Here is a 53325-nt window from a genome sequence, read left to right on the forward strand (position 1 = left end):
GACCCTGATCCAGAAGATGAAGATCGACGGGGTGGTGATCGTCTCGACCCCGCAGGAGATCGCGCTGATCGACGCGCGGCGGGCCGCCTCGATGTTCCAGAAGACGGCGACGCCGATCCTGGGCGTGATCGAGAACATGGCCTTCTTCAGCGATCCGACCACCGGCGCGCCGATCCCGATCTTCGGCTCCGGCGGGGCCAAGGCCGAGGCGCAGAAGCTGGGCGTGCCGGTGCTGGCCGAGATCCCGCTGGAGGTCTCGCTGCGCGAGGCCTGCGATCAGGGGCGGCCGCTGGTGGCCACGGCGCCCGAGAGCGCCGCGGCCAAGGCGTTCGTGGCCGCCGCGAAGGCCTTGATGGCCTAGCGCGGCGCCTCGGTGGCCAGCCCGACGCCGCTGACGGCGTCCAGCAGGTCAGCTTCGGCGTTGAGGGCGTCGCGCTCGTCGAGCTGCCGGCGGACCTCGGCGTGGCGCTTGGCGTCGAGCTTCCAGCCGATGAAGGCCGCGCCGCCGAAGAACACCAGAATGATCGGGGCGAAGACGTAGCAGAGCTCGAGGCCGCGGATCGCCGCGGGCGTGTTCGTCGCGCCTTCGGCGGCGTTGTAGCCGACCAGGTCGAGGACGGTGAACGAGACGCCGACGGTGATCGCCGTGCCGATCTTCTGCGTGGTGGTGACCAGGGCGTAGAGCAGGCCCACGCGCTCCTTGCCGGTTTCCAGGCGGACCTCGTCGGCGACGTCGGCGACCATGGCGCGGACGATCAGCACGAAGGCCGAGGAGACGAAGCCGACCGAGAACATGCCGGGGATCGCCAGGGCCATGGTGGCGGGCGGGATGATCATCAGCGCCGACTGGGTGACGGCGTAGGCGACGGCCGAGACGATCAGGGCGCGGTGCTTGCCGATCTTCTGGGCCAGCCAGCCCCAGAACATGGCGCCGACCAGGCCTGCGCCGATGAAGAACACCAGCAGCACGCCGGTCTGCGGGGTCGTGTAGCCGCGGGCGTCGTGGAAGAAGAACAGATAGAGCGCCGCCGTGGTGCCCGGGCCGAGCGCCATGAACAGGTCGGCGAAGATCAGCCGGGCCATTTCCGGGCGGCGGACCAGGTCCCAGTAGTCGCGCAGGGTGACCCGTTCCTTGCTGACGTCGGGGGCGACGCGCTCGGGGGTGATCAGGGTGCAGAGCGCCAGCGTGACCGGGATCAGCAGGATGCAGAACCAGCCCATGGCGTGGACGCCGTTCGCGCCTTCGCCTTGCTTGCCGAGCGCCAGCGGCAGCAGCAGGATCAGCACCGCGCCGATCACCCCGACCGCCTGGATGACGCCGTAGACGCGCGAGCGGTCATGGTAGTCGGTGGCCAGCGACGCGCCCCAGGCGGCTTGCGCCAGGGTCAGGATCGAGACGCCCAGATAGAGCACCAGCAGCCAGCCGATCAGGTAGACCTCGGTGATCCCGGGGTGCGCCATGAACAGCATGTAGGCGGCGAGCATGACGATCGGGCCGCCGGCCAGCAGCCAGGGCCGGTAGCGGCCGAAGCGCGAGCGCGTGCGGTCCATGGCCATGCCCAGCAGCGGGTCGATGGCCAGGTCGATGAGCCGTACGATGGTGAAGGCCAGGCCGACCGCGGCCAGCGACAGGCCAAGCTGACCGGCGAAGAACCGCGGCAGGTAGACCGCCATCACCAGGCCGATGGCGGCGATGGGCAAGGCGGTCGAGGAAAACGCCATAACGACGGGCAAGGGCAGACGGGGGCTGCCGGCGGCGGAATGCGCCATGTATCGCCTCAAATGTCAGGCCCCAGAAAAATGAACAGGGGCAGGGTCAAAATGAAACCGGCCCGGACAAAGCCGGGCCGGGGCAGTCTGATTATCGGCCCGCCGAAGGCGGAACCGCAATGGTCGTTTCGATGGTCACCGTTTCGAGGGTCATGTTTTCGGTGGTGAGGGTCTCGACGACGACGGTCTCGGTGTAGAGGGCGTCGCGCTCGTCGAGCTGGCGGCGGATCTCGCCGTGGCGCTTGGCGTCAAGGCCGTAGCCGATCATGCAGGCGCCGCCCAGCATGACGAAGACCACCGGCCCGATCATGTAGGCGAGCTCGAGGTTGTGGATGGCCTGCGGCGTATTCACCACCCCCTCCTTGGCCACGTAGCCGACAGCCTCAAGCACCAGGAAGGTCAGGCCGATCGAGAATGCGCCGGCGATCTTCGAGGTCATGGTGGTGATGGCGTAGAGCAGGCCCGAGCGTTCGCGGCCCTGTTCGAGGCGCACTTCGTCGGCGATGTCGGCGGTCATGGCGCGGGTCAGGACGTTGAAGCCCGCGGCCAGGAAGCCGGCCCCGAACATCGGGAAGATCGCGACCAGCATGTTCCCCTTGGGGATCGCCATCAGCGAGATGAGGATCAGGGAGTAGCCGGTGGTGGCGACCATCACCGCGCGGTGCTTGCTGATCATCATGGCCAGGCGGCCCATCATCGGCGCGCCGGCGAAGCCGGCCAGGATGTAGACGGCCAGCAGGATCGAGGCCTGGCCGGTGGTGAAGCCGCGGCTGTCGGTGAAGAAGAACAGGTAGAGGGCGCTCATCCAGCCCGGGCCGAGCGCCAGGCAGAGGTCGGCGGCGAGGATGCGGGCCATGCTGGGACGCGAGACCAGGGACCAGTAGTCGCGCAGCTTGAACTGTTGGCCGGGCACCTCGGGCGCGATGCGCTCGGGCGTGCGCCAGACCACCAGGCCGACGGCGATCGGGGTCAGGGCGAGGATGAACCAGCCCATGGTCGCGACGTTGCCGGAATCGGGCAGGCCGCGCTGTTCGGCGATGATCGGGATGGCGAGGATGGCGGCCGCGCCGAGCACCCCGACCGCGGTCATGATCCCGAAGACGCGCGAGCGGTCGTGATAGGTGGGCGCCAGGGTGGCGGCCCAGGCGGCGTGCGACAGGCTGAGGATCGAGGTCCCCAGGTACATGACCAGCAGCCAGAAGATCAGATAGCCGATCCCGACCCCTTCGCCCGGCATGAACAGCCAGTACATTGAGGCCATCAGGAACGGCGCGCCAACCACGGTCCAGAGCCGGTATCGGCCCCACTTGGTCCGCGTCTTGTCCATCACCCAGCCCAGCAGGCCGTCGACCGGAATGTCGATCATGCGGACGATGAAGAAGGCGCCGCCGACGGCGGCGAGACTGACGCCCAGGTGACTGGCGTAATGGCGGGGCAGGTAGACCGCCACCGCGATGATCACCGCCTGGATCGGCAGACTGGTGGCCGCGAAGGCGAAGATGGTGGACAGCGGCAGCGAGCTGGCGCGCGGGCCCGGCGAGGCCTGGGTCAAGGTTCGATTCTCCCTAGGGTGGGCGAGCCTCTGACGGGCCAGCTCATTCCCTTAGGTTACGCGCGATCACCTAGGTTGCGGCAAGTGAATTCGTTGAAATGCGAAAGAGAGCGTCGGCGGTGCGTCGCTGAGGTCTCAGGCGGTTGCACGCTGAGCGCGAGCCATCAGTTCTTGCTCGCGGTCGTGCTCAGCAAGGCGGCGATCTTCTCGGCGTCGGCGGCGCTGGCCGGATTGTAGACCAGCATGCTGAGGTCCAGCCGCCCGTCGACGGCGAAGACCGAGTGCTCGAAGGCGATGGTCCCGAGCTGCGGGTGGCGCATGCGCTTGACCGCTTCGACGTGGGGCAGGACCTCGTTCTCGCGCCACATGGCGGCGAATTCCGGACTGCGGCGGCAGAGCTCCTCGACCAGAGGGGCGACCTCGGCGGCCGCGCCGGCCCGGGCGGCGTCGACCCGGAACGCGCTGACCACGAAGCGGGCGATGGCGTCCCAGTCGTAGTGGCGGGCTCGGGCCTGAGGATCGAGGAACATCATCCGCAACGCATTGCGCTCCTCCGGCGGGGCGGCGTCGTAGTCGGTCAGCAGCACGCTGGCCGCGCGGTTCCAGGCGACGACGTCCCAGGTGGCGGTGCGGATCAGGGCCGGGCAGGGCAGCAGCGCGTCCAGCACCCGCTGCAAGCGCGGCGAGGCGCCGTCGCTGCGGCGGTAGCGGGCCTCGGGCGGGCGGCCGAGACCGAGCAGGAACAGGTGCTCGCGTTCGGCCTCGGTCAGCATCAGCGCGCGCGAGATGCGGTCGAGCACGTCGGCCGACGGTGCGCCGCCGCGGCCCTGTTCGAGCCAGGTGTACCAGGTGGGGCTGATGTTGGCGCGCTGGGCGACTTCCTCGCGGCGCAGGCCCGGGGTGCGCCGCCGGCCGGTAGCAAAGCCCAACGCCACCGGGTCGAGCTTGTCGCGGCGGTCCTTGAGGTAGGTCCCGAGCCGGTTGTCGTCGGCGAAGGCGAGGCTCATGCTGGTACCCATTATACCCTGATAACGGCACTACTTTACCAGGATGTAGAGGGGCGCGCACCTTAGCGATCGAGACAGCCAAGGAGATCGGGCGATGCGCGTATTCGTAACAGGGGCGACGGGTTTCGTCGGGACGGCGGTGACGGCCGAGTTGGTCGGCGCCGGCCACCAGGTGGTAGGGCTGGCGCGCTCGACGGCCGGGGCCGAGGCGCTGGCGGCGCTGGGCGCCCAGGCGCATCCGGGATCGCTGGAGGACCTGGCCAGCCTGGAGGCGGGCGCCGCGAAGGCGGACGGGGTGATCCACCTGGCCTTCAACCACGACTTCTCGACCTACCAGGCCAATTGCGAGGACGACCGCCGGGTGGTCGCGGCGTTGGCCGCCGCCTTGTCGGGTTCCGACCGGCCGCTGGTGGTGACTTCGGGGACGGGCATGAGCACGGCCGGTCCCGGGCGGACGGCGACCGAGGACGACCCGCCGGCGAACTCGGCGCTGCTGCCGCGGGCGGCGTCGGAGGAAGCGGCGCAAGCGGCGGCGGCGCAGGGCGTCAACGCCAGCGTGGTGCGGCTGCCGCAGGTGCACGACACCCAGAAGCACGGCCTGATCACCTATGCGATCGACCTGGCGCGGGCGAAGGGCGTCTCGGCCTTTGTCGGCGAAGGCGCCAACCGCTGGACCGCCGCTCATGTGGGCGACGTGGCGCGGCTCTACCGGCTGGCGCTGGAGCGGGGTGAGCGAGGCGCCCGCTATCACGCGATCGCTGAGGAAGGCATCGCAATGCGCGCCATCGCCGAGGCGGTCGGACGGCGCGTCGGGGTTCCTGCCCGGTCGATCACCCCGGAGGAGGCGCCTGCGCACTTCGGCTGGATGGCGATGTTCGCGACGCATGACGTGCCGGCTTCCAGCGCCCTGACCCGCGAGAAGCTGGGCTGGACGCCCGTGGGGCCGGGGCTGATCGCCGATATCGAGGCGGCGGGCGCCTGAAACGAAAGCGGGCGGCCGCTCCTGTAAAGGAACGACCGCCCGCGCATTCGCGTCCGTCAGGTGCGGAGGCTTAGCCGCCTTGCAGCTTGCGGAAGAACTTGCCGCTCTGCTCGCCGCCGTTGACGTAGGCCTGTTGGCCTTCCGGGTCAGCGATCTTGGACCAGTTGTCGCGGACTTCCTCGACCGACAGGCCGCCTTCACCGAGGTACACGCCCTCGGTTTCGTAGATGCGCGACAGGGCGAAGGCGCCGGCGCCGGCGGTCAGGATCGCGCCGGTGGGGGCTTCTTCCGAGGCCAGGTAGACGACGCCGGGGGTCACGTACTCAGGCTTCAGCTTTTCCAGCACCGGGGCCGGCATCAGGTTCTCGGTCATGCGGGTGGCGGCGACCGGGCTGATGGCGTTGATGTGGATGTTGTTCTTCTGGCCTTCGAGCTTGATGGTGTTCATGAAGCCGATGATGCCAAGCTTGGCCGCGCCGTAGTTCGACTGGCCGAAGTTGCCGTACATGCCCGACGACGAGGTCGTCACGACGATGCGGCCGTAGTTCTGCTCGCGCATGATTTCCCAGACGGCCTTCACGGGCTTCACGGTGCCCATGAGGTGGACGTTCACGACCAGCTCGAAGTCCGACAGTTCCATCTTGGAGAAGGACTTGTCGCGCAGGATCCCGGCGTTGGCGATCAGGATGTCGATGCGGCCCCAGGTGTCCATGGCCTGCTTGACCATCAGGGCGACGCCGGCGTCGTCGGTGACCGACGAGCCGTTGGAGATGGCTTCGCCGCCGAAGGCCTTGATCTCGGCGACCACGGCGTCGGCCGCGGCCGAGGAGCCGCCCGAACCGTCGACCGAACCGCCCAGATCGTTGACGACGACCTTGGCGCCGCGACGGGCCAGCTCAAGGGCGTGCTGACGGCCCAGGCCGCCGCCCGCGCCGGTGACGATCGCGACTTTGCCGTCGAAGCGGATGTCCGCCATGAGAAGTCTCCCATCAAACAGGGGTTTGAAATTTCGCCGCGGTTTGTGCGGTGCGGGAGAGGTGACGTCAAGCATTCCTCCCGCGTCGGGGAGGCGACCTGCGGGCGGGCGAGGCTTAGGCGCCGAAGCGATCGACGATGACGCCGTGCCGCAGCCCGCGGTCGCTGACGGTCAGCGAGGCGGCGCCGAGCTTGTCCATCACCGTCCTGACGATGCACGCTCCGGCCAGGATGACCTCGGCGCGATTGGGCTGCAGGCCGACGATTGATCGTCGCGTGGCCGTGTCGCAGGACTGGTAGAGCTCGATCTGGCGGTCGATTTCGGCGGTGTCCAAGACGGCGCCCTGCACGATGTCGGGGTCGTAGACGCTCAGCGCGAACTTGACCGCCGCCAGGTTGGTGACCGCACCGCCCATCGCGACCAGGGCGTCCGGCCGCGGACGTCCGTCGAGGCTGGAGAGGTCGGCCGAGATGGCCGCCCGCGCCTCGTTCAGCACGTCGGAGGCGACGACGCCGCCGAGCCCGAACCGCTCAGTGTAGCTGGCGGCTCCGACATTGACGCTGAACCGTTCGAGCACCTGGCGGTCCTGGCCGAAGGTGAACTGGCTGCTGCCGCCGCCGGTGTCGAACACCACCAGCGAGCCGCCGGCCGCAGCCAAGCCCGCTTCCACCGCTCGATAGGCCAGCCGGCTCTCGTCCTCGCCGGAAATCACCTCGATCGTGACGCCGGTTCGCGCGCGGACCACCTCGACGACCGCCGTGCTGTTGCGGGCGAGCCGCATGCCGGCGGTGCCGACGGCGAGGATCACATTCGCGCCGGTGCGGCGGGCCTCGCCGACCATCTCGCAGATCGCGTCGGCGGTGCGCGCGGCGGCCTGGGGCGAGATCTCGCCGCTCGCCTCAAGGCCTTCGCCGAGCCGGGTCAGTTCGGCGCGGTCGAGCACGGCGCGCCAGCCGTCGCCGGCGCGCTCGGCGACGTGCAGCTTCACCGAGTTGGTGCCGACGTCGATCACCCCGTAGCGCTCCGGCGCCTCGTCGAGCAGGCGCTGCAGGCCGCGGGGATAGTTTGTGTTCAGATAGCCGCCGAGGCCAGCCGAGGTGACGGCCCGGACGACCGCGGCCGGGTCTTCGTCCTCGATTGCGATCGTGCGGCAGGGGATGCCGGCGGCGAGGACATCCGACAGCTCGGCGGTGCAGCCGTCGACGGTGTAGCGGACGCGATGCTTGCGAACCTTGACCGGCGTGAGCACCCCGGACGGCGCGACGAGTTCCTCGATGATCTGGGCCAGGGTGTAGGCCTCGCGGGCCAGCTGCGGCGGATCCAGCCCGAGCGCGGCGTACACCCGCGTCACTTCCGCGGCCGGAAGCGGGAAGGGGTGCTTGAGCACCGGCTCCCAGCGCTCGAGCCCGAAGGCGTCCACCTCGCGCAGGACTTTGATGTCCATCAGCGCGTCGCGCACCTTCACGATCGCGCCGGCGCCGCCCACGAAGTAGATTTCGTCGCTGTCCTGCACGCCGGTCTGCGGCCGTTCGGCGAAGCGGTCTCCGACGGCTCCGAAATCGCTTGCGAACGCGCGCCACTCCCATCGAGGGATGATCGGGGGCATCGGGCACTCCTCGCTGGCGCCTCAGGCTAGGCCGCGGCGTCCTTGATGGCCTTGGCGAAGTACTCCAGCGCCGTGCGGGTCTTGGTTTCCTGGGCGCCCTGCGGGTCGAGGCCGAGCTTGGTCAGGTGAGCCTCGAACGCCTTCTGGGCTTCGAGCGCCTCGGCCGGAGGGCTCTTGATCGAAACCTCGACGAGATCGTCGCCATTGGGCAGCCGCCATTCCTCGACGGTCAGCCGATAGGGGAAGCCCTTGTGCTCGAGCTTCCAGCGCAGCACACGGATCGGGCCCATCACGCTGAGTTTTCCGAAGTCGACGGGATGCTTGGAGAACTCGGCCAGGAAACGCTCCTGATCCTGGGAGAAGAGCTTGTCGATCGTCCGCTTGCCGTCGGCGACCTCGTTGATCTCGTCGTGCTTCTGGATGCAGGTGAGGGAGGCTGAGCGGACCACGCGCTCCCCGACGCAATCGGCCTCCAGCTTGAAGCCCTCCAGGCCCTTCCAGACCGCCGAGATGCTCGCCTGGTCGACCGGCCGAAACTTGACGGTGGAGTCGTCGTCGTCGCCCTTGACCAGGCGTGAGCGGACCGCGATCCCGGCGTTCAACAGATCGAGGTTCGGGGTGTCGTAGAAGTAGATGACGCGGACGTCGGCCGTGTCCTCGTTGACCCGCATCTCGCGTTCGGCGCGAAGCTCCTGGTCCGGACGGATCGTGACCTTGATTTCGACGGCGTCCATCCCGGCGAAGACGTCGGTGTCGCTCGGCGGGGGCGAGGGGGTGGCTGTCGTGCCCATGGACCAACTCCTTGTCGGCCGGGGCGGCGTCGCCGACGAGGCTACGGCGCGCCCCGGCGGCGATCATGGAAGGTCAAAGGGGCGGGCGCGCCAATCGGGTGCATCCCTCAACCGTGGCGCTGCGGCGCCCGCCGCAGGCTGCTGGGCGGCGATCGGTCAGCGCGCCGCCAGCGCCGTTGCGCCGTCACGCATGAACTTCACCAGCACCCGCTGGCCGATCAGGAACGGGGCGCTGTCGGCGCTGACCACCACCTCGACGACGCGGTCGTCGGCGCGCTCGCTGGGATCGTCGGATTGCAGCTTGCGGGCGCCGAACACGGCCGCGCGGCGCAGGACCTTGCCGTTGTAGATCTTGGTCGGCTCCGACTCCGGCGCGATCTGGACCGTCTGGCCGATGGCGACGTGGGGCAGGGCGCTTTCGGCGATCTCGGCGCGGACGATGCGCGGGGCCTCCGGCTCCAGGTCGAACATGTTGGAGACGTTCAGCGTCGAGGCGCCGGCGCCCGGATTGGCGTAGCGGCGGGCGATGCGGCCGTCGGTCGGGGCGCGGATGATGGTCAGTTCGAGGTTGTAGCGGGCCTCCTCCAGCGCCGCCTGGGCGGTGGCGATGGCCGCGCGCTGGGCCTGGATGTTGGCCTCCGCCTCGCGGATCTTGTCGACGGCCTGGTCGACCTTCTGGGCGGCGACGAAGTTGGTCGAGACCAGGCCCTGCAGCCGCTTGTGCTCGCGCTCGGCGGTGGAGAGCTGGACCTGGTACTGGGCCATCTGGGCCTTGGCCTGTTCGACGGCGGCGGCGGCGCGGGCGGCCGAGAGCTTGGGCTCGTCGTCTTCCTGGCGGGCGAGGATCTGACCCTTCACGACCTGGTCGCCTTCCTGGACATAGACCTCGCGCACGATGCCGGCTCGGCGGGCGGCGACCTGGATCATGCCGCCCTCGACGTCGGCCTTGCCGTTGGCGACGGCGACGAAGGGGCTCTTGGGCGCGGCGGCCGCGGCGGCCTTGACCTCGGCCTCCTTCTTGGCCTTGGCCTGGCTTGACGCCATGAAGGCGCCGCCGCCCAGAACGACGAGGGCGGCGACGACCGCGATCTTGATGCGGTTGGATTTCACGAAGGCGAGCATGGTCTCTTAGGCTCCAACGAGCTCGGTATGGCTGACGGGGGCGGCAGGCTGGGACGCACCGGTGCGGCGATCGTCCAGAATGCGTCCGTCTTCGATGTGGATGATGCGGTCGGCATAGGCCTCGAGCCGCGGGTCGTGGGTCACGCAGATGACCGCCGCGCCGTGCTCCTTGGCCGCGCGCTGCAGCAGCTTGATGACGATCTGGCCGTTCTCGCCGTCGAGGGCGCTGGTCGGTTCGTCGGCGAACAGCAGGCGCGGATCCTTGGCCAGGGCGCGGGCGATGGCGACGCGCTGCTTCTCGCCGCCCGACAGCTCGGCCGGGCGCTGGTCGAGGCGGTGGCCAAGGCCGACTTCGCTCAGGGCGAGGGCTGCGCGGTCCTTGGCCTCGGAGGGCGAGTAGCCCTTGTACTTGAGGATCGTGGTGACCTGCTGCAGGGCGCTGAGCGCGCCGAACAGGTTGAAGCCCTGGAAGATGAAGCCGCAGTGGTCGAGACGGAACTTGTCGATCCTGCCCGGCCGCAGGCTCCAGAGATCTTCGCCCAGCGCGGTGACCGACCCGGTGTCGGGCCGCAGCAGGCCAGAAAGGCTGGCGATCAGGGTCGACTTGCCCGAGCCGGACGGACCCATGACCATGGTCATCTCGCCGTGGCGGCAATCGAAGTCGACGGACTTCAGGACTTCGACATGGGTGCGGCCGGTCTTGAAGCGCTTGGTGAGGCCCCTGCCCTCGAGGGCGACGGCGTTCGTGGATATCATCGCAGCAGGTCCGCAGGTTGGCTCTTCTTGAGGATGCCGAGGGCCATCAGGCCGGAGGCCAGCGAGATCGCCATCAGCAGCACGCCGACGGCGACCACCCAGCCGAGCGGGAAGCCCATCGGCAGGCCGCCGCTGCGGGCCAGCAGCGAGACGAGGAAGGTGAAGAGGGCGGTGGCGCCCAGGCCCACGACCCCGACCCAGAACGACAGCTCCAGCACGATCAGCCGCAGCGAGCCCATCGAGACGCCCAGCGCGCGCAGGGAGGCGAACTCCTTGATGTTGGCGAGGATGGCGCCGCGCAGGGTCTGGGAGGTGATGCCGACCCCGATCAGGAAGCCGAGGAACACCGAGAAGCCGAGGAAGATGCCGATGATCTGCTCCTTCATCAGCGCGCTCTCGTTGGCCTGGGCGAGCTCGGCGCGGGTCCAGGCGCGATAGGCGCCCTTGGCGTCGGCGTTGAGCTGGTCGCGGACGGCGGCGGCCTGGGCGGGATTGTTGACGCGGACCATCAGCGGGCCGGTCTTCTCGCCCTTCTCCATCATGCCGAGCCGGCGAAGGGTGTCGCGCGAGACGACGATCGAGGGCTGGTTGATGTCGGGATAGTTGTCGAGCAGGGCGCGGACCCGGACGGTCTTGCCGTTGACCGTGGCGGTGTCACCGAGCTTGACGCCGAGACGTCCGAGCGCCGAGCGGTCGATGGCGACGGCGTTCGGCTCCATCAGCGCGATGCGCACGCTTTCCGGGTAGTCGACTGGCAAGGTCAGGGCGCCTGGCTCGGTGTCGACCATATTGACCTGCACGAAGGTGGTGACCTGTTTCTGGCCGTCCTTGGGCTGGTTGGTCCAGCGGCCGCCGCCGCCGTCGAAACTGGCGACCTCGGCGACGTTGGGGTTCAGGTAGAGCTGCGGGCCGATGCGCCGCGGCAGGCTGGAAGGGCCCGAGTTGATAAGGCTTTCCGATTTGGCCGGCATGATCATCAAGTCCGCGCGCGAGCGGTTGATCGTGGCCGTGGCGGCCTGGATCATGCCGGTGAACATGCCGACCTGGGCCAGGATCAGCAGGCCTGAAAAGGCGAGCGCGATCACCGCCGCCAAATAGCGGCGCCACTCGTAGATCAGGGTCGCTAGAGCCAATGACATGGGGCACTCCTCGCGCTCAGCATGTGCGGCCGACCGCCGTTCTCGCCTAGTTAAATCGAGGTAAGGCGCGGCCGTGGCGGCTGGCACCGCCGAAATGCAGGTGTTACGGAGTTACATCTTTGCGGCGCTCAGTGGCGGCCGTCTTTCAAGTTGGTGACGATGAATTCAGTGAAGTTCGGCGCGGGCCTCGGACTGGCCGCCGCGTTCTCGATTTCCGCCGCGCCGGCCCTGGCCGACGAAGGCATGTGGACCTACGACAACTTCCCGCTGGCCAAGGTGAACCAGGCCTATGGGCTGAAGTTGGACCAGAAGTGGCTGGACCGGATGCAGGCTTCTTCGGTGCGTCTGACCACCGGCTGCTCGGCCTCGCTGGTCTCGGGTTCGGGCCTGGTGCTGACCAACCACCACTGCGTGGTCGAGTGCGTCCAGGACCTGTCGTCGGGCGACAAGGACTATGTGCAGGACGGCTTCCTGACCGCCGCGCGCGAGGACGAGAAAAAGTGCCCGGGGATGCAGGCCGAGATCCTGGCCTCGATCACCGACGTGACCAAGGACATCCAGGCGGCCGGCGCCGGCAAGACCGGCCAGGACTACGTCCGCGCCCGCGAGGCGGCGATGGCGGCGGCCGAGAAGGCCGGCTGCGGCGATGACCCGAACGTCCGCTGCCAGGTGATCAGCCTGTACCGCGGCGGCCAGTTCAAGCTCTACAAGTATCGCAAGTACGCCGATGTGCGGCTGGTGTTCGCGCCGGAGTTCGCGACGGCCTTCTTCGGCGGCGATCCGGACAACTTCAACTTCCCGCGCTTCAACCTCGATGTCGGCTTCGTGCGGCTGTACGAGAACGGCAAGCCGGCGGTGACGCCGACCCACCTGACCTGGGTCAGTCGCGCGCCGCAGGAAGGCGAGGCGACCTTCGTCTCCGGCAATCCCGGCTCGACCAACCGCCTGATGACCGTCTCGCAGCTGGAGACCTTGCGTGACCTGACCATCCCGGTCGGCCAGCTGCAGCGCTCGGAGATCCGCGGACGCCTGGCGCAGTTCGGCCAGGAGAGCGCCGAGCACAAGCGCATCGCCACCGACCCGCTGTTCGGCATCGAGAACAGCTTCAAGGTGTTCTACGGCCAGCAGTCGGCGCTGAACGACAAGGCGTTCATGGACGCCAAGCGCGCCCAGGAAGCCGAGTTGAAGGCGAAGGTCGCCGCTGACCCGAAGCTCGCCGGCGAGATCGGCGATCCGTGGGGCGACATCGCCAAGGCGCAGGCCGCCTACGCCAACAACTACCTGCGTTATCGCCAGATCGAGGGCGGCGCGGCCTATTCGAACCTCTACTACTACGCCCAGACCCTGGTCCGCGCCGCGCAGGAGCGCGAGAAGCCGAGCGCCGAGCGGCTGGCCGAGTACGCCGACACGCGCCTGCCGCTGGTCGAAAAGAAGGTGCTGGACGCCAAGCCGGTCGATGCGGAGCTGGAGGAGGTCTACCTGGCCTTCTGGCTGTCGAAGACCCGCGAATACCTGACGACGGACGACGCCGCGGTGAAGACCCTGCTGGGCAAGGAGAGCCCCGAGGGCCTGGCCAAGCGCGCGGTCGCCGGCTCCAAGCTGGCCGATCCGGCAGCGCGCAAGGCGCTGTGGGACGGCGGCCTGGCGGCGATCAAGGCCTCGGACGACCCGATGATCCAGCTGGTGCTGCGCAACGACCCGGCCGCGCGCGCCGTGCGCAAGGCCTGGGAGACCGACGTCCAGGGCCCGACCGACGCGGCTGCCGAGCGGGTGGCCCGCGCCAAGTTCGCGGCCTATGGCGACGCGGTCTATCCGGATGCGACCTTCAGCCTGCGGCTCTCCTACGGCAAGGTCGCCGGCTGGAGCTATCGCGGCGTGACCGTGCCCTCGATGACCAACTTCGCGGGCCTCTATGACCGGGCGACCGGGGCCGAGCCCTACAAGCTGGCGCCGCGCTGGGTCGAGGCCCAGGCCAAGGTCAACCCGACCACGGTCTACAACTTCGTCACCACGAACGACATCATCGGCGGCAATTCCGGCTCGCCGGTGGTCAACGCCAAGGGCGAAGTGCTGGGCGCGGCCTTCGACGGCAACATCCACTCGCTGGGCGGCGCCTTCGGCTACGACGGTTCGATCAACCGCACCGTGGTGGTCGCCACCTCGGCGGCGACCGAGGCCCTGACCAAGGTCTACGGTCAGACCGCCTTGGTGAAGGAACTGACCGGGAAGTAGGGCGGCCGTCAGAGAAAGATGCTCCCCCACTGGGGGAGCTGTCAGCCGAACGGCTGACTGAGGGGGACTTTGACTCATAAGCTTGAGAGCAGTCCCCCTCCGTCTCGACGCTGCGCATCGATCCACCTCCCCCAAGTGGGGAGGACCTGTCCGAGCTTGCCGTGCGCGCCGCGCGCCTCATATTGGCGGCATGTCCAGTCTCCGCATGCCGCAGGGATCGACGTCGCCGCTGTTCAAGACCGGCGCGAGCATCCTCGACTACGAGATCCAGGAAGAGCGCGGCTATGCGCTCGGGCGCGCCGGCCAGCGGGTCGAGCAGGCGCTGGCGGCGTTGAAGGCGCACGACGGTTCCGATGAAGACCGTGCGCCGCTGCTGAAGGAGGCCGCCACCGCGGTCTGGTACTATTTCATCCAGCGCGAGGCCTGCGGCATCCGCAACCAGAAGCCGGCCATCGATCACTACGGCATTCCGCGCGAAGTGCTGATGCGGCTGGGCGCGAGCTAGGCCTTCATCCGGCGGGCGAGATCCTGCAGCGTGGCGCGCAGGTCGACGATCTCATCCAGCGGCAGGTGCAGCTGGCAGGCGAGGGCGGCGGGGATCTCGGCAGCCTTCTCGCGCAGCGCACGGCCGGCGTCGGTCAATTCGATCTGGACCTTGCGCTCGTCCTGAGCGTCGCGCCGTCGGGTGACGAAGCCGGCCGCCTCCAGCCGCTTGAGCAGCGGGGTGAGCGTGCCGGAGTCGAGGTCCAGCGCCTGGCCCAGCGCCTTGACGGTGCGCGGAGCCGTCTCCCACAGCGCCATCATCACCAGGTACTGCGGATAGGTCAGGCCCAGCGGCTCAAGCAGCGGGCGGTAGGCGCGCGTGACCAGCCCGCTGGCGGCGTAGAGCGCAAAGCAGAGCTGGTTGTCGAGGCGCAGCAGGTCGCCGGCCGCAGGGGCGGCCGACGCTGTCGTCTTACTGGTGGTCTTGGCTGTCATTCAGCTCGCACAGATATCGCAACATCGACGTTGCCGCGAATGGCGTTGGAATAAGGGCAGACCTGGTGGGCGGCGGCGACCAGCGCTTCGGCGGCGGCCTGGTCCAGGCCTTGGGTCTCGGCGTCGAGCGCCACGCCGAGCTTGAAACCGCCCTCGGCGCGGGGATGCAGTTCGACGGTGGCGGTGACGGCCGCGCCCTTCAGCAGGATCTTCTGTTGGCCGGCGATGTAGCGGACGGCGTTCTCGAAGCAGGCGGCGTAGCCGGCGGCGAACAGCTGCTCGGGATTGGTCCCGCCGCCCTTGCCGCCCATTTCGCGGGGCAGGGCCAGGTCGAGGCTGAGCAGCCCGTCCTGCGATTCGACGTGGCCGGCGCGGCCGCCGACGGCGCGGGCCTGGGTGGCGTAGAGAGCGGTCATTTGATTATCTCCAATTCAATTGTGCACAATTAAATATGGCGCCATTCGACCTCGTCAAGGGCTGCTGTTCGTGCGCGACGCTGCGTGCGCTTGCATGACCCTGCCCTGCCGTAGTCAATTGCGCGGGAATTCCTGCGCGAGTCCGCGCGGACCTGAGGAAGATTGGACGCCGCGAAACGCGGAGTCCGGGGGCCATGCATGTTTCGTCCTGAGAACGCCCAGAGCCTGGCTGGCCTGGGCTTCGTGATCGCCGTTTGCTGGGCGCTGTCGGAGAACAAGAAGGCCTTTCCCTGGCGGCTGGCGCTGGGCTCGGTCGCTGTGCAGATCGGGCTGATCCTGCTGCTGTTCGGGCTGCCGGGCGCGCAGGCGGTGATCGAGACGATCAACCGCGGGGTCGACGGCCTGGCGGCGGCGACCGCCACCGGCACCCAGTTCGTGTTCGGCTACATGGGCGGCGGAGCGCAGCCCTACGAGGTGACCAACTCCGGGGCGCTGTTCGTCTTCGCCTTCCAGGTGCTGCCGCTGATCCTGGTGATCTCGGCGCTGTCGGCGTTGCTGTGGCACTGGGGCATCCTGAAATGGATCACCCGCGGCTTCGGCCTCTTGTTCCAGAAGACCATGGGCCTGGGCGGCGCGTCGGCCCTGGCGGTGGCGGTGAACATCTTCCTGGGCATGATCGAGAGCCCGATCGTGATCCGCGCCTATCTCGACAAGCTGACCCGTTCGGAGCTGTTCCTGATGATGGTCGTCGGCCTGGCCACCGTCGCCGGCTCGACCATGGTCGCCTACGCCACGATCCTGAAGACCGTGCTGCCGAACGCCGCCGCACACGTGCTCGTGGCCTCGATCATCTCGGCCCCGGCGGGCATCCTGCTGGCCAAGATCATGATCCCGGAGAAGCCGGGGCAGGGCGGGCTCTACGCCGACTATTCCTCGCTGCTGAAGTACGACAGCTCGATCGACGCGATCAGCAAGGGCACGATGGACGGCCTGACCGTGGTGCTGAACATCTCGGCGATCCTGATCGTGTTCGTGGCCTTCGTGGCCATCGGCAACGCGCTGCTGTCGGTGCTGCCGGCGATCGGCGGCGCGCCGATCACCATCGAACGCGTCCTGGGCCTGGTGTTTTCGCCGCTGGCCTGGGCCATGGGCGTGCACTGGGACGAGGCGCTGAAGGCCGGCTATCTGCTGGGCGTGAAGCTGATGCTGACCGAGTTCATCGCCTTCATCCAACTGGGCGCGGTGCCGGCCGGCGAGATGTCCGAGCGCACCCGCATGATCCTGACCTATGCGCTCTGCGGCTTCGCTAACGTGGGGTCAGTCGGGATAACCGTGACCGGCATGGGCGTCTTGATGCCCGAGCGACGCAACGAGATCATCGGCATGGTCTGGAAGGCGCTGATCGCCGGCTTCCTGGCCACCTGCATGACCGGGGCGCTGGTCGGGGCCATGCCGCGGGAACTGTTCGGACAATAGGGCGGCCGCCAGAGCCGCGGGAGGATCAGGGATGAAGCTCTACGACACGGCGATGGCTCCCAACCCGCGCCGCGTGCGCTGGTTCATGGCCGAGAAGGGCATCGGCGACATTGAGATCGTCCAGCTCAACCTGATCCAGGGCCAGCACAAGCAGGCCGACTACCTGGCGAAAGCCGGGCTGCCGAACGTCCCGGCGCTGGAGCTCGACGACGGGACGACGATCACCGAGTCGCTGGCCATCTGCCGCTATCTGGAAGCCCGCTATCCCGAACCGAACCTTTTCGGGCGCACGCCCGAGGAGGCAGCGGTGGTCGAAATGTGGACCCGGCGCGCCGAGATGCTGGTCGCAAATCCGTTCATGCTGGGCGTGCGTCACACCCACCCGGCGCTGGCGGCGCTGGAAGCCCCCAACCCGCCGGTCGGCGAGTACAACAAGGAGGTGGGCTTGAAGGGCCTGAAGGTGCTCGACCGCCGCCTGGGCGAGAGCGAATGGCTGGCCGGCGAGCGGCTGACCATCGCCGACATCATCGCCTTCATTGGCATCGACTTCACCCGGATGATCAAGCTGCCGATCCCCGAAGAGCTGTCGAACCTGCACCGCTGGGCCGACGTCATGCGCAGCCGGCCGGCGGCCAAGGCGGCGATGTAGGGGGCTTGGTTAGCCGCCCCAGAGCGAGCGGCTGACGGACAGGTGCTCGCTGGCCGGATCGTCGCCGTGGCGAGTGAAGCCTTCGCGCAGATAGATGTGGCGGGCGCGGTGGTTTTCCGGCCGCACGTGCAGCTTCACCGCCGCGGCCCTGGTGTTGGCGAAGATCCAGTCGACGGCGGCGCGGAAGAGGGCACTGCCGGTTCCTTCGCCGGTTTGGTCGACGGCGATGCGGCGCAGCAGCACCACCTCGGCGGTGAACTCCTGGACAATCACGAAGCCGGCGAGGCCGGCGCCTCGGCGATAGCCGAGATAGCGGGCGTCGGGCGAGGCGAACTCGGCGGCGTGTTCCTCGCCAGTGAAGCTGCCGATGAAGACGTCGTAGCCGGGCAGTCGCTCGATGCGCATGACCTCGTCGATGTCCGCAGGCGTCAGCGAAACGAGGTCGGTCATGGCCCTTAGTCCTTCAGGACGCGCCAGATGCTGCGGATCCCGAAGGCGCTGAGCACGCCGGTCATGATGCAGATGACGATCTCCATCGAGATGTCGACGACCTGGTTCGGCGAGGTCGCTCCACGCGTGGAACTCATGGCCACGAACAGGATCAGGTCCATGGCCATGAACAGAAAGACTGGGCCGGCCACCAGGACCATCAGGGCCGAGGGCGCGATCTTCTTGGCGGTCGCTGCGTCGAGCTTCTTCATAGTCAGGTCCGGGGCTTGGTCTTCTTGATGATCGCTGAGAAGCTCATCACCGGCTCGCCGCCGGTGGTGATCAGGCCGCGGACGAACACCATGCTGCGGGCGGCCTTGACCACCTCGCCGCGGCACTCGACCAGCGCGCCGACCGGCACCGCGCCGACGAAGTCGCCGTTGAACTGGGCGGTGACGCTGCGGCTGTCCTGCAGGTCGTCGCGGGCGATGACGAACAGGCAGTAGTCGGCGAAGGTCATGATCGCCCCGCCGTGCATGAAGCCGCCGCCGTTCATGTGGTGCGGCTCGGCGCGCATGGCGCAGACCCGTTGGCCGGTCTCGTCGGGGCGGAAGAAGAAGGGGCCAGCGTGGTCTTCGAACGGGTCGCTGCTGTACTTGGTCCAGCCGGCCCACTCGCCGTCCTTCACGACCTGGTGCTTCCAGCCGCCGATTTCGAGTTCTTCGCCGCCGTCCATTCCCGTCCCCTGACCCCCATGAAGGGTTTGCCCGCCGCAGTCCCAGTCACTAGTTTGCGGCCCGAAGCGAACTAGGCGGCGGGGACAAGTGATGCAAGGCCGGACTGTCTTTCTCTGCGGAGGCCTGCGTACTCCGATCGGTCGTTACGCCGGCGCCTTGTCGAAGGTGCGGGCCGACGATCTGGCCGCCCATCCGCTGAAGGCGCTGATGGCCGCCTATCCGAAACTGGACTGGGGGCTGGTCGACGAGGTCGTCTACGGCTGCGTCAATCAGGCCGGCGAGGACAACCGCAACGTCGCGCGTATGGCGCTGCTGCTGGCCGGAATGCCGCAAAGCGTACCGGGCCTGACGGTCAACCGCCTCTGCGCCTCGGGCCTGGATGCGGTGATCGCCGGGGCGCGGGCCATCGCCTCGGGCGACGCCGACCTGATCGTCGCCGGCGGGGTGGAGAGCATGAGCCGCTCGCCGTTCGTCATGGCCAAGCCTGACACGGCGTTCTCGCGCAGCCCCGAGATCTACGACACCACCATCGGCTGGCGGTTCGTGAACCCGGCGATGAAGAAGGCCTATGGCGTCGACGCCATGCCCGAGACCGCCGAGAACGTCGCCACCGACTATCAGATCAACCGCGAGGACCAGGACGCCTTCGCTCAGCGCAGCCAGGCCCGGGTCGGCGCGGCTCGCGCGGCCGGCTTCTTCGACGGTGAGATCGCGCCGCTGACCATCAAGGACCGCAAGGGCGACATCGTCGTGGCGCAGGACGAGCATCCGCGCCCGGACACCAGCCTGGAGGCGTTGCGCGCCCTGAAGCCGATCGTCCGCGAGGACGGCACGGTGACCGCCGGCAACGCCTCGGGCGTCAACGACGGCGCGGCGGCGCTGCTGCTGGCGAGCGCCGAAATGGTCGAGAAGCTCGGCCTCGAGCCGTTGGCCCGGATCCAGGGCGGGGCGGCCGGCGGCGTCGCGCCGCGCATCATGGGTGTCGGCCCGATCCCGGCGGTCGAGAAGCTGACCGCGCGCCTGGGGATCAAGGTCGGCGACTTCGACGTCGTCGAGCTGAACGAAGCCTTCGCCGCCCAGGCCCTGGCCTGCACGCGCGCCTGGGGCCTGGCCGACGATGCGGCCCATGTGAACGCCCACGGCGGCGCGATCGCTATCGGCCACCCGCTCGGCGCTTCGGGCGCCCGGCTCGCCCTGACCGCCGCCCGCACGCTGAAGCTGAACGGCGGCGAGCGTGCCCTGGCGACGATGTGCGTGGGGGTCGGGCAGGGCTCGGCCCTGGCGCTGGCGCGGGCCTGACATGCGAATTCTGGCCATCGCGGCGCTGGGCGTCTGGCTCGCGGCCGGGGCGGCTCACGCTCAGATGCCGACCGTTCCGGTCGAAGCGCTGAAAGCGGCCGGGCTGGACCCGCACACCAAGGTCGAGGGCGGCGTGGTCCAGGTCATGACCGGCCAACGGGCGGTGATCCGCCTGGATGGAGCCGGCCAGCCGGCGCTGGATGACGTCGAGGCCGGCCGCATCGGCATGGCTGTCGCCGACGGCAAGGAAACCTACAAGGGCGCGGGGGCCGGCAAGCTGGCCTTTGCGCTCGACGCCTCGGTCGAGAAACGCCAGTCGATCCTCAAAATCTGGAACGGCCTGACCCGGCCGCTGGCCTATGAGGCCGAGATCACCGCCCTGCGCGGCGGCAAGCTGATGAAGCGGATGAGCACGATCTGCTCTGTGCCCGCCGGCGCGGTGGGCTATGAGGTCTGGCCCGATCCCGTTATCAGCGTCACCCTGTCCAAGTTCGCCGAGACCCCGGCGGACCAGCACGTCTGCCAATAGCCGAGACTTCTCCATGGCCCTCGACCTCGAAACCCGCGAGCAACTCATCGACACCGTCCGCCGGTTCGTCACCGAACGGCTTCGGCCGCTGGAGGCCAAGGTCTCCGAGGACGACGCCATTCCGGCCGAGGTCATCGACGAGATGAAGGGGCTGGGCCTGTTCGGCCTGTCGATCCCCGAGGAGTTCGGCGGCCTCGACCTGTCGATGGAAGACGAGTGCCTGGTCGGCGTCGAGCTGGGCCGCACCAGCCCGGCCTTCCGCTCGGCGTTCGGCACCAATGTCGGCATCGGCAGCCAGGGACTGGTGATGTTCGGCACCGAGGCCCAGAAGGCCAAGTACCTGCCGGGCATCGCCTCGGGCGAGATCATCACCTCGTTCGCCCTGACCGAGCCGGAGGCCGGATCGGACAGCGCCAACGTCCAGACCACCGCCCTCCGCGACGGCGACGTCTATGTCCTGAACGGCACCAAGCGCTTCATCACCAACGCCAACAAGGCCGACCTATTCACGGTCATGGCCCGCAGCGATCCGGGCAAGGCCGGCGGCGGCGGTGTCAGCGCCTTCCTGGTCGAGCGCAATCTGCCGGGCCTGTCGGTCGGCAAGCCCGAGAAGAAGATGGGCCAGCAGGGCGCGCACATCTGCGACGTGATCTTCGACAACGTCCGGGTGCCGATCGAGAACCGCCTGGGCGCCGAGGGCGAAGGCTTCAAGGTCGCCATGCAGGTGCTGGACCGCGGCCGGCTGCACATCTCGGCGGTCTGCATCGGCGTGGCCGAGCGGCTGCTGGCCGACTGCGTGGCCTACGCGACCGAGCGCAAGCAGTTCGGCCAGGCGATCTCGAACTTCCAGCTGGTCCAGGGGATGATCGCCGACTCCAAGACCGAGGCGCTGGTCGCCAAGGCCATGACCATGGAGACCGCCCGCAAGCGCGATGCCGGCCAGAGCGTGACCATGGAAGCGGCGGCGGCCAAGTACTTCGCCTCGGAGATGGTCGGCCGTGTCGCCGACCGCGCGGTGCAGATCTTCGGCGGCGCCGGCTATGTCGCCGACCACGGCATCGAGCGCTTCTATCGCGACGTGCGCATCTTCCGGATCTACGAAGGCACCAGCCAGATCCAGCAGGTGGTCATCGCCCGCGAAACCATCAAGCGCGGCGGCTAAGGGGCGTCCATCAGGGCGTCGATGTCGTCGATCTCGGCCTGCAGCCGCTTGGCTGCGCGCCGGTTCATCAGGAACCAGGCCGCAAGATAGGCGCAGATCAGCGCCGCGAGCGGCGCGAGGTGGCCAAGAGACGCCCCTGCGCGGGCCTGCGCCATCCCGGCGACGAACACCATCATGCCCGGGGCGAAGGGCGCGATGTACCACCAGAAGGCCGAACGCAGGGCGTCGCGCTGTCGGACCAGTTCGGCCCTATGGAAGGCGAGCGAGGCGCCGGCCGCCGCCTCCGGAGGCAAGATCCTGGCCGAAGCGCGGCGGTGCAGTTGCCAGGCCATGACGGCGGTCCCGGCCATGATCATCACGGCGCCCAGCTTCATCATCGGATGCGGGAAGTAGACCGCGTAGAAGCCGAAGAGCGCGAGCACCAGCACGCTGGCGGCGTACTCCACCAGATTGCGGACCTGGATACGCGACTGGAACGCGCGGGCGTGAATCTGCTCGATGCTCATGGGGCCGGTCTCCATCTGCTGGTTGCGCCAAAGGGCCTTCAGGTCTTGGTCTGATTGGTCGGGAGTCATGCCGCGCCTCCGCGAAACCGGCGGGCGAGCAACGCCTTCAGCCGGTGAATCTTCTGGGCGACCGCGCCGGCGCTAAGACCCGTGATCTCGCCGATCGACGCCGCGTCGAGGTCTTCGAGGTAAAGCAGCGCCACCTGGCGCTCGAGAGGGGCGAGGGCCTGGACCAGGTCCATGAGCCGGGTCAGGGCCTGGGCCTGTCCGGTCGCCGCTTCGGGGTCGTCCTCGGCGGGCAGTTGCGCCAGCGCGCCGGAGTCGCCGTCGACCCGGCGATGGCGGCGCCGGACCTGGATGTGGCTGGTCGCCGTATTGTGCGCCACGCGATAGACCCAGGTCCGCAAGGAGCAGCGGCCGTCAAAGACTGCGAAGCTGCGCCAGAGCGCCAGGTGAATGTCCTGGACCAGATCCCGCCGGGCGTCTGCGTCCGCTTCGTAGCCGCGCGCCAAGCGATCAATCGCCTCGCCATAGCCCCGCGCCGCCTCAGCGTAGCGCTCGTCCTGATCCATGACCTCGCCCGGGTGCTCCATCGATCAAGGTAGTCGCGCCGCTGGGGGATTTCTTACAGGCCAGTTTGCGCCTCGCCTCGCCATCGGGCCGATCATCAGGCATAGGAGGCCCATGAGCGTCGACATGGAAGCCGTGATCTTCGAAGTGCTGGGCAAGCTGGCGCCCGGCAAGTCAGCCTCCTCCGAGGAGGTGGCGCGCGCCGCCGACAACGAGAATTGGCGTCGGCTGACCGGCCACGTGCGCAACACCGCGCGGGGCCTGGCTCGTCAGGGCAAGATCGTCATCACTCGCCACGGCAAACCCGCGGACCCGGAGAAGTTCAAGGGCGTCTATCGCCTGCGGTTGCCGCTGGAAGGCGAAGTGGTCGCGCCGGGCGCAGGTCCCAACGCCGAGGACTAGGCGATCGGCCGGGTCTGGTTGCGGCCGTCCAAGGGCCGCAGCGCGAACCAGAGGGTGGTCGTCAGAATGATCGAGGCGTAGCCGTCGATCGCGTAGTGCCATCCTAGGTGCACCGATGCGGCCAGGATCAGCACCAGGTAACCAACGGCGAGCGCAAACGCCTTGCGGCCAACTAACGAGCCTAGGATCGCAATCAGCGTCGCCATTGCGACATGCAGGCTTGGGAAGGCCGAGATGCCCGATCCGGTGTGGGCCTGGCCGGTGCTGTGCAGGAGCCAGAGCCACTGCTGCAGGTCGTAGCTTGAGTTGGACGTTCCGGCGCTAAAGGCGAGATAGTCCATCAGCGGCTTGAAACGATCGACGTCGCCGGTGACTTGGCCGAAATAGACGGGCCCCGCGCTCAGGAAGGTTGCGGCCAAGACGTTGCCTAGCAGGATCCAGGTCAGCAGATAGGCCGCCAAGAAACGGGTGCGGATGCTCGCGAGCCGCGGCGCCGTCGCCACCCACAGCGGCGCGCAGAAGGCGAGCGTAAGCCATACCGGCAGGTAGCAGAACTGCAGGACCCTGGTTAGGGGTTGATGGGCCAGCAGAGGATGCAGCAGGCGCCAGGGATCGACGCCGCCGTGCAGCCAAGCGTCGAGCTCGGCGAGCTTCTGATCCCACGTGAACCCGCCGAAATGGGCCAAGCTGGTCTTGGCGGTGGTGAACGAGCCCAAGAACGCCGTGAGCGCCAGGATCATCAAGATCGGGCGAACGATGTCGGGGGTCAGCCGCGCCCGCACTCGACTGACAAACTCTGTCAGAGGCGCCCTTGGGGCGGCCCCGATGGCCCTCGTGAGATCGACGCCGACAACGAAGAGCACAACTCCGCTGTAGAGGAATCTCAATGGCGTTAGAAACGGCAGGAGGACCGTGGCGGCGTCATGCCTGCCCAGGCTCCAAGCCAAGGCCGCTGTCGCGAACACGTAGGCGCCGATGACGGCGTACAGCAGTCGATCTTCGCGCAAGGCCCGAGATAAGGCCGCGAGCCAGGACTCCCCTGTGCGGAGGTCTACATGTGGCTGCGGATCGGAATACTCGCTCATGGCCGTCCCCCGAACGTCGCGGCAACGTACGGGAACATCGATAAGGCTTAGTTATGCGGCGCTTGCGACGCTGTCCTTGCCGGCCGGGCGCCCTATATCGGGCCGATGAGCCTTTCGGCCGTTCTCGAGGACATCGCAGCCTGCCGGGCGTGCGCAGGCGACCTGCCGCATGCGCCGCGGCCGGTGGTGTTCGTGCGCGCGCAGACCCGGCTGCTGATCGCCGGTCAGGCGCCCGGCCGGCGGGTGCACGAGAGCGGCTTGCCGTTCACCGACGCCTCCGGCGATCGCCTGCGCCAGTGGATGGGGATCGATGCGGCGACTTTCTACGGTCGGCCGGAGATCGGCGTCGCGGCCATGGCGTTCTGCTTCCCGGGGACCAACCCGAAGGGCGGCGACTATCCGCCGCCGCGGCGCTGCGCGCAGCTCTGGCGGGCGCGGCTGCTGGCTGAGCTGCCCAAGGTGGAGTTGACGCTGCTAGTTGGGAGCTATGCCCAGGATTGGGCGCTGGGGCCGCGGGCCAGAGGCAACATGACGCAGACCGTGCGGGCCTGGCGCGACTATGCGCCGAGCTATCTGCCGATGCCGCACCCATCCTGGCGCAACACCGGCTGGCTGAAACGGAATCCCTGGTTCGAAGCCGAGGTGGCGCCCTATCTTCGCCAAAGGGTTTTGGAGATCCTCGGCTCGTGAAACGCCTCGTCGCCATCCTCGCCGCCGTGATGCTGAGCGCCTGCACCCCCTTGATGGTGCAGCAGGCCGGCGCGCCGCCGTCGAGTTTCCAGGGGCCGCATCTGGAGCGCGACGCGTTCGTCTCGTTCGATGGCGCGCGGCTGGGCCTGAGCCGCTGGGAGGCCGATGGCGAACCGCAGGCGGTGGTCGTGGCGCTTCACGGGATGAACGACTACGCCAACGCCTTTCACCTGGCCGCGCCCTACTGGGCGCAGAACGGGGTCACCACCTACGCCTTCGACCAGCGCGGCTTCGGACGGTCGCCTCATCGCGGCATCTGGGGCGGCGACGAGCTGATGATCGACGACCTGCGGACCATGGTCTCGGTGGTCCGGACGCGCCATCCGGGCGTGCCGCTGATCGTCGCAGGCGAGAGCATGGGCGGGGCTGTGGCGATCGAGGCCTTCGCCTCCGACGTGCCGCCCGCCGCCGACCGGCTGATCCTGATGGCGCCTGCGGTCTGGGGCTGGTCGAACCAACCGCTGCCTTACAAGACCATGCTCTGGCTCGCCTCGCGGTTCACCGCCGCCAAGGTCTACGAGCCGCCCCGCTGGCTGACCAGCCGGGTGAAGCCGACCGACAATCACGAGGAACTGGTGGCCATGGGCCGCGACCCGCTGATGGTCTGGGGCGCGCGTTCGGACACGCTCTACGGCCTGGTGGCGATGATGGAGCGGGCCTGGGCGGGGACTGGGCAGATCAAGGTCCCGACGCTCTACATCTATGGCGCCAACGACGAGATCATTCCGGAGAAGCCGTCGTTCCAGGCCGCCAAGCGGCTGAAGCCGACCGACCGCTCGGCCTACTACAGCAAGGGCTGGCATCTGATGACCCGCGACCATCAGGGGCCGGTGGTCTGGGCCGACCTGCTGTCGTTCATCAAGACGCCGCAGGCGCCGCTGCCGTCCGGTGCGCCGCCCATTCCAGGTTCGCCGACCCAGCCCAACGCGCCCATCAACGCCGAGGCCGCGGGGCGAGTCAGAGCAGGCTTGTGAAGCGCAGGGCAGGGGCGTAAGGCGGAGGCAAGCTCTTCCAGTCTGAGGCTTTGATTGCAGCATGACCTTGTTCGATTCCTCCGCATTCGAGGGTCACGAAGGCGTCCATTCGTTCTTCGATGAAAAAACCGGCCTGAAGGCGATCGTCGCGGTGCATTCGACCGCGCGCGGGCCCGCGGCGGGCGGCTGCCGGATGTGGCCCTATGCCAGCGCCGAGGCGGCGCTCGACGACGCGCTGCGGCTGTCGCGGGCGATGTCCTACAAGAACGCCATGGCCGACCTGGAACTCGGGGGCGGCAAGTCGGTGATCATCGGCGACAGCCGGACGATGAAGACCCCGGCGCTGTTCGAAGCCTTCGGCCGTGCGATCGAGGCGCTGAACGGCGTCTACTGGACGGCCGAGGATGTCGGCGTCTCGCCGGTCGATCTCGGTTATGCGCGCAAGCAGACCCGCTACGTCGCCGGGTTGGAGGGCCACCCGGCCGCCTCCGGCGATCCGAGCCCGGTGACCGCCGAGGGCGTGTTCCGCGGCGTGCGGCTGGCGGTGCGCCGCGGCCTGAATCGCGAGCTGGACGGGGTGACCGTCGCCATCCAGGGCGTCGGCCATGTCGGCGCTTACCTGGCTGAAAAGCTGCACGCGGCCGGGGCCAAGCTGATCATCACCGACGTCAATGACGAGGCGCTGTCGCAGGTCGCGGCGCGGACCGGGGCGAGCATCGTGGCGCCGGGCGCGATCTTCGACGCCGAGGCCGACGTCTTCGCGCCGTGCGCTCTGGGCGGGGCGATCAACGAGAGCACCCTGCCGCGGCTGAAGGCGCGGATCATCGCCGGCGGCGCCAACAACCAGCTGGCCAGCCCGGAGATCGGCCGCGAGCTGTTTGCGCGTGGGATCCTCTATACGCCCGACTACGTGATCAACGGCGGCGGCATCATCAACGTCGCCGGCGAGATCCGCGCTCTGGAGCGCGGCGAAGCGTTCGACCAGGCCTGGGTCGAGGCCAAGCTCGACCGCCTGACCCTGACGCTGGAAGAGGTGCTCGACCGCGCCGCGTCCGAGGGACGGCCGAGCCACGAAGTCGCCAACGAGATGGCCAAGGCGCGCATCGCCCAGGCCGCCGCGGCCAAGCTGGCGGCTTAGGCCGCCTTCTCGGCGACCCACTTGCGCGGATGCTGCGTGCGGAAGCCGACCGCCAGCCGGTTCCAGACGTTGATCGCGCCGATCAGCATGGTCAGCTTCACGGCCTCGCCCTCGTCGAAGTGCTCGCGCATGGTCGCGTAGTCGGTGTCCGGCGCGCGGGTCTGGGCGATCAGGGTCAGGGAGTCGGTCCAGGTCAGCGCCGCCTTCTCCCGCGGGGTGAACAGCGAGCTCTCCCACCAGGCCGACAGCAGGTACAGGCGCTCTTCGCTCTCGCCGTGAGCGCGGGCGTCGCGGGTGTGCATGTGGATGCAGAAGGCGCAGCCGTTGATCTGGGAGGCGCGGGTCTTCACCAGCTCGATCAGGCTGTGTTCGAGCCCGGAGGACACTACGGCCTCTTCGAGCGCGGTCATGGCCGCGATCATTTCCGGGGCGGCGGCGAAGGGGTTCAGGCGAGCAGACATGGGGAGGTCCTGTGCTTGGGGTTCAGCAACAGGACGCGCTGGCCCCGCGCCGTGTGACACGGCGCGGAGGTATTTCGCCCTAGAGCAGGCGCGGCAGAACGAAGACCGCCAGCAGCACGAGGATCGCGACGATCAGGATCAGGCCGGCGTGCTTGCGCCCACCGAGCATCGAGCCGCCCGACTTCGCCTGTCGGGCGGCTTTCTCGCGGGCGGCCTTGGCCGCCGCCTCGCGAGCCTGGACGGCCTTTCGATGCTGGGCGAGGTCGACGACCTCAGGATCCTTCTCGGGCTTCATACGATCGATCTAGCACGCCTTCAGAGTGAGGCCATCCGTGCGGTGCGCGGTTCCTTCACAACGGTGAGAAGGATGACCAAGCCGACGACCAGGAAGCCGATCGAAGCGCCGAACACCACGTTGAAGCCGTAGTGGTCGGCGATGAAGCCGCCGGCCAGCGGACCGAGCGAGGCCATGATGCCCTCGGCGGTCGAGGAAATGGCGATGCGCATCGGCATCTCGGCCCGGGAGCCGAACTCCAGGATCATGGTCTGGGCGGCCATCATGTAGCCGGACTGCGCCGCGCCGAGGCCGAAGAAGGCCACGAACACTGCCCACGGCTCATGGTTCAGCATCAGCAGGGTCGTGGCCGCCGCCCAGCCGATCAACGAGCAGACCAACACCAGCTTGAAGCCGGTCTTGTCGCCGAGATAGCCCCAGACGAGGTTCGACAGGGTGTCGGCGCCAAGGTAGGCGAGGCTGAGCAGGCCCAGCGTCATGCCGTCCAGCTTCATCGTGGAGGAGACGAAGATGATGTAGAACGGCGTCGCGATCCGGCTGGCCGTGGCGACCATCTGCACCACCAGGAACCAGGCATAGCCCTTGTCGGACATGATCAGCGCCGGGAAGTCTTTGAGGCGGTCTCGGAACCTGGCCTGGGCCGGCAGGTTCGGGGGCTCGGGCTCCTTCAGCAGGATTTGCAGCGCCCATAGGCCCATGGTCGTCAGGAAGGCGGCGAGGGCGAACGTGGTGGCGTAGCCGTTGCCGAGCACATTGCCTTCGATGAGATATTTGCCGGCCGCCCAGGCGAGGGCGGCGGCGATAAGCCCGCCGGTGGCGTTGCGCCAGGCCTGCAGACGGCCGCGGCGGCTGAGCGGAATGACCTTGGCCATCAGCAGGCCGAAGACCACCCGCTGGGTGCCCATGAACAGCCCGAACAGGAACATCAGGATCATCATGGTGACGACCAGCGACTGACCCTTGAGGAACCAGCCGGCTAGCGCCATGCCGACGATCTGGACACGGGCCAGGCCGCCCATCCAGACGGCGGCTGGCATGACCTTGCTGCGGTGTTCGATCTGGGTGGCGCCGAAGATCGGCGAAATCACGCTGCCGACCTGCTGCAGCGCCAGGCCGAGGCCGACGATGGTGTTCGATCCGGAGATCATGTGCAGGTAGGCGGGGAGGAAGGTCGGCGCGTTGATCAACCTGAACCCGGTCATGCCGAGCATGCCGTGCAGGTAGTTGCCGATGTAGTTGCGCTTCAGATTGTCCCAGACGAACTTCTCGTAGGCGGCTTCCTTCTCCGCCAGGGTGAGCTCGACAGGGGCGTCTTCAGACACGGCGACGGCCGCGTCCTCTCTTGAAATATGTGCTTCCAATCGCGTCCCGCCCGCGCGCGGATCGCTAAATGGGTCGCGCGGGCGACTCCCTAATCATTACGGCTAAATTTTATGCCGACCGTCGTACCAGAGTCCGATACCGCGGGGGAAGGGGCGCGCGGGGCCCAGAGCGCAAACGGCTTCGATAGAATCTGATCGCGCTCTGAGCTTTTTGGATTTGGAGCATGCGCCCGCCGAACCTGAGCCGGTCCGGCGGGATCACGCTGTCGTCACCAACGAGTTTCGAGGACGGCCCCGAAAACGCGCGGCGCGCCGTACATAGCGCGGTTGAGGGTCGGCTGGCGGAACTGGACGTACTCTTCGTCGAGCAGGTTGGTCGCGTAGGCGGCCAGGGTCCAGCGTTCGGCCTGGTAGCCGATCTTGCCGCCCAGCAGGGTGCGGGCGTCGAGCTTGTTGGCGCTCTGGGTCGGGCCCGAGACGCCGTAGGACTCGCTGCGATAGCCGGCGTCCAGGTTGACGAACACGCCGTTGGCCCAGCGATAGGCGCCGCCGAGGTTCAAGGTCCATTCCGGGGCGAAGGCGAACTCGCTGCCCGACAGGTCGATGGTGGTCGTCCCGGCGCGGATGGTGAAGTCGTCGAACTCGGTGTGGCTGTAGCCGACCGAGCCGTAGATGTCCCAGGCGGCCGACGGGCGATAGGCCGCTTCGAGTTCGGCGCCGTAGAGGGTCGAGGCCCCGGCGTTTTCGGTCTGGTAGTCGTACGGCGTGGCGCTGAGGTTCACGACCACCTGCTGGTCGGTCCAGTCGACATAGTAGGCGTTGGCGTTGACCGTCAGGGCGCCGTCCAGCCAGCTGGTGCGCGCGGCGATCTCGTAGTTCCAGGTGTATTCCGGATCATAGGGCACGACCGCCGAGCGGATGACGTTGATGTTGGCGCCGCCTGAACGATAGCCGCGCTGGGCCACGAAGCTCAGCGAGGCGTCCTCGGTCAGGTCGTACTTCAGCCCGACCTTCGGCAGGAACGCCTCGAAGGTGCGCGAGGTCTCCGGCTGGTTGGCGGTGGCCTGGGCGACGTAGAGGCCGACGACCTGGTTCAGTCCGGCGATCACCGGGGCCAGGGCGCCGAAGGCGGCGGGGTTCGGATAGGTCCCGGCGAAGCGCGTGGCCTGGGCCACCGACAGGGTGTTCTCTTCGCGGTCATAGCGGAAACCTGCCAGCAGCGAGAGCTGCGGGGTCAGCTGGTAACGGCCGTCGGCGAACAGGGCGACGGTCTGGATCTCTTCCGGCGCGCGGCCGGCGAAGTCGACCGAGACCGCGGGTAGGGCCGCGACATAGGCGTTGGCCGCGGCGTTGGCGGTCGCCGCCGGCAGGTTGAACGGCGCGCTCATCAGCACGCCCAGCAGGGTGGCGCGCGGCGTGGCCAGGGCGTTGCGCGTGGCGACCGAGAAGTCGCGATCGCGATTGGCGAAGTAGAGGCCGGCGAGGCCGGACAGACGCTCGCCTTCATAGTGCAGCCGCAGTTCCTGCGAGATCGAGCGGTCGAGATCGTGTTCTTGGCCATAAGCGATCGAGGCCGGGCCGCCGTCCATGTCGAACAGGCTGTCGCTGCGCACCTTGCTCCAGGCGGTCACCGAGGTGAGCTTGAGCTGGTCGGAGATGGCGTAGTCGGCGTTGACCGTCAGGATGTCCGAGGTGCTGCGGGTTTGGCCCGGATAGTCGCTGGTGGCGACGCGGTTCTCGGCCGGGTTCGGGACGTCGGAACGCGAGTAGCTGTAGATGTAGCCGCCCTTGTGCCGGTTGTGCAGCACGCTGGCGCGCACGGTCAGGTCAGGCAGGGCCGAGGGCGTGAACAGCAGCTTGCCGCGGACGGTGGTCGACAGCAGCGGGTCTTCCTGGGTCTTGCGGGTGGTGTTGTAGGTGAAGCCTTCGGCGTTGCGGTCCTCGAACGACAGGCGGAAGGCCAGTTGGTCGGCGACGATCGGACCGCCGGCGGCGAAGGCCAGGATGCGGGACTCGTCGTCGGCCAGGTCGGCGCGGGCCACGCCGCTCCAGGTCCAGGTCGGGTCGTTGCTGCGCAGGACGATGGCGCCGGCCAGGGTGTTACGGCCCTGCAGGGTCGATTGCGGGCCGCGCAGAATCTCGGCCTGGGCGATGTCCCACATGTTCAGCGGGCCGGCGGCCAACGCGCGGTCGGGCAGGGCGGCGCCATCGAGATAGACGGTGGCCAGGCCGCCGCTGCCGCCGCCCGAGACGCCGTTGTTGGCGACGCCGCGGATGGTGAAGCCAAAGCCCTGATAGGTCTCGGCGACGTTGGCGGCGTGGTTCACCAGATCGCCGAGGTCCTGGATGTTGCGGGCGTCGAGGCTGCGCTCGGTGAACAGGGCGACGCTGGCGACGGTGTCCTGCAGGCTACGGTCGGTCTTCTCGCCGGTGACGATCAGCTCCTCGACCTGCGGCGCGTCGGCGGCGAGCGCGGCGCTGGAGGACAGGAGCGCGGCGGCGGCCACGCCGCCGGCGAGAACAAGGCGATACATCGAGGGGCTTTCCGGAACTTGCTGCACGCCGCGAGGGGAGGCGGCGCGGCCCGGAAATAGCCGCCGCGGGTTAAGACTTGGTCTTCAAGGCGTTGAGCACGGCTTCGGGCCGGATCGGCAGGTGACGGACCCGCGCGCCGCAGGCGTTGAAGATCGCGTTGCCGATCGCCGGGCCGACCACGGTGGTCGCCGGTTCGCCCAATCCGACCGGAACTTCCGCGCTCTCGATGAACTCGATGTCGAGGGCGGGGGTGTCGGCCATCCGCAGCGGCGTGTAGCCGTCGAGGTTGGTGTCGCGCGGCGATCCGTTCTCGAATTCGGTGCCCTCGAAGAGCGCCAGGCTCATGCCCCAGAGCGCGGCGCCCTCCATCTGGGCGAGCGCGCCTTCGGGCGAGACGATGGTCCCGGCGTCGGCGACCAAGGTCAGCTTCTCGACCTTCACCGCCCCGCTGGCGGCGTCGACCTTGACCCGCGCCGCACAGGCGACCCAGGTCGGCATGTCGCGCTCCTGGCCGAAGGTGGTGGCGATGCCGAGCCCGGTTCCCTTGGGCAGCTGTTGGCCCCAGCCGGCCTTGGCGGCGAGGCGCGAGAGCACTGCGGCCTGGCGCTTGGCGCCGCCGACCGAGTTGGGCGGGGTTCCGGCGTTGCGGCCCGCGCCGTCCAGCATGGCCAGCCGGAAGGCCAGCGGGTCCTTGCCCACCGACTGGGCCGCTTCGTCCATGAAGCACTCGACCGCCCAGTTGGTCCAACCCGGGCCGACGGAGCGCAGCCAGCCCGGGCGGAACGCGCGATTGGCCAGGTCGTTGGGCACGGCGCGCACGCGCTGGGCGCCGACGCTATACCAATGATTGGCGCCGCTGATCGCGAATGGGTCGTAGGCGACGTCGTTCGCGCCCTTGGGCATGAAGAACGGGGCCATGACCTGGGTCGGCCAGCCGGCGCAGGCGGCGTGGTCCATGGCGGTCACGCGCCCGCCCTCGCCGAACGCCATCTTCACGACCTGGACCGAGGGCGAGCGGAAGGAGTCGAAGCGGCTGTCGTCGGCGCGGGTGCAGACCATCTTCACCGGCCGGCCGAGCGCCTTGGCGGCCAGTGCGGCGGGCACCGCATAGTCGCCGTTGAGCCGCCGGCCGAAGCCGCCGCCCAGCAGGTAGGTCTTCAGGACGATCTTGTCCTCAGGCACGCCTAGGGCCTTGGACAGCCATGGCAGAACCAGCGATTGCCACTGGTTGCCGGTGTGGATCTCGTAGGAGCCGTCCTTGTTCACCAGGGCCAGGGCGTTGACCGGCTCGAGCTGGAAGTGCAGGGCGCTGGCGGTGGTGTAGGTGCGCTCCAGCTTGGTCTTGGCGGCCGCAAATGCCGCATCGACGCCGGGATCTTCGACCACCAGGGCGCCGGCCTTGGGATCGGCGATCAGGGCGCTGGCGCGCTTCTGGATGTCGGCCTCCGAGGTCTTGGCGGTGTCGCCCGAGCTCCACTCCACCTTGATCAGTTCGCAGGCGGCGTCGGCGGCGACGAAGCTTTCGGCGATGACCATCGCCCAGCCGGGGACGGTGTTCGACGGGTCCTCGAGGGTGATCGTCCTGATGTAGCCGGGCACCGCCTTGGCGGCGCTGTCGTCGACGGAGACGACCTTGGACTCGTTGCGGGTCGGCGGGATCTTCGGCCGGGCGTAGACCATGCCGTCGACCTTGGCGTCGATGCCGAACTTGCCCGAGCCGTCGACCTTCTCACCGATGTCGAGCTGGGCCGAGGGCTTGCCGACCAGCCGGCGGTCTGCGGCCTTCTTGATCGGCATCTTGCCGAGTTCGTCGGCAGTGAAGCTGCGCTTGAGATTTCCGCGCGCGACGATGTCGCCGTACCCGATCGACTTGCCGCCGCCGCTGACGGCGCTATTGGCCGCCGTGCAGGTTTTCGGATCGACGCCGAGCAGCTTGGCGCCCTCCTCGATCAGCACCATGCGGCCGGCCGCGCCGGCCTGGCTCATCAGGGGGTAGCTCTGCCAGACCGACCAGCTGCCGCCGGTGACCATCAGGCCCCACTTGGCGGCGGAATCGACGTGGTTGATGCGGACCTTGGACCAGTCGGCCTCAAGCTCGTCGGCGACGATGCGGGCGATGGCGGTGCCGACGTGCTGGCCCATCTCGGCCCGGATCACGTTGACGGTGACGATCCCGTCGCGGCCGATCGAGTACCAGATGGTCGGCTCGAAATCGCCGGCCGCGGCGGCGGCGTCGTCGGGACCGACCGCGAAGGTCATGGCCGCGCCGGTGGCGGCGATCGCGGCCAGGAAGCCGCGGCGCGAGAAGGGGGCGATCGCGTTCATGCCTTGGCTCCCTGCATCTTGGAGCTGGCCAGCTTTATGGCCTTCCTGATCCGGACATAGGACATGCAGCGGCAGAGGTTGCCGTTCATGGCGTCGTCGATCTGGGCGTCGGTGGGATTGGGCGTCGACTTCAGCAGCGCCGCAGCCGACATGATCTGGCCCGACTGGCAGTAGCCGCACTGCGGGGCCTGGGCCTCGATCCAGGCGGTCTGCAGCGGATCGCGGCCGTTGGCGTCCAGCCCTTCGATGGTGGTGATGGCGTGGCCGGCGATGGAGCTGACCGGCGTGACGCACGCGCGCACCGGCTCGCCGTCGAGGTGCACCGTGCAGGCGCCGCAGCCGCCGATGCCGCAGCCGAACTTGGTGCCGGTGAGGCCGAGCTCGTCGCGGATGGCCCAGAGCAGCGGGCTATCGTCTGGGCCTTTGACCGTGACCTCGCGGCCATTCAGTTTGAACGTCGTCGCCATGCAGCCCTAAGCCTCCATGCGTCCCCCGACAACACCGGTACGGGACGCCAAGCTAGGCCGGGGCGCAACTCCTTTTTGCGCGCGTCAGGCCCACAGTTCCGGCTCGTCGATCATCGCATCGACCAGTTCCATGACCCGCTCGCGCGGGATGCAGCGGCCGAGGCGCTCGGCCTCGTAGGTGGCGACGTAGATGCCGATCCACTGCATGAAGGTCCGATCTCCGCGCTCGGCCCGCAGGGCGACTGGGCCGCCGGAACAGCCGGCCCCGCCGATGCCGTCGATGTGGAAGGCGTAGGGATTGAGCCGATAGTCGCTGGCCAGGGTGAAGCCGCGGGCGATCGGCGCCTCGCGCAGGATCGCGGCCCCGCCGGGGAAGCCGTAGATCATCCCCGCCGAGCCGGTGGTCAGCGGCAGGCCCTGGGACAGGATGTCGTAGTCGCCAAAGCGCCCTGTCCAGTTGATCGCCTGCGGCTCGCCGCGCAGCCGCACGGGCACGCCAGCGACGTCGAGCGAGGCGTCGTCCGGGTCGTGGTGCCAGCGGAAGCGGGGCGTCTGGCCGTCATAGAGCGGGACGCTGATGCCGAGCGCGGCGCAGTCGAGATCGTGGGCGTAGGTGTCGGCCCAGGTCGCCTCGGTCCCGCGGTTCTTGAAATAGAAGGTGTTGGGCGCCAGCAGGCAGTGCAGGGCGGTGAGGATGATGTAGCGGTCGCTCTCGACGTGGAACAGGAACCCGGAGAACACCTGATGCGGCTCGCCGTTCTTGTGGCGGGTGGCCAGGCGCGGGCTGGCCTGGGCGAACGGGTCGATGAGATCCATGCAGCAAGCTAGGCGGCGAACCGCCTGCTCGTCGAGACTGTCTAGGCCTGGAAGCCGGCCTCGGCGAAGTCGAGCATCCGGGTCAGCAGCGCGGTGGTGTCACCCTCGCGCGTCGCCCCATCCGACAATACGTGCAGGCGGTCGAACTCGGCGAAGCGGTTGTTGTGGACCATGCCCAGGCAGAAGTGCAGCCGCCAGTAGACGGTGTCGCGCGCCAGCTCGGGACGGGCCTTGACCAAGGCGTCGGCGAAGCGGGCGAGGTGGCTGACGTCCTTGGCCAGCGCCTCGCGCATCTCCTCGTTCCCCTCGCTGCGGGAGCGGATGATGAACTGGATCGAGATGCGGCGGTCGTTCTCGGGCGAGCCCCAGCGCAGCGGCGGGGCGAACAGGGCCTCCAGGATGTCCCGCACCGGCGGGTTCCCCTGATGGCGGTCGTTCGCCTCGTGCAGCATGCGGGCGCGTTCGCGGTTCAGCTCCGCCGTCCGGCGACGGAAGATCTCGAACAGCAAGGCGTCCTTGGAGCCGAAGTGATAGTTCACCGAGGCGAGGTTCACGCCCGCATCGGCGGTGATGTCGCGCACCGAGACGTTCTGGAACCCGTGCAGGGCGAACAATCGCTCGGCCGCGCAGAATACGGCCGCCTTGGTGGCGGCTTCGTTGGTTTCTTCGGTTTCGTTGGCCTGAGCCGGGTCCACGGGCGAATCTCTCATACGTCGCGCCACCTTAGCAGGTCGCAGGAGATGGGCGATGCGGCCTAGCGCGCCAGCTCCCGCATCGCCTTGTCGAGTCCCTCGATGGTCAGGGGGAACATGCGCTCGTTGACCAGCTGCTTCATCACCTCGATCGACGGGGTGTAGTCCCAATGGCGCTCGGCCGTCGGGTTCAGCCACACCACGTGCTCGTAGATCTGGGCCACGCGGTCCATCCAGATCGCGCCGGCTTCCTCGTTCCAGTGCTCGACCGAGCCGCCCGGATAGGTGATCTCGTAGGGGCTCATCGTCGCGTCGCCAACGAAGATGACCTTATAGTCGCTGGAGTACTTGTGGAGGATGTCCCAGGTGTTCAGCTTTTCGGTGTGACGTCGACGGTTGTCCTTCCACGCGCTCTCATAGAGGCAGTTGTGGAAGTAGTAGAATTCCATGTTCTTGAATTCTGAGCGCGCGGCCGAGAACAGCTCTTCGCAGACCTTGATGTGGCTGTCCATCGAGCCGCCGATGTCGAAGAAGATCAGCACGCTGATCTTGTTGCGGCGCTCAGGGCGCAGCTGGATGTCCAGGTAGCCCTTCTCGGCGGTGCCCTTGATGGTGCCGGGCAGGTCCAGTTCGTCGGCGGCGCCGTCACGGACCCATTTGCGCAGCCGGCGCAGGGCGACCTTGATGTTGCGGGTGCCGAGTTCGACAGCGTCGTCGAGATTCTTGAATTCGCGCTTGTCCCAGACCTTCACGGCCTTGCCGTGGCGGCCCTTGTCCTGGCCGATGCGCACGCCTTCGGGATGGTAGCCGTTGGCGCCGAAGGGCGAGGTGCCCCCGGTGCCGATCATCTTGTTGCCGCCCTCGTGGCGTTCCTTTTGTTCCTTGAGCCGTTCGGCCAGGGCTTCCATCAGCTTGTCGAAGCCGCCCATGGCCTCGATCTGGGCCTTTTCCTCTTCGGTCAGGAACTTCTCGGAGATCTTGCGCAGCCATTCGGCCGGGATGTCCGCCGTGCCCGCGCCCTCGACCTTCTCCAGGCCCTTGAACACGTGGGAGAAGACCTGGTCGAACTTGTCGAGGTTCTTCTCGTCCTTCACCAGGGCCGAGCGCGACAGGAAGTAGAAGTCCTCGACCGAGCGGTCGATGACCACCTTGTCCAGCGCCTCCATGAGCATCAGGTACTCTTTCAGCGTCACCGGCACCTTGGCTTCGCGCAGCTCGGTGAAAAAGCGCATGAACATGGGCAAGCTTCCCGCTGGGAGACGAACAGACGTTTGACTCCGAAAGATGGGGCCGCAAATCGCCGTTGTCCAGCATGCCCTTGCGTCTGGTTGCGACGCCGCAGGCCGGACGCCGCCGTCTAGGGTTTCTACCGGGGATATGGAACCGAACTCGGGCCTCCGGCATTCGGACCTTCGCCTTGAACGCATGGGAAGGGCGGGATACAGTTTTAACTTAATAAGTTAAAACGAGTCACGTAACAAATTATGATCGCGACGCGACGCAGGTGGCTGGCGGGGACGCGGACGGGACCGTCCGTGCGACCAATCACGCCCGATCTTGAAACTTCGCCAGTCGCGGTCCGTGTCCGCGACCTGACTCTCCGCTTTCCCGTTTACGGGGCTGACAATCGCTCTCTGAAGAAGCACCTGGCGCGGGCCGCGGTCGGCGGCGCGCTCAGCAATGGCGGACGCATCATCACCGCGCTGCAAGGCGTCAGTTTCGAGCTCAGGCCTGGGGATCGCCTGGGCCTGGTGGGCCATAACGGCTCGGGCAAGACCACGCTGCTGCGGGCGCTGGCCGGCGCCTACGAGCCCGACGAGGGGCTCGTCGCGGTGGACGGGCGGATCGCCTCGCTGCTGGATCTCAGCCTCGGGATCGACCCTACAGCCACGGGCTTCGACAACATCCGCCTGCGCGGCCTGATCGCCGGCCTGACTCGCCGCGAGGTCGAGGATCGCATGTCGGACATCGCCGAGTTCTCTGGGCTGGGCCAGTTCCTGGAGATGCCGCTCAAGACCTACTCGGCGGGCATGCAGGCGCGGCTCGCCTTTGCGGTGGCGACGTCGGTCGAGGCCGACGTGCTTCTGATGGACGAGTGGATCGCGGTGGGCGACGCCGATTTCCGCGGGCTGGCGCACCGGCGCCTGCAAGAGCTTGTCGAGCGCGCCGGCATCCTGGTCCTGGCCTCGCATGATCCGATGACGCTGCGGACCTATTGCAACAAGGTCATGCGGATCGATGGGGGCCTGGCCTCGCCGATCGTGGAGATCGACGGGTTCGACGCCCTGATGGCGGCCTGAGTCAGGCGGCCTGATCCGCGCACTTGTGCCGCCGCCGCCAGTTGGCGATGTGGGCGCCGGCCAGCAGCAGGCTGCCGACCACGGTGATCGGGGTTTCCGCCTCGTGGCTCGGCCAATGGGCCACGCCGAGCGCCATCAGCGACAGCCCGGCCAGCGAGAGCAGGATCACCGCCGGCGATTGGCCCTTGCGCCACAGAGCCAGGATCGACATCGGCGCGGCGAGGCCGATGGCGAGCGCATGGACCCACTCGGCCTCCGCCCAGGTCGCCACGACTGGGGAGAAGGCGGCGACAAGGGGGAGGGCCAGGCAGTGAGCCAGGCAGAGGCCCGACAGGCTGATGGCCGAGGCGTCCAGGAGGGAACTGGGGGCAGATTTCAAGCGTCCCTCCACAACGACCGCAACCGTCGCGGCAGAGGCAATGTAATATTATAACGTTTCAGTTTCAAGCCCGCTTGCGGCGGGGCGGCGTCAGATCGCCGCTTCCTTGAGCTTGCGCCAGACGGTCATGCGCGACACGCCGAGCCGGCGGGCGATCTCCACCGGGCCGACGCCAGCCGCCTGCAGGGCGCGGATGTCGGCGGCGGGGGCGCCGCGGCGGCGGCGGTTCCACGGCGGTTCGACCGAGGCGACGGCTTCCAGCGCCGCACGCAGCGCGCGGCCGCCTTCGCCCAGGCTGCTGACGTCGGACTCGGCCACGAACAGGCTGGCCCCGCGGATCTCCAGGCGCTCAAGCACGTCCAGCACTTCGCGGGTGCAGGTGGCGAGGTGGTTGAGGCGGGTGACGACCAGCTGGTCGCCCTCGGAAATGAAGTCGAGAATCGACATGAGCACGGACGCGCCGTCCGCGCCCGGGCCGGTCGGTTCCTCGGCGCGCACGACATGGCAACCGATCGATTTCAGCGTTGCAGTGTCGTCAGCGGACCGCGCGTCGCGCAGCCTGACATATCCGATTTTGAGCATCCCACCCGTCGCGTGCAGCTACGTCGATGATTGCGGTGAAGTTCGCAAATGCGAGCGGCAGCGTCAAAGTCCCCGACGTTAAATCGCAGCAATATTTCTCTAAGCGGACGATAAATTTCAGCCTATCTGGCAAGCTCCGCCCAAAAATTCGCCCCTAGGTGGAGAGCCTTTGCGCGGCACGCCGTAGAATGAACTCATGGTCGGTCGTGCCGCCCACCTGGAACCCATAGGCGCCGACCTGCTCGAAGCCATGGCGCCCGTAGAATCTCTGGGCGCCGAGGTTCTCCGACCAAACCCCGATCCAGAGGTCGCGCGGGCCGTCGCGCTCAAGCCAGGCCATGACCTGCGCGAACAGTCGCCCGCCCGTGCCGCCGCCCTGCCAGTCCTTGAGCAGGTAGAAGCGCTTCAGCTCGCCGCTGGTCGCGGTGACGTCCGGATGCGGCAAGTCGCACGGGCCGGCCAGGGCGTATCCGACCGCCTGGCCGTCGGCCTCGACCAGCCACTGGGCCTTGGCCGGATCGGCGAGATCGGCGCGCGTGCGCTCGAGGCCATAGGCCTGGGCCAGGAAGTCGGCCAGGTCCTGCGGCGGGTAGAGATGGGCGAAGGTCTCGGTGAACGTCCGCGCGCCGAGTTCGGACAAAACCTGGGCGTCGGAAGGATCTGCGCGGCGTATCGTCGGTTGTAGCATTCGGGTTCCACGTAAGCCGGGTTAGGCTGCGATTCGCATGGACGTCGCCCTCTACACCCATCTGGAGATGCTGGACCACCGGCCGGGCGAATGGCACCCGGAACGGCCCGAGCGCCTGAGTTCGGTGCTCGGCGCGTTGAGTGAGAGCGACCTGAAGCTGGATCGGCGCGAGGCGCCGCTGATCGCCCGGGCTGACTTGGAGCTTGCCCATCGCGGCGCCTACGTCCAGGCGGTGATCGACAGCGCCCCGACCCAGGGGATGCTGCAACTCGACGACGACACCTACATGTCCGCCGGCAGCCTGAACGCGGCGCTGCGGGCGGCGGGCGGCGTCGTCGAGGCCGCGCGCGACGTGGCCGCGGGCCGCATTGAACGCGCCTTCTGTGCGGTGCGGCCGCCGGGGCACCATGCCGAACCGGCGCTGCCGATGGGATTCTGCATCTTTTCGAACGTGGCCCTGGCGGCGCGGGCCGCGCAGCTGGAGGGGCTGCAGCGTGTGGCGGTCGTCGACTTCGACGTCCATCACGGGAACGGCACGCAGGCGGCGCTGGGCGGCCGGGAGGACCTGTTCTTCGCCTCCGTGCAGCAATGGCCGATGTGGCCGGGCAGCGGTCATCCGTCTGAGGTGGCGCCGAGCAACATCCGCAACGCCGTGGTTCCGGCGAACGCCCCGCGTGAACTGTGGCGTCGGGAGTTCGAAGGGCTGCTGACCCATGTTGACGCCTTCGCGCCCGACCTGATCCTGATTTCGGCGGGGTTCGACGCTCACGCCCGCGACCCGATCGGCGATTCCAGCCAGAACCTCGAGGCCGAGGATTTCGCATGGGCGACCCGTGCGATCATGAGCCTCGCTCGGACCCATAGTCGCGGGCGGGTTGTTTCCTCGCTCGAGGGCGGGTACGACCTGGAGGCTCTAGGCCGTTCTGCGCTTGCGCATGTACAGGCACTTTCGCAGGGGTGAGGGCGTAGGCTGGGTTGCACGAATCCTGGCCATTGGATGACATGGCCGACGCTTTGACCGCCGACCCTCCGAGAACGAACGCCATGCGCCCCGGGGCGATCGTGCTTGCGCGCCATGGTGAGCCCGACATTCACCGCAAGGTGATGCTGAACGTGCACGGCTACCGCGACTACTGGAGCCGCTACGAACAGCTGGGCATTCGGCCGGGCCAGACGCCGCCGCCGGCGCTGATCGAACAGACGGCCCGGGCCGGCGTGATCATCTCATCTGTCCGCAACCGTTCCATCGAGAGCGCCCTGGCGCTGGCCGCGGGCCGTGAGTTCGACCGCACGCCCCTGTTCGTCGAGGCGCCCCTGCCGCCGCCGCACTTTCCGGGCTTCGTGCGGATGTCACCCAAGATCTGGGGCTTCATCGCGCGGTTCTGGTGGTGGTTCTTCAATCACCACGACGGCCAGGAGACTCGCCGGCAGGCCGAGCAGCGTGCTGACGAGGCCGCCGACCTGATCATCGACCTGGCGGTTGGCGGTCAGGACGTGGTGGTCCTGGCGCACGGCTTCTTCAACTTCATGGTCGGGCGCGCGCTGCGTCGGCGCGGCTGGCGCCTGACGGCCAATCAGGGCTGGAAGTACTGGTCCACCCGGCGCTACGAGCGATCCTGAAAGACGCTCGAAAAGTTGCGGGCCGGAGCGCCGGTCACTAACCTGCTAGCTTCTCAAGGAAATCGGAATGGCCGACGCCGCTGACATTGACGCGCTCTCCTTCGAGCAGGCCCTGGCCGAGCTGGAACGCATCGTCGGCCAGCTGGAGTCGGGCCAGGCGCCGCTGGAACAGTCCATCGAGCTGTACGAACGCGGCGCGCTGCTGAAAGCGCATTGCGAGAAGCGTCTGGAGGCCGCTCGCCTGCGGGTCGAGAAAATCGTCGTCGGGGCCAATGGCCAGGCCGGCGTCGAGCCGGCCGAGTTCAACTGACATGGCGCTCGGCAAGCGCCTCTCCGAGGCCGCCGACCTTGTGACGGTGGCGCTCGACGAACTTCTGCCGCGGGCCGAGGGGCCCGAGCAGAGGCTGACCGAGGCCATGCGCTACGCCGCGCTCGGCCCAGGCAAGCGCTTACGGCCGTTCTTCGCCATCGAGACCGGCCGGATGTTCGACCTAGACGAACGCGCGGTGCTGCGCGCCGCGTGCGCGCTGGAGTGCATTCAGGCCTACAGCCTGATCCACGACGATCTGCCGAGCATGGACGACGACGACATGCGCCGCGGCCGGCCGACCGTGCACCGGGCCTATGACGAGGCGACGGCGATCCTGGCCGGCGATGCGCTGCAGACCTTCGCGTTCGAGATTCTCGCCGACCCCGACACTCACCATGACGGCGCCGTGCGCGCCGACATGGTGCTCAAGCTGGCCCTGGCCTCGGGCGCGCGCGGCATGTGCGGCGGCCAGATGATCGACATGCTGGGCGTGCGCGACGACCTCGGCGCGGTGGCCCGCATGCAGCGGCTGAAGACCGGCGCGCTGATCGCCGTCTCGTTCGAGCTGCCCTTGGTCATGGCCCATGCGGGCGACGCCGAACGTCACGCCCTGATGGCCTTCGCCCAGGACATCGGCCTGGCCTACCAGATCGTCGACGACCTGCTGGATATCGAGGGCGACAGCGCCGTGCTGGGCAAGAAGGCCGGCAAGGACGCCGAAAAGGGCAAGGCGAACTATGTCACCCTGCTCGGGGCGGATGCGGCGCGCGAGCGCCTGGCGTTACTGGCCGAACAGACGAAATCGCACCTTGATCCGTTCGGTCCGCGGGCCGATTTCCTGCGGGCCAGTGTCGATTTCGTGCTAGATCGCCGGAACTAGATCGAGAACAACAACAATATGCCGCCAGTCACGCCCCTGCTCGACAAGGTTTCGTATCCCCGCGACATGCGCGGCTTCAGCGCGCCTGAACTGCGCCAGCTGGCCGATGAACTGCGGGCCGAGATGATTGACGTGGTGTCGCAGACCGGCGGGCACTTCGGCGCGGGTCTCGGCGTGGTCGAACTCACGGTGGCGCTGCACCACGTCTACGAGACGCCAGACGACATCCTGATCTGGGACGTCGGCCACCAGACCTATCCGCACAAGATCCTGACCGGGCGGCGAGACCGCATCCGGACCCTGCGCCAGGGCGGCGGGCTGTCGGGCTTCACCAAGCGCAGCGAGAGCGAATACGACCCGTTCGGCGCGGCCCACGCGGCGACCTCGATTTCGGCGGCCCTGGGCTTCGCCGCCGCGCGCGACGCGGCCGGCAAGTCGAACAGCGTGGTGGCCGTGATCGGCGACGGCTCGATGAGCGCCGGCATGGCCTACGAGGCGATGAACAGCGCCTGCCACACCACCACCGGCCAGCTGACCGTCATTCTCAACGACAACGACATGTCCATCGCCCCGCCGGTCGGCGGGATGAGCGCCTATCTGGCCCGGGTCGTCTCCGGCGGCGGTTACCAGTCGCTGCGCAATCTCGGCAAGTCGGTGGCCAAGGTGCTGCCCAAGCCGCTGCAGGAAGCCGCCCGTAAGGCTGAGGAATACGCCCGCGGCATGGTCACCGGCGGCACGCTGTTCGAGGAACTGGGCTTCTACTATGTCGGCCCGATCGACGGTCATGACCTCGACGCCCTGGTGCCGGTGCTGAAGAACGTCCGCGAGATCAAGGACAAGCCGGTCCTCGTCCACGTCGTCACCCAGAAGGGCAAGGGCTACGCCCCGGCCGAGAGCGCCGCCGACAAGCTGCACGCGGTGGCGAAGTTCGACGTCATCACCGGCCAGCAGGCCAAGAGCCAGCCGGCTGCCCCGACCTACACCAAGGTTTTCGCCCAGGAACTGATCAAGCGGGCCGAGCTCGATCCGAAGATCGTCGCCATCACCGCGGCGATGGACTCCGGCACTGGGCTCGACCTGTTCGCCAAGCGCTTCCCTGAGCGGATGTTCGACGTCGGCATCGCCGAGCAGCACGCGGTCACCTTCGCCGCCGGCCTGGCGGCCGACGGCATGAAGCCGTTCTGCGCGATCTATTCGACGTTCCTGCAGCGTGGCTACGACCAGGTCGTCCACGACGTGGCGATCCAGGGCCTGCCGGTCCGCTTCGCCATGGACCGCGCCGGATTGGTCGGCGCCGACGGCGCGACCCATGCCGGTTCCTTCGACATCGGCTTCATGGGCGCGCTGCCCGGCATGGTGCTGATGGCCGCCGCCGACGAGGCTGAGCTGGCCGCCATGATCGCCACCGCGGCGGAGATCGACGACCGCCCCTCGGCCTTCCGCTATCCGCGCGGCGAGGGCGTCGGGGTCGCCATCCCCGACCTCGCGGCGCCGCTGGAGATCGGCAAGGGCCGCATCGTCCGTGAAGGTTCGGCCGTGGCCATCCTCTCGTTCGGCACCCGCCTGGCCGAGAGCCTCAAGGCCGCCGACCTGCTGGCCGCCCGCGGCCTGTCGGCCACGGTCGCCGACGCCCGCTTCGCCAAGCCGCTCGACATCGACCTAATCCTCAACCTGGCCCGCAACCACGAGGCCCTGATCACGGTCGAAGAAGGCGCGATGGGCGGCTTCGGCGCCTTTGTGCTGCAGGAACTGGCCCGCCACGGCGCGCTGGACCGCGGCCTGAAGGTCCGCACCCTGACCCTGCCGGACATCTTCCAGGACCAGGACAAGCCGGAAGCGATGTACGCCCAGGCGGGCCTCGACGCCGACGGCATCGTCGCCGGCGCGCTTTCGGCGCTGGGCGTGGACAACGTCTCGGCGGCGGGCCGCCGGGCCTAACACCCTATTTGCAGGCGCCGAGGAACTTGCGCACCGCGCCCTTGGGCGCGGGCGGCGGTTTCACGCTTTCTCCGGCCGCAGTCAGGCTGATGACGCCGGTCTTGCGGAAGGCCGCGGCCAGCGGCGCGCGGGTCGAGAACTCGGTCAGCACCAGGGTGCCGTCGGTGATGTCGTTGGGATGGCCGAGGCCGCGCAGGTTCAGCGATGCGCCTTCAGACGCCAGGGCCACGCTCATCGGCCAGGGCGCGCGCACGCCGGACTTGTCGACCCAGGTTTCGCCGACCCGCTCGACGCCCAGGCGTTTGCCGATGTCGGCGCTGACCTTCACCTGGCCCGAGCCGCGCACGCAGGTGAAGGCGATCGGCTGATCGTCGGTGTCGGGCAGGCCAAAGCGCAGGGCCGCCTCGGCGTCTTTCGGGGTCTCGACGCTCCAGACGTGCAGCGGTTCCTGGGCCTGGGCCTGGGCCGCGCCGGCGGCGGCGAAGAGGGCGAGCGCGAGAGCGGCGGACTTCATCGGTTCAACCTAGCATCGGCCTGACCGCGCCTCCACCGTCAGAACGGTTGGAAGCGCTCGACCAGCGATTGGCCGGCGGGCACCTTCTGCACCCGGCTGATATCGCCGCGGCCGCCATAGCTGATCCGCGCCTCGGCGATCTGGGTGTGGCGGATGGTGTTGGCCGAGGAGATATCCTCGGGACGCACGATGCCGGCGACGGTCAACTGGCGCAGCTCGGCGTTGGTGCGGACCTCCTGGGTGCCTTGGATCACCATGTTGCCGTTGGGCAGGACGTTGGTGACCACCGCGGCGATGGTCAGCGAGATCTTCTCCGAGCGCGTCACCGCGCCCGCCCCGGCGTTGTTCGAGGCCGAGTTGGTGTTGATCATGTTGGACGGGTCGTAGCCGCCCGGGAAAAATTTGCCGAGGCTCGATTCCAGCCCGAAGAAGTTGTCGACGCCGGCCTGCATGCCGGCCGTGCGGCTGCTGGTCGAGGCGTTGCGGGTCTGGGCGCTGTCGTCGATGTCGATCTGTACGGTCAGGATGTCGCCGACGCGGTTGGCGCGCTGGTCGATGAAGAAGGCGCGTGCGCCGGTCCGCCACAGCGAATTGGCCGAGGCCGCCTGAGGCCCGGGATCGCGGGCCGAGACGAAGGTCGGCTGCTCGCGGGCGACCAGCGCGGACGGATAGCCGACCGGGGCGAGTTCGGGGCCTCTCACCGCCTCGGTGACGGTCGTACAGGCGGTCAGCGGGACCAGGGCGAGGGCGGCGAGAACGGAAAGGCGCATGGCAGGTGTCCCTAACGGAGCGCGTACTGGGTGCGGGGGAGGGCCTTCAGCTGGTCGGCGGCTGGGCCGACCACGGCCTGGCCCGGGCCGCTGGCGACGGCCTGGATGACTTTCTTCGAGGTGACGTTCTGGACGGCCAGGGTGTCGCCCAGGCTCGCGGCGGACATCGCCTTGCCTTGCAGCACCAGGGAAATCCCGCCGTCCTCGTAGGTGACGGTGATCAGGTCGCCGGACTTGATGACCTGCGGGGCCGAGACGTCGCGGGCCGACACTGCCGCGCCGGCGCGCAGCGGGCGCTTGGCGGCCAGGCCGATGATCGCCTCGGCGTCGTTTGGCGCGTCGGCCGGCGCGGCCGCGGCCTTGCCCCAGACTAGATCCTGCGGCTGCACGATCTCGCCCGCCGACAGGCTGCGGGCGTAGGTCAGCACCTCGACGTTGCCGCGCGCGGCGACCGTGGTCGAGGCCAGGCCGGGGCCGCTGGCGGCGGCGCGGACCACGATGCGGCGGAAGCCCTCGGCGTTTGCCCACTCCAGCCCCGCGCGGCGGGCGATGCCCTGCACGGCCGCGGCGTCCAGCACCGCCGAGGCTCCGGGCTTGGCGGCGACCGGGGTCTTGCCGGCCGCGCCGGCGCCGTCGAACAGGTCCGACAGGGTGATGATCCCGTCGCTGTCGACAGGGTCGGCCCTCAGCATCACCGGCTGCCCGGCGAGGGCCGGGGTGGCGAGCAGTACGGCGGCGGCGATCAGGAGACGCTTCATGATCAGGACCGGATGTTGCTGGCGGTGCGCAGCATTTCGTCGGCCGAGGTGATGACCTTCGAGTTCATCTCATACGCCCGTTGGGCGACGATGAGGGCGGTGATTTCGGTGACCGCGTCGACGTTCGAGGCTTCGGTGTAGCCCTGGTTGATCGTGCCGGTGCCGTCGACGCCGGGGACCGCGACGGTCGGCGCGCCCGAGGCGGCGCTTTCCTTCAAGAGGTTGTCGCCGATGGCGTCGAGCCCGGCCTCGTTGACGAACGTCGCCAGCTCCAGGTTGCCGATGATGTCCTGGGCGGTCTGGCCGGCGCGGATCGCCTGGACCTGACCGCTCTTGGAGATCGAGATGTCGGTGGCGTCCTGGGGAATGGTGATCGCCGGTTCGATCAGATAGCCGTCCTCGGTGACCAGCTGACCCTGGTCGTTGGGCGAAAAGTTGCCGGCGCGGGTGTAGGCGATCTCGCCGCTCGGCATCATCACCTGGAAGTAGCCGCGGCCGGAGATGGCCATGTCGAACTTGCCGCCGGTGGCGGTCATGTTGCCTTGCTGGGTGATGCGGTAGACCGAGCCGGTCTTCACCCCGCCCCCGACCTGCACGCCGGTCGGGACCACCGTACCCTGGTCGGACGACTGTGCGCCGGCCCGCTCGATGGTCTGGTAGAGGAGATCCTGGAACTCCGCCCGCTGCTTCTTGAAGCCGACGGTGTTCATGTTGGCGATGTTGTTCGAGATGACCTCGACGTTGAGCTGCTGGGCGGCCATGCCGGTCGCGGCGGTGCGGAGCGCTTGCATCGGCGGAAATTCCTCAGTTCACCTTGCCCATCCGCTCGATCGAGCGGCGGGAGAGTTCGGCGTTGGCGTCCATCATTTTGGCGACGGACTCGTAGGTGCGGGTGATCTCGATCATCCGAGTGATCTCGGCGACCGGCTTGACGTTCGAGCCCTCCAGCATTCCCTGCTGGATCACCGCTTCCGTGGCCGGTTGCGGCTGGGCGTTGGAGGTGTTGCGGTAGCGGTTCTCGCCGACCTTCTCGAGCACCGAGAGCTCGTCGAAGCGGGCCATGCCGACCTTGCCCAGGCGCTCGGCGCCCTGGCTGACGGTGCCGTCCTTGGCGATCAGGACCGGTCCCAGCTTGGGGTCGATGGCGATCTCGCCGCCGCCTTCATCCAGCAGCGCCGCGCCGTCCTCGGTGACCAGGCGGCCGGATTCGTCCATGTGGAAGCGGCCGTCGCGGGTGAACTGTTCGCCGTCGGCGGTGCGCACGCGGAAGAAGCCGTCGCCCTGGATGCCCAGGTCGAACGGCGCGCCGGTCGCCCGCAGCACGCCCTGGCCGAAGTCGCGTCCGACGCTGCGGTCGATCACGAACTTCACCGGCCGCGGCGCGCCGAAGGTGTGGGCCGGCGCCATCGGCTCGGTCTCGACCATCAGGTTTTCGACCTTGAAGCCGGTCGTATCCATGTTGGCGATGTTGTTGGCCACGATGTCGAGTTCACGGCGCAGCGTCATCTGGCGCGAGAGTCCGACGTAGAGGGCGTTGTCCATGGCGATGCCTTAACCTGCGGCGTTTTCGTCGCCGGTTTGGCTGCAAGGATCGGGCCAGTTCAAAAGCTCAATAAAAACAGCAGGCAATAAGGTTAACGACGGCCGCCCGGCGGAAATTGCCCGGCACGAAAATCGCGCTCGTTAACACACGTTAAAAACTTGTCCTTAACCATGCCTGGGTCATGAGACGGAGTAAGATTCTAAGGAGCGCGCGCGCGTGGCCAAGGACAAGGTGAAGGAAGCCCCGTCAGGCGACGCCGAAGGCGAAGACGGCGAGGGCGCGCCGGCCAAGAAGAAGTTCACCCCGAAGATGATGATCATCGCCGGGGTCGCGGCCGTGCTCGTGCTCGGCGGCGGCGGGGCCGGCGCGTTCTTCCTGCTGAAGCCGAAGCCCGAGGCGGCGGCCGGCAAGGCGGCCGAGAAGAAGAAGGAAAAGAAGGGCGAGAAGAAGGGCGAGGGCGAGAAGCCCGTCGGCCAGGTCCGCGAAGGACCCGACGGCATCCTGTTCTACACCATGCCCAGCGTCGTGGTGAACATGCAGACCGCCGACGGCCGCTCGACCTTCCTGAAGCTCAAGCTGACCCTGGAAGTGCCGGATCAGGCGACGGTCGACCTGCTGGAGCCGAACATGCCCAGGCTGCAGGACATGTTCCAGACCTTCCTGCGTGAACTGCGCCCCGAGGATCTGCAGGGCAGCCAGGGTTCGTACCAGCTGCGCATGGAGATCCAGCGCCGGGTCAACCTGGTCATCGCCCCGTCGAAGGTGAACGCCGTCCTGATCGAGGAGATGCTGATCAACTAGGGCTCGTCCCTGGTTGGCGCGTGACCCATGGCTGACGAAGAACCCCAGATCATCGGCGGGATGCAGGGCGCGATGAACCCCGACGACCCTGCCACCTGGCAGAACCCCGACGAGAAGGTCGAGGGGCTGCTGGGCGCTGAGCGCATTCTCAATCAGGACGAGATCGACAGCCTGCTGGGCTTCGATCTGTCCGACGAGGAAGCGGCCGAACGCTCGGGCATCCGGGCGATCATCAACTCGGCGCTGGTCTCGTACGAACGCCTGCCGATGCTGGAGATCGTCTTCGACCGCCTGGTGCGGTTGATGACCACCTCCTTGCGGAATTTCACCTCGGACAACGTCGAGGTCAGCCTCGACAACATCTCGTCGATCCGCTTCGGCGACTACCTGAACTCGATCCCGCTGCCGGCCATCCTCTCGGTGTTCAAGGCCGAGGAGTTGGAGAACTACGGCCTGCTGACGGTCGACTCCAACCTGATCTATTCGATCGTCGACGTGCTGCTGGGCGGTCGCCGCGGCACGGCCGCCATGCGCATCGAGGGCCGCCCTTACACCACCATCGAGCGGGTGCTGGTCCAGCGGATGGTCGAGGTGGTGCTGGCCGACGCCCGCGCAGCGTTCGAGCCGCTGACCCCGGTGACCTTCACCCTTGACCGGCTGGAGACCAATCCGCGCTTCGCCGCCATCGCGCGTCCCGCCAATGCGGCGATCCTGGTCAAGCTGCGCATCGACATGGAAGACCGCGGCGGGCGCATCGAGCTGCTGCTGCCCTACGCCACGCTCGAGCCGATCCGGAAGATGCTGCTGCAGCAGTTCATGGGCGAGAAGTTCGGGCGCGACAACATCTGGGAAAGCCACCTGGCCACCGAGCTCTGGACCACCCAGCTCGACGTCCGGGCCGTGCTCGACGAGCAGCAGCTGCCACTGCGCGAAGTGCTGGAGCTGAAGGTCGGCGACACGCTGATGCTGAACGCCACCCCCGACAGCCAGGTCGAGCTGCGGGCGGGCGCGATCCCGCTGACCCGCGGGCGCATGGGCCGGCGCAATCACCACATCGCCGTACGCGTCGACGGCCCGCTGTCGCCGCACGCCAAGAAAGCCATTTCGAGGTTCAAATGAGCGCCATCGCTATCGGCCTGAACCTGATGCTGGCCGGCCTGCTGGCCGCCGCCCTGATGATGGGCTACCGCCTGAACGCACGCCTGAAGGCGCTGCGTGAAAGCCACGAGGGCTTCGCCAGGGCGGTCGCCGAGCTGGACGCCGCCGCGGCCCGCGCCGAGCAGGGCCTGGCCGATCTGCGCGCCGCCACCGACGAAGCTCACGACGCCCTGGCCGATCGCATCGAAAAGGCCCGCGCCCTGACCGCCAAGCTCGATCGCCAGCTGCAGGGCGCGCCCGTGTCGTCCGCGCGCCGCGACGGCGCCGAGCCGGTGGCCGAGGCCGACGTCGAGCGCGTGACCCAGCGCCTGGGGTCTTTGCTCTCGGCGGCGCGTGACAGCCGTCCGGAGCGTGCGCCCGCCGCCCCATCCCGTCGTCAGACCGCGCCGGCGCCGTCGCGCGCGGCCATTGACGACGACCTCTTTGACCAGCCCGCCGAACGTCGCCCGACGCCCGGCACGCGCCTGGGAGTCCGCCGATGAAGAACGTCCCCCGCATCCTGCCGCTGGTCGGCGTCGCCATGGTCGGCGTGCTGGGCCTCAATGCGTTGGCCGGCGCCCAGAGCTTGCCGGACCTAGTGTCGGGCGCGCGCGCCTTCGCCGAGGAAGCGGTCAAGGGCGCGGCGCCGGCCAAGGACGTCGCCAAGTCCGCGACGGGTGAAGCCAAGGACGCGGCCGCCACGGTTCCGAACCTGCCGCCGGCGGCCAAGCCGGCCGCGGTCTGCGCGCCGACCGCCGCTGAACTTGCCAAGGAGGCCGGGCTGTCGCCGGCTGAGCTGCAGGTGCTGCAGAGCCTGGGCGCCCGCCGCGGGCAGCTCGACAAGCGCGAACAGGACCTGGACGTCCAGCTGGCCCTGATGGCCGCCGCCGAGGCCAAGCTCGACGCCAAGATCCAGGCGCTGAACGGCATGAAGGGCGACATCGCCAAGCTGATGGTCGACGCCGACGAAAAGGAGCAGGCCGAGATCGATCGCCTGGTGAAGGTGTTCGAGCTGATGAAGCCTAAGGACGCCGCGCCGCGGATGGTGCTGCTCGACGACGCGGTGCGCCTGCCGGTGGCCTCGCGCATGAAGGAGCGGGCGCTCTCGCCGATCATTGCCAACATGCCGCCGGTCGAGGCGAAGAAGCTGACAGAGGCCCTGGCCGCGCGTTTCGCCGAGGTGAAGAAGGTCGCCGCCGCGGCCCAGGCCGCCGCTGGCCCGCTGCCGGCCGCGCCGCGCGCCGCCGGCCAGGCCGCTGCGCCCGCGCCCAAGGCCGCCGCGCCGCCCGCCAAGGCCGGCTAACCGATGAAAATGCGCCAGGCCCTGAGGTCGAGCGTCGCGGCGATCACCATCGCCAGCGTCGCCGCGCCTACCGGCTTGTCGGCGCAGACTTCCGAAGCCGCGCCGCGCGGCGGCGCCGCCCAGGTGCGGGTCGCCCAGGCCAAGGACTTCTCGCGCATCGAGCTGGGCGGCCGCGCGGTGGCGCGCCGCGACGGCCAGGTGCTGACCCTGCAACTGGCGCGTGGGGCCAATCCGGACATCAGCCGGCTGCGGACCTCGCCGCCGCGCTGGTTGAAGAGCGCCGAGCTCCGCCGTAGCGCCGCCGGCTCCGCCCTGGTGCTCACCCTGGCCGAAAACGCCGACGCCCGGGTCGGAACCGCTGACGGCGCGACCTACGTCAATCTGTTCGAGAAGCCGCCGGCGCCGGCCGCGCCGGAGGTGGCCCAGGCCGACCCCGTCGCCGCGCCGACCCCGCCGCGGCTCAATCCGATCCCGGCCGGCGGCGTCGTGCGCATGGCCACGAAGATCGGCGCAGGCCAGGTGCAGCTCAGTTTCCCGTGGGCCAATCCCGCCGGCGCCTCGGTGTTCCGCAGGGGCGGGGCGGTGTGGGTGGTGTTCGACGCCCCGGCGACGCTCGACGTTTCGGCCGCGCCGCGCGGCCTGCGCCAGATGACCGGGGCCACCGCCTATCGCGGGACCGATTTTGCGGCCGTGCGGATCGAATCTGCGCCGAACACGCCGTTCTTCGCCTCGTCCCAGGGCTCGACCTGGACGGTGATCCTTGGGCCCGGCGCCCAGGTCGAGCCGGCCGCCCAAATCCGGGTGGTGCGCGATCAGGCTGGCGGCCCGGCCGGGCTAAAGGCGGCCGTCTCCGGAGCCACGAAGGTCGTGCGGGTTACGGACCCGGTGGTCGGCGACACCATGTCGGTCGTGACCGCCCTGGGCCCGGCCAAGGGTCTGCCCTCGCGCCGCGAGTTCGTGCAGATGGCGCTGTTGCCCTCGGCCCAGGGCATGGCCGTGGAGTCCTATATCGACGACCTGGCGATGCGCCACGACGGCGACCTGGTGCAGATCGGCCGCCCGAGCGGTCTGACTCTGTCGCCGGCCTCGGCCTCGGTGGCGCGCGCGGAGGCGACGCTGGGCGCGCCGCAGCCGGCCAGCCTGCCCGGGCTGATCGACCATCAGAACTGGCCGAAGACCGGTTCGGGCGGGTTCCTCTCGCGCTACAGCGCGCTGCTCTCGGCCGCCAATGAGGAAGCCGCGGTCGGCCGCGACGCGCCCGTGGCTGCGCGCATGGCGCTGGCCCGCTTCCTGGTCGGCTCGGAGCTGTCGTTCGAGGCGATCGGCGTGCTCAACGACACGGCCCGCCGCAATCCCTCGGTGATGGAGGATCCGGAGTTTCGCGGCCTGCGCGGCATCGCCCGGGTCATGGCCCGCCGCTACAAGGAGGCGCAGGCCGATTTTTCCGCGCCGATCCTGCAGGACGACCCATCGGTCGCCCTCTGGCGTTCCTACATCGCCGCCCAGCTGGCCCAATGGCCGGAGGCGCGCAGCCAGTTCGGGGCTGGGGCCGAGGCGTTCAACCAGTTCTCGCCGACCTGGAAGGCCCGCTTCGCCCGCTCGGACGCCCAGGCGGCGCTGGCGCTCGGGGACGTGAACGGCGCCGACGCGCGCATCAAGCTCGCCTTGATGGACAAGACCGACTCTCTGGAGGAGCTGGCTACGCGGCTGGTTCAGGCCCAGGTCGTCGAGGCCCTTGGCCACAAGGACCGCGCTCTGCGCATCTACGCCGCCGTCGCCGGCGCGCCGAGCGAGGGCCTGGCCGCACCCGCCACCCTGCGCGCCACCAAGATCAGGCTCGAAACCGGCAAGATCAC

At 68.5% G+C, this 53325-nt stretch carries 58 protein-coding genes (2 of these 58 only partly in view); 24 read left to right on the forward strand and 34 right to left on the reverse strand.

Annotated elements, in window-relative coordinates:
• Positions 1-361, forward strand: partial view of an Mrp/NBP35 family ATP-binding protein gene (locus C0481_RS05220; protein ID WP_293401360.1) — the end only. Its footprint begins 752 nt before the window's first position; only the last 361 of its 1113 coding nucleotides appear in the window; its start codon lies beyond the left edge, outside the window; the stop codon is at positions 359-361.
• On the opposite strand, the gene C0481_RS05225 is transcribed toward C0481_RS05220, so the two are convergent.
• The 3 genes from C0481_RS05225 to C0481_RS05235 form a co-directional block, all read right to left on the reverse strand.
• A complete protein-coding gene (locus C0481_RS05225; RefSeq protein ID WP_293401362.1) occupies positions 358-1770 on the reverse strand; it encodes an MFS transporter in 1413 nt (470 codons plus the stop codon). The two genes, C0481_RS05220 and C0481_RS05225, sit on opposite strands and share 4 nt — an antisense overlap.
• Positions 1771-1861: 91 nt before the next feature.
• Entirely contained in the window at positions 1862-3322 is a 1461-nt protein-coding gene (locus C0481_RS05230; protein ID WP_293401364.1) for an MFS transporter, read from the reverse strand.
• A gap of 164 nt (positions 3323-3486) precedes the next feature.
• Positions 3487-4329, reverse strand: a complete 843-nt coding sequence (locus C0481_RS05235; protein ID WP_293401366.1) for a helix-turn-helix transcriptional regulator — start codon at positions 4327-4329, stop codon at positions 3487-3489.
• Positions 4330-4423: 94 nt separating this feature from the next.
• Between C0481_RS05235 and C0481_RS05240 the strand changes: the two genes are divergently transcribed.
• Positions 4424-5311 (forward strand): SDR family oxidoreductase, encoded by an 888-nt coding sequence (locus C0481_RS05240; RefSeq protein ID WP_293401368.1) that lies wholly within the window; start codon positions 4424-4426, stop codon positions 5309-5311.
• A 70-nt stretch (positions 5312-5381) separates the two neighbouring features.
• Here C0481_RS05240 and C0481_RS05245 read toward each other — a convergent pair whose 3' ends face one another.
• The 6 genes from C0481_RS05245 to C0481_RS05270 all read right to left on the reverse strand — a co-directional run bounded on the left by C0481_RS05245 (position 5382) and on the right by C0481_RS05270 (position 11701).
• Positions 5382-6287, reverse strand: coding sequence for an SDR family NAD(P)-dependent oxidoreductase (locus tag C0481_RS05245; protein WP_293401370.1), 906 nt, complete (start codon positions 6285-6287; stop codon positions 5382-5384).
• 115 nt (positions 6288-6402) lie between these two features.
• Positions 6403-7893, reverse strand: coding sequence for a hypothetical protein (locus C0481_RS05250; protein WP_293401372.1), 1491 nt, complete (start codon positions 7891-7893; stop codon positions 6403-6405).
• Positions 7894-7919: 26 nt separating this feature from the next.
• Positions 7920-8684 (reverse strand): hypothetical protein, encoded by a 765-nt coding sequence (locus C0481_RS05255; RefSeq protein WP_293401374.1) that lies wholly within the window; start codon positions 8682-8684, stop codon positions 7920-7922.
• Between the two features lie 156 nt (positions 8685-8840).
• Positions 8841-9806 carry an HlyD family efflux transporter periplasmic adaptor subunit gene (locus tag C0481_RS05260; RefSeq protein WP_293401376.1) on the reverse strand — a complete coding sequence of 322 codons (966 nt, stop codon included), beginning with the start codon at positions 9804-9806 and terminating at the stop codon, positions 8841-8843.
• Positions 9807-9812: 6 nt separating this feature from the next.
• Positions 9813-10562, reverse strand: a complete 750-nt coding sequence (locus C0481_RS05265) for an ABC transporter ATP-binding protein (protein ID WP_293401378.1) — start codon at positions 10560-10562, stop codon at positions 9813-9815.
• Positions 10559-11701 carry an ABC transporter permease gene (locus C0481_RS05270; protein WP_293401380.1) on the reverse strand — a complete coding sequence of 381 codons (1143 nt, stop codon included), beginning with the start codon at positions 11699-11701 and terminating at the stop codon, positions 10559-10561. Before C0481_RS05270 ends, C0481_RS05265 begins: the two co-directional genes overlap by 4 nt.
• Positions 11702-11860: 159 nt before the next feature.
• Here C0481_RS05270 and C0481_RS05275 point away from each other — a divergent pair, with 159 nt between their 5' ends.
• Together C0481_RS05275 and C0481_RS05280 are read left to right on the forward strand one after the other, a co-directional pair.
• A complete protein-coding gene (locus tag C0481_RS05275; protein ID WP_293401382.1) occupies positions 11861-13933 on the forward strand; it encodes a S46 family peptidase in 2073 nt (690 codons plus the stop codon).
• A gap of 190 nt (positions 13934-14123) precedes the next feature.
• Positions 14124-14438 (forward strand): DUF6665 family protein, encoded by a 315-nt coding sequence (locus tag C0481_RS05280; protein ID WP_293401384.1) that lies wholly within the window; start codon positions 14124-14126, stop codon positions 14436-14438.
• Here C0481_RS05280 and C0481_RS05285 read toward each other — a convergent pair.
• Together C0481_RS05285 and C0481_RS05290 are read right to left on the reverse strand one after the other, a co-directional pair.
• Positions 14435-14911 carry a MarR family transcriptional regulator gene (locus C0481_RS05285; RefSeq protein ID WP_293401386.1) on the reverse strand — a complete coding sequence of 159 codons (477 nt, stop codon included), beginning with the start codon at positions 14909-14911 and terminating at the stop codon, positions 14435-14437. The genes C0481_RS05280 and C0481_RS05285 overlap by 4 nt on opposite strands.
• The gene (locus C0481_RS05290) at positions 14908-15327 is read right to left on the reverse strand and encodes an organic hydroperoxide resistance protein (RefSeq protein WP_293401388.1); all 420 of its coding nucleotides are present in this window, start codon (positions 15325-15327) and stop codon (positions 14908-14910) included. The genes C0481_RS05285 and C0481_RS05290 overlap by 4 nt, the downstream gene beginning before the upstream one ends.
• A gap of 198 nt (positions 15328-15525) precedes the next feature.
• Between C0481_RS05290 and C0481_RS05295 the strand changes: the two genes are divergently transcribed.
• A complete protein-coding gene (locus tag C0481_RS05295; protein WP_293401390.1) occupies positions 15526-16803 on the forward strand; it encodes a nucleoside transporter C-terminal domain-containing protein in 1278 nt (425 codons plus the stop codon).
• A gap of 31 nt (positions 16804-16834) precedes the next feature.
• Entirely contained in the window at positions 16835-17452 is a 618-nt protein-coding gene (locus C0481_RS05300) for a glutathione S-transferase (protein ID WP_293401392.1), read from the forward strand.
• A gap of 9 nt (positions 17453-17461) precedes the next feature.
• On the opposite strand, the gene C0481_RS05305 is transcribed toward C0481_RS05300, so the two are convergent.
• From C0481_RS05305 to C0481_RS05315, 3 genes are read right to left on the reverse strand one after another with little or no spacing between them, the layout of a single operon-like run.
• Entirely contained in the window at positions 17462-17902 is a 441-nt protein-coding gene (locus tag C0481_RS05305) for a GNAT family N-acetyltransferase (RefSeq protein WP_293401394.1), read from the reverse strand.
• Positions 17903-17907: 5 nt separating this feature from the next.
• Positions 17908-18153, reverse strand: a complete 246-nt coding sequence (locus tag C0481_RS05310; protein ID WP_293401396.1) for a hypothetical protein — start codon at positions 18151-18153, stop codon at positions 17908-17910.
• 2 nt (positions 18154-18155) lie between these two features.
• Positions 18156-18617 (reverse strand): PaaI family thioesterase, encoded by a 462-nt coding sequence (locus C0481_RS05315; protein WP_293401398.1) that lies wholly within the window; start codon positions 18615-18617, stop codon positions 18156-18158.
• A gap of 91 nt (positions 18618-18708) precedes the next feature.
• Between C0481_RS05315 and pcaF the strand changes: the two genes are divergently transcribed.
• The 3 genes from pcaF to C0481_RS05330 are packed head-to-tail and all read left to right on the forward strand — an operon-like array spanning position 18709 to position 21608.
• Positions 18709-19917, forward strand: coding sequence for a 3-oxoadipyl-CoA thiolase (gene pcaF, locus C0481_RS05320; RefSeq protein ID WP_293401400.1), 1209 nt, complete (start codon positions 18709-18711; stop codon positions 19915-19917).
• A gap of 1 nt (position 19918) precedes the next feature.
• A complete protein-coding gene (locus tag C0481_RS05325; RefSeq protein WP_293401402.1) occupies positions 19919-20446 on the forward strand; it encodes a hypothetical protein in 528 nt (175 codons plus the stop codon).
• Between the two features lie 13 nt (positions 20447-20459).
• Positions 20460-21608 carry an acyl-CoA dehydrogenase family protein gene (locus C0481_RS05330; protein WP_293401404.1) on the forward strand — a complete coding sequence of 383 codons (1149 nt, stop codon included), beginning with the start codon at positions 20460-20462 and terminating at the stop codon, positions 21606-21608.
• On the opposite strand, the gene C0481_RS05335 is transcribed toward C0481_RS05330, so the two are convergent.
• Both C0481_RS05335 and C0481_RS05340 read right to left on the reverse strand, forming a co-directional pair.
• The gene (locus C0481_RS05335) at positions 21605-22183 is read right to left on the reverse strand and encodes a hypothetical protein (RefSeq protein ID WP_293401406.1); all 579 of its coding nucleotides are present in this window, start codon (positions 22181-22183) and stop codon (positions 21605-21607) included. The two genes, C0481_RS05330 and C0481_RS05335, sit on opposite strands and share 4 nt — an antisense overlap.
• Positions 22180-22686 carry a sigma-70 family RNA polymerase sigma factor gene (locus tag C0481_RS05340; protein ID WP_293401408.1) on the reverse strand — a complete coding sequence of 169 codons (507 nt, stop codon included), beginning with the start codon at positions 22684-22686 and terminating at the stop codon, positions 22180-22182. The genes C0481_RS05335 and C0481_RS05340 overlap by 4 nt, the downstream gene beginning before the upstream one ends.
• Positions 22687-22798: 112 nt before the next feature.
• Here C0481_RS05340 and C0481_RS05345 point away from each other — a divergent pair, with 112 nt between their 5' ends.
• Entirely contained in the window at positions 22799-23086 is a 288-nt protein-coding gene (locus tag C0481_RS05345; RefSeq protein ID WP_293401410.1) for a DUF3253 domain-containing protein, read from the forward strand.
• On the opposite strand, the gene C0481_RS05350 is transcribed toward C0481_RS05345, so the two are convergent.
• Entirely contained in the window at positions 23083-24171 is a 1089-nt protein-coding gene (locus C0481_RS05350; protein WP_293401412.1) for a phosphatase PAP2 family protein, read from the reverse strand. The two genes, C0481_RS05345 and C0481_RS05350, sit on opposite strands and share 4 nt — an antisense overlap.
• 105 nt (positions 24172-24276) lie before the next feature.
• On the opposite strand from C0481_RS05350, the gene C0481_RS05355 reads away from it, so the two are divergent.
• From C0481_RS05355 to C0481_RS05365, 3 genes are all read left to right on the forward strand, one after another.
• Positions 24277-24861, forward strand: a complete 585-nt coding sequence (locus C0481_RS05355; protein WP_293401414.1) for a uracil-DNA glycosylase family protein — start codon at positions 24277-24279, stop codon at positions 24859-24861.
• Positions 24858-25895 (forward strand): alpha/beta hydrolase, encoded by a 1038-nt coding sequence (locus C0481_RS05360; RefSeq protein ID WP_293401416.1) that lies wholly within the window; start codon positions 24858-24860, stop codon positions 25893-25895. The genes C0481_RS05355 and C0481_RS05360 overlap by 4 nt, the downstream gene beginning before the upstream one ends.
• 61 nt (positions 25896-25956) lie before the next feature.
• A complete protein-coding gene (locus C0481_RS05365; protein ID WP_293401418.1) occupies positions 25957-27033 on the forward strand; it encodes a Glu/Leu/Phe/Val dehydrogenase dimerization domain-containing protein in 1077 nt (358 codons plus the stop codon).
• Here the strand turns inward: C0481_RS05365 and C0481_RS05370 are convergent.
• The 9 genes from C0481_RS05370 to C0481_RS05410 all read right to left on the reverse strand — a co-directional run bounded on the left by C0481_RS05370 (position 27030) and on the right by C0481_RS05410 (position 37184).
• On the reverse strand, positions 27030-27494 hold the full coding sequence (locus tag C0481_RS05370; protein WP_293401420.1) for a carboxymuconolactone decarboxylase family protein: 465 nt from the start codon (positions 27492-27494) through the stop codon (positions 27030-27032). The two genes, C0481_RS05365 and C0481_RS05370, sit on opposite strands and share 4 nt — an antisense overlap.
• A gap of 79 nt (positions 27495-27573) precedes the next feature.
• Positions 27574-27789, reverse strand: a complete 216-nt coding sequence (locus C0481_RS05375; RefSeq protein WP_293401422.1) for a hypothetical protein — start codon at positions 27787-27789, stop codon at positions 27574-27576.
• Between the two features lie 20 nt (positions 27790-27809).
• Positions 27810-29111, reverse strand: coding sequence for an MFS transporter (locus tag C0481_RS05380; protein WP_293401424.1), 1302 nt, complete (start codon positions 29109-29111; stop codon positions 27810-27812).
• A gap of 269 nt (positions 29112-29380) precedes the next feature.
• Entirely contained in the window at positions 29381-31645 is a 2265-nt protein-coding gene (locus C0481_RS05385; protein WP_293401426.1) for a TonB-dependent receptor, read from the reverse strand.
• A gap of 70 nt (positions 31646-31715) precedes the next feature.
• On the reverse strand, positions 31716-33971 hold the full coding sequence (locus C0481_RS05390; RefSeq protein WP_293401428.1) for a molybdopterin cofactor-binding domain-containing protein: 2256 nt from the start codon (positions 33969-33971) through the stop codon (positions 31716-31718).
• A complete protein-coding gene (locus tag C0481_RS05395; RefSeq protein WP_293401430.1) occupies positions 33968-34438 on the reverse strand; it encodes a (2Fe-2S)-binding protein in 471 nt (156 codons plus the stop codon). The genes C0481_RS05390 and C0481_RS05395 overlap by 4 nt, the downstream gene beginning before the upstream one ends.
• An 84-nt stretch (positions 34439-34522) precedes the next feature.
• The gene (locus C0481_RS05400) at positions 34523-35254 is read right to left on the reverse strand and encodes a hypothetical protein (protein ID WP_293401432.1); all 732 of its coding nucleotides are present in this window, start codon (positions 35252-35254) and stop codon (positions 34523-34525) included.
• Positions 35255-35295: 41 nt separating this feature from the next.
• Positions 35296-35964, reverse strand: coding sequence for a TetR/AcrR family transcriptional regulator (locus C0481_RS05405; RefSeq protein ID WP_293401434.1), 669 nt, complete (start codon positions 35962-35964; stop codon positions 35296-35298).
• A gap of 44 nt (positions 35965-36008) precedes the next feature.
• Positions 36009-37184, reverse strand: a complete 1176-nt coding sequence (locus C0481_RS05410) for a VWA domain-containing protein (RefSeq protein ID WP_293401436.1) — start codon at positions 37182-37184, stop codon at positions 36009-36011.
• A gap of 297 nt (positions 37185-37481) precedes the next feature.
• Between C0481_RS05410 and C0481_RS05415 the strand changes: the two genes are divergently transcribed.
• The gene (locus tag C0481_RS05415) at positions 37482-38246 is read left to right on the forward strand and encodes an ABC transporter ATP-binding protein (protein ID WP_293401438.1); all 765 of its coding nucleotides are present in this window, start codon (positions 37482-37484) and stop codon (positions 38244-38246) included.
• 1 nt (position 38247) lies between these two features.
• Here C0481_RS05415 and C0481_RS05420 read toward each other — a convergent pair whose 3' ends face one another.
• The 3 genes from C0481_RS05420 to C0481_RS05430 all read right to left on the reverse strand — a co-directional run bounded on the left by C0481_RS05420 (position 38248) and on the right by C0481_RS05430 (position 39895).
• Entirely contained in the window at positions 38248-38625 is a 378-nt protein-coding gene (locus C0481_RS05420; protein WP_293401440.1) for a MerC domain-containing protein, read from the reverse strand.
• Between the two features lie 90 nt (positions 38626-38715).
• Entirely contained in the window at positions 38716-39207 is a 492-nt protein-coding gene (locus tag C0481_RS05425; RefSeq protein ID WP_293401442.1) for a recombinase family protein, read from the reverse strand.
• Between the two features lie 154 nt (positions 39208-39361).
• Entirely contained in the window at positions 39362-39895 is a 534-nt protein-coding gene (locus tag C0481_RS05430; RefSeq protein ID WP_293401444.1) for a GNAT family N-acetyltransferase, read from the reverse strand.
• Between the two features lie 37 nt (positions 39896-39932).
• Between C0481_RS05430 and C0481_RS05435 the strand changes: the two genes are divergently transcribed.
• The 5 genes from C0481_RS05435 (at position 39933) to dxs (ending at position 44643) form a co-directional block, all read left to right on the forward strand.
• Positions 39933-40856, forward strand: coding sequence for a histone deacetylase family protein (locus C0481_RS05435; protein WP_293401446.1), 924 nt, complete (start codon positions 39933-39935; stop codon positions 40854-40856).
• 41 nt (positions 40857-40897) lie between these two features.
• The gene (locus C0481_RS05440) at positions 40898-41515 is read left to right on the forward strand and encodes a histidine phosphatase family protein (protein ID WP_293401448.1); all 618 of its coding nucleotides are present in this window, start codon (positions 40898-40900) and stop codon (positions 41513-41515) included.
• Between the two features lie 67 nt (positions 41516-41582).
• Entirely contained in the window at positions 41583-41825 is a 243-nt protein-coding gene (locus tag C0481_RS05445; RefSeq protein WP_267230554.1) for an exodeoxyribonuclease VII small subunit, read from the forward strand.
• On the forward strand, positions 41788-42705 hold the full coding sequence (locus C0481_RS05450) for a polyprenyl synthetase family protein (protein WP_293401453.1): 918 nt from the start codon (positions 41788-41790) through the stop codon (positions 42703-42705). Before C0481_RS05445 ends, C0481_RS05450 begins: the two co-directional genes overlap by 38 nt.
• 18 nt (positions 42706-42723) lie before the next feature.
• Positions 42724-44643, forward strand: coding sequence for a 1-deoxy-D-xylulose-5-phosphate synthase (gene dxs / locus C0481_RS05455; RefSeq protein ID WP_293401455.1), 1920 nt, complete (start codon positions 42724-42726; stop codon positions 44641-44643).
• 4 nt (positions 44644-44647) lie between these two features.
• Here the strand turns inward: dxs and C0481_RS05460 are convergent, their stop codons facing one another.
• From C0481_RS05460 to flgF, 5 genes are read right to left on the reverse strand one after another with little or no spacing between them, the layout of a single operon-like run.
• Positions 44648-45157, reverse strand: coding sequence for a hypothetical protein (locus tag C0481_RS05460; RefSeq protein WP_293401457.1), 510 nt, complete (start codon positions 45155-45157; stop codon positions 44648-44650).
• 38 nt (positions 45158-45195) lie between these two features.
• Positions 45196-45927, reverse strand: coding sequence for a flagellar basal body L-ring protein FlgH (flgH, locus tag C0481_RS05465; protein WP_293401459.1), 732 nt, complete (start codon positions 45925-45927; stop codon positions 45196-45198).
• Between the two features lie 11 nt (positions 45928-45938).
• Positions 45939-46685, reverse strand: a complete 747-nt coding sequence (gene flgA / locus C0481_RS05470) for a flagellar basal body P-ring formation chaperone FlgA (protein WP_293401461.1) — start codon at positions 46683-46685, stop codon at positions 45939-45941.
• Positions 46686-46687: 2 nt separating this feature from the next.
• Positions 46688-47476 (reverse strand): flagellar basal-body rod protein FlgG, encoded by a 789-nt coding sequence (gene flgG / locus C0481_RS05475; RefSeq protein ID WP_293401463.1) that lies wholly within the window; start codon positions 47474-47476, stop codon positions 46688-46690.
• 13 nt (positions 47477-47489) lie between these two features.
• The gene (flgF, locus tag C0481_RS05480) at positions 47490-48227 is read right to left on the reverse strand and encodes a flagellar basal-body rod protein FlgF (RefSeq protein WP_293401465.1); all 738 of its coding nucleotides are present in this window, start codon (positions 48225-48227) and stop codon (positions 47490-47492) included.
• A 217-nt stretch (positions 48228-48444) separates the two neighbouring features.
• Here flgF and C0481_RS05485 point away from each other — a divergent pair, with 217 nt between their 5' ends.
• From C0481_RS05485 to C0481_RS05505, 5 genes are all read left to right on the forward strand, one after another.
• Entirely contained in the window at positions 48445-49029 is a 585-nt protein-coding gene (locus C0481_RS05485) for a flagellar basal body-associated FliL family protein (protein WP_293401467.1), read from the forward strand.
• 72 nt (positions 49030-49101) lie between these two features.
• A complete protein-coding gene (fliM, locus tag C0481_RS05490) occupies positions 49102-50148 on the forward strand; it encodes a flagellar motor switch protein FliM (protein WP_363223197.1) in 1047 nt (348 codons plus the stop codon).
• Positions 50145-50669, forward strand: coding sequence for a DUF6468 domain-containing protein (locus C0481_RS05495; RefSeq protein ID WP_293401469.1), 525 nt, complete (start codon positions 50145-50147; stop codon positions 50667-50669). Before fliM ends, C0481_RS05495 begins: the two co-directional genes overlap by 4 nt.
• Entirely contained in the window at positions 50666-51469 is an 804-nt protein-coding gene (locus tag C0481_RS05500) for a MotE family protein (RefSeq protein ID WP_293401471.1), read from the forward strand. The genes C0481_RS05495 and C0481_RS05500 overlap by 4 nt, the downstream gene beginning before the upstream one ends.
• Positions 51470-51472: 3 nt before the next feature.
• Positions 51473-53325, forward strand: the 5' portion of a protein-coding gene (locus C0481_RS05505; RefSeq protein WP_293401473.1) for an endoglucanase. 1078 nt of this gene lie beyond the right edge of the window; only the first 1853 of its 2931 coding nucleotides appear in the window; the start codon lies at positions 51473-51475; its stop codon lies off the right edge, out of view.

The organism is Phenylobacterium sp. (assembly GCF_013822795.1).
Classification (GTDB): domain Bacteria; phylum Pseudomonadota; class Alphaproteobacteria; order Caulobacterales; family Caulobacteraceae; genus Phenylobacterium.

Excerpts from the sequence above, each read along its gene's own strand:
- C0481_RS05225 (WP_293401362.1), bottom strand. The coding sequence starts at position 1,770 with ATGGCGCATTCCGCCGCCGGCAGCCCCCGTCTGCCCTTGCCCGTCGTT.
- C0481_RS05235 (WP_293401366.1), bottom strand. The coding sequence starts at position 4,329 with ATGAGCCTCGCCTTCGCCGACGACAACCGGCTCGGGACCTACCTCAAG.
- C0481_RS05240 (WP_293401368.1), top strand. The coding sequence starts at position 4,424 with ATGCGCGTATTCGTAACAGGGGCGACGGGTTTCGTCGGGACGGCGGTG.
- C0481_RS05245 (WP_293401370.1), bottom strand. The coding sequence starts at position 6,287 with ATGGCGGACATCCGCTTCGACGGCAAAGTCGCGATCGTCACCGGCGCG.
- C0481_RS05250 (WP_293401372.1), bottom strand. The coding sequence starts at position 7,893 with ATGCCCCCGATCATCCCTCGATGGGAGTGGCGCGCGTTCGCAAGCGAT.
- C0481_RS05255 (WP_293401374.1), bottom strand. The coding sequence starts at position 8,684 with ATGGGCACGACAGCCACCCCCTCGCCCCCGCCGAGCGACACCGACGTC.
- C0481_RS05260 (WP_293401376.1), bottom strand. The coding sequence starts at position 9,806 with ATGCTCGCCTTCGTGAAATCCAACCGCATCAAGATCGCGGTCGTCGCC.
- C0481_RS05265 (WP_293401378.1), bottom strand. The coding sequence starts at position 10,562 with ATGATATCCACGAACGCCGTCGCCCTCGAGGGCAGGGGCCTCACCAAG.
- C0481_RS05270 (WP_293401380.1), bottom strand. The coding sequence starts at position 11,701 with ATGTCATTGGCTCTAGCGACCCTGATCTACGAGTGGCGCCGCTATTTG.
- C0481_RS05275 (WP_293401382.1), top strand. The coding sequence starts at position 11,861 with ATGAATTCAGTGAAGTTCGGCGCGGGCCTCGGACTGGCCGCCGCGTTC.
- C0481_RS05280 (WP_293401384.1), top strand. The coding sequence starts at position 14,124 with ATGTCCAGTCTCCGCATGCCGCAGGGATCGACGTCGCCGCTGTTCAAG.
- C0481_RS05285 (WP_293401386.1), bottom strand. The coding sequence starts at position 14,911 with ATGACAGCCAAGACCACCAGTAAGACGACAGCGTCGGCCGCCCCTGCG.
- C0481_RS05290 (WP_293401388.1), bottom strand. The coding sequence starts at position 15,327 with ATGACCGCTCTCTACGCCACCCAGGCCCGCGCCGTCGGCGGCCGCGCC.
- C0481_RS05295 (WP_293401390.1), top strand. The coding sequence starts at position 15,526 with ATGTTTCGTCCTGAGAACGCCCAGAGCCTGGCTGGCCTGGGCTTCGTG.
- C0481_RS05300 (WP_293401392.1), top strand. The coding sequence starts at position 16,835 with ATGAAGCTCTACGACACGGCGATGGCTCCCAACCCGCGCCGCGTGCGC.
- C0481_RS05305 (WP_293401394.1), bottom strand. The coding sequence starts at position 17,902 with ATGACCGACCTCGTTTCGCTGACGCCTGCGGACATCGACGAGGTCATG.
- C0481_RS05310 (WP_293401396.1), bottom strand. The coding sequence starts at position 18,153 with ATGAAGAAGCTCGACGCAGCGACCGCCAAGAAGATCGCGCCCTCGGCC.
- C0481_RS05315 (WP_293401398.1), bottom strand. The coding sequence starts at position 18,617 with ATGGACGGCGGCGAAGAACTCGAAATCGGCGGCTGGAAGCACCAGGTC.
- pcaF (WP_293401400.1), top strand. The coding sequence starts at position 18,709 with ATGCAAGGCCGGACTGTCTTTCTCTGCGGAGGCCTGCGTACTCCGATC.
- C0481_RS05325 (WP_293401402.1), top strand. The coding sequence starts at position 19,919 with ATGCGAATTCTGGCCATCGCGGCGCTGGGCGTCTGGCTCGCGGCCGGG.
- C0481_RS05330 (WP_293401404.1), top strand. The coding sequence starts at position 20,460 with ATGGCCCTCGACCTCGAAACCCGCGAGCAACTCATCGACACCGTCCGC.
- C0481_RS05335 (WP_293401406.1), bottom strand. The coding sequence starts at position 22,183 with ATGACTCCCGACCAATCAGACCAAGACCTGAAGGCCCTTTGGCGCAAC.
- C0481_RS05340 (WP_293401408.1), bottom strand. The coding sequence starts at position 22,686 with ATGGATCAGGACGAGCGCTACGCTGAGGCGGCGCGGGGCTATGGCGAG.
- C0481_RS05345 (WP_293401410.1), top strand. The coding sequence starts at position 22,799 with ATGAGCGTCGACATGGAAGCCGTGATCTTCGAAGTGCTGGGCAAGCTG.
- C0481_RS05350 (WP_293401412.1), bottom strand. The coding sequence starts at position 24,171 with ATGAGCGAGTATTCCGATCCGCAGCCACATGTAGACCTCCGCACAGGG.
- C0481_RS05355 (WP_293401414.1), top strand. The coding sequence starts at position 24,277 with ATGAGCCTTTCGGCCGTTCTCGAGGACATCGCAGCCTGCCGGGCGTGC.
- C0481_RS05365 (WP_293401418.1), top strand. The coding sequence starts at position 25,957 with ATGACCTTGTTCGATTCCTCCGCATTCGAGGGTCACGAAGGCGTCCAT.
- C0481_RS05370 (WP_293401420.1), bottom strand. The coding sequence starts at position 27,494 with ATGTCTGCTCGCCTGAACCCCTTCGCCGCCGCCCCGGAAATGATCGCG.
- C0481_RS05375 (WP_293401422.1), bottom strand. The coding sequence starts at position 27,789 with ATGAAGCCCGAGAAGGATCCTGAGGTCGTCGACCTCGCCCAGCATCGA.
- C0481_RS05385 (WP_293401426.1), bottom strand. The coding sequence starts at position 31,645 with ATGTATCGCCTTGTTCTCGCCGGCGGCGTGGCCGCCGCCGCGCTCCTG.
- C0481_RS05390 (WP_293401428.1), bottom strand. The coding sequence starts at position 33,971 with ATGAACGCGATCGCCCCCTTCTCGCGCCGCGGCTTCCTGGCCGCGATC.
- C0481_RS05395 (WP_293401430.1), bottom strand. The coding sequence starts at position 34,438 with ATGGCGACGACGTTCAAACTGAATGGCCGCGAGGTCACGGTCAAAGGC.
- C0481_RS05400 (WP_293401432.1), bottom strand. The coding sequence starts at position 35,254 with ATGGATCTCATCGACCCGTTCGCCCAGGCCAGCCCGCGCCTGGCCACC.
- C0481_RS05405 (WP_293401434.1), bottom strand. The coding sequence starts at position 35,964 with ATGAGAGATTCGCCCGTGGACCCGGCTCAGGCCAACGAAACCGAAGAA.
- C0481_RS05410 (WP_293401436.1), bottom strand. The coding sequence starts at position 37,184 with ATGTTCATGCGCTTTTTCACCGAGCTGCGCGAAGCCAAGGTGCCGGTG.
- C0481_RS05425 (WP_293401442.1), bottom strand. The coding sequence starts at position 39,207 with ATGCTCAAAATCGGATATGTCAGGCTGCGCGACGCGCGGTCCGCTGAC.
- C0481_RS05430 (WP_293401444.1), bottom strand. The coding sequence starts at position 39,895 with ATGCTACAACCGACGATACGCCGCGCAGATCCTTCCGACGCCCAGGTT.
- C0481_RS05435 (WP_293401446.1), top strand. The coding sequence starts at position 39,933 with ATGGACGTCGCCCTCTACACCCATCTGGAGATGCTGGACCACCGGCCG.
- C0481_RS05440 (WP_293401448.1), top strand. The coding sequence starts at position 40,898 with ATGGCCGACGCTTTGACCGCCGACCCTCCGAGAACGAACGCCATGCGC.
- C0481_RS05445 (WP_267230554.1), top strand. The coding sequence starts at position 41,583 with ATGGCCGACGCCGCTGACATTGACGCGCTCTCCTTCGAGCAGGCCCTG.
- C0481_RS05450 (WP_293401453.1), top strand. The coding sequence starts at position 41,788 with ATGGCCAGGCCGGCGTCGAGCCGGCCGAGTTCAACTGACATGGCGCTC.
- dxs (WP_293401455.1), top strand. The coding sequence starts at position 42,724 with ATGCCGCCAGTCACGCCCCTGCTCGACAAGGTTTCGTATCCCCGCGAC.
- C0481_RS05460 (WP_293401457.1), bottom strand. The coding sequence starts at position 45,157 with ATGAAGTCCGCCGCTCTCGCGCTCGCCCTCTTCGCCGCCGCCGGCGCG.
- flgH (WP_293401459.1), bottom strand. The coding sequence starts at position 45,927 with ATGCGCCTTTCCGTTCTCGCCGCCCTCGCCCTGGTCCCGCTGACCGCC.
- flgA (WP_293401461.1), bottom strand. The coding sequence starts at position 46,685 with ATGAAGCGTCTCCTGATCGCCGCCGCCGTACTGCTCGCCACCCCGGCC.
- flgG (WP_293401463.1), bottom strand. The coding sequence starts at position 47,476 with ATGCAAGCGCTCCGCACCGCCGCGACCGGCATGGCCGCCCAGCAGCTC.
- flgF (WP_293401465.1), bottom strand. The coding sequence starts at position 48,227 with ATGGACAACGCCCTCTACGTCGGACTCTCGCGCCAGATGACGCTGCGC.
- fliM (WP_363223197.1), top strand. The coding sequence starts at position 49,102 with ATGAACCCCGACGACCCTGCCACCTGGCAGAACCCCGACGAGAAGGTC.
- C0481_RS05495 (WP_293401469.1), top strand. The coding sequence starts at position 50,145 with ATGAGCGCCATCGCTATCGGCCTGAACCTGATGCTGGCCGGCCTGCTG.
- C0481_RS05500 (WP_293401471.1), top strand. The coding sequence starts at position 50,666 with ATGAAGAACGTCCCCCGCATCCTGCCGCTGGTCGGCGTCGCCATGGTC.